This window comes from Kitasatospora purpeofusca (assembly GCF_000718025.1).
Classification (GTDB): domain Bacteria; phylum Actinomycetota; class Actinomycetes; order Streptomycetales; family Streptomycetaceae; genus Kitasatospora; species Kitasatospora purpeofusca.
The window spans coordinates 114,691-170,640 of sequence record NZ_JODS01000007.1; the positions used below are offsets into that span (position 1 = coordinate 114,691).

At 73.9% G+C, this 55,950-nt stretch carries 51 protein-coding genes (2 of these 51 cut by a window edge); 24 read left to right on the forward strand and 27 right to left on the reverse strand.

What is annotated here, in order from left to right:
- Together purU and IF01_RS0113205 are read right to left on the reverse strand one after the other, a co-directional pair.
- Positions 1–692, reverse strand: partial view of a formyltetrahydrofolate deformylase gene (purU, locus tag IF01_RS0113200; protein WP_030393551.1) — the 5' portion only. 175 nt of this gene lie to the left of the window's left edge; only the first 692 of its 867 coding nucleotides appear in the window; it begins with the start codon at positions 690–692; its stop codon lies off the left edge, out of view.
- 101 nt (positions 693–793) lie between these two features.
- Complete coding sequence (locus IF01_RS0113205; RefSeq protein WP_445972084.1) at positions 794–1,228, reverse strand: SCO4402 family protein; 435 nt, start codon at positions 1,226–1,228, stop codon at positions 794–796.
- A 257-nt stretch (positions 1,229–1,485) separates the two neighbouring features.
- Between IF01_RS0113205 and IF01_RS0113210 the strand changes: the two genes are divergently transcribed.
- On the forward strand, positions 1,486–2,781 hold the full coding sequence (locus tag IF01_RS0113210) for an ABC transporter substrate-binding protein (protein WP_094745530.1): 1,296 nt from the start codon (positions 1,486–1,488) through the stop codon (positions 2,779–2,781).
- Positions 2,782–2,896: 115 nt separating this feature from the next.
- Here IF01_RS0113210 and IF01_RS43865 read toward each other — a convergent pair whose 3' ends face one another.
- Both IF01_RS43865 and IF01_RS0113220 read right to left on the reverse strand, forming a co-directional pair.
- Positions 2,897–4,051: a hypothetical protein gene (locus IF01_RS43865; RefSeq protein WP_051740429.1), complete on the reverse strand. Its 1,155-nt coding sequence runs from the start codon at positions 4,049–4,051 to the stop codon at positions 2,897–2,899.
- 180 nt (positions 4,052–4,231) lie between these two features.
- Complete coding sequence (locus tag IF01_RS0113220; RefSeq protein ID WP_030393555.1) at positions 4,232–5,608, reverse strand: NsdA family TPR-like regulatory protein; 1,377 nt, start codon at positions 5,606–5,608, stop codon at positions 4,232–4,234.
- A gap of 326 nt (positions 5,609–5,934) precedes the next feature.
- On the opposite strand from IF01_RS0113220, the gene IF01_RS0113225 reads away from it, so the two are divergent.
- The gene (locus IF01_RS0113225; protein WP_037779733.1) at positions 5,935–6,642 is read left to right on the forward strand and encodes a bifunctional DNA primase/polymerase; all 708 of its coding nucleotides are present in this window, start codon (positions 5,935–5,937) and stop codon (positions 6,640–6,642) included.
- A gap of 578 nt (positions 6,643–7,220) precedes the next feature.
- Here IF01_RS0113225 and IF01_RS0113230 read toward each other — a convergent pair.
- Positions 7,221–7,913 carry an iron-dependent transcriptional repressor DtxR gene (locus IF01_RS0113230; RefSeq protein ID WP_030393557.1) on the reverse strand — a complete coding sequence of 231 codons (693 nt, stop codon included), beginning with the start codon at positions 7,911–7,913 and terminating at the stop codon, positions 7,221–7,223.
- Between the two features lie 221 nt (positions 7,914–8,134).
- Here IF01_RS0113230 and IF01_RS0113235 point away from each other — a divergent pair, with 221 nt between their 5' ends.
- The 3 genes from IF01_RS0113235 to IF01_RS0113245 all read left to right on the forward strand — a co-directional run bounded on the left by IF01_RS0113235 (position 8,135) and on the right by IF01_RS0113245 (position 10,607).
- Positions 8,135–8,899 carry an SIS domain-containing protein gene (locus IF01_RS0113235; RefSeq protein ID WP_030393558.1) on the forward strand — a complete coding sequence of 255 codons (765 nt, stop codon included), beginning with the start codon at positions 8,135–8,137 and terminating at the stop codon, positions 8,897–8,899.
- A 348-nt stretch (positions 8,900–9,247) separates the two neighbouring features.
- Positions 9,248–10,195, forward strand: coding sequence for a DUF4231 domain-containing protein (locus IF01_RS0113240; protein ID WP_030393559.1), 948 nt, complete (start codon positions 9,248–9,250; stop codon positions 10,193–10,195).
- 172 nt (positions 10,196–10,367) lie between these two features.
- Entirely contained in the window at positions 10,368–10,607 is a 240-nt protein-coding gene (locus tag IF01_RS0113245) for a hypothetical protein (RefSeq protein WP_030393560.1), read from the forward strand.
- A gap of 71 nt (positions 10,608–10,678) precedes the next feature.
- Here the strand turns inward: IF01_RS0113245 and IF01_RS0113250 are convergent, their stop codons facing one another.
- Positions 10,679–11,899, reverse strand: coding sequence for an FAD-dependent monooxygenase (locus IF01_RS0113250; protein WP_030393561.1), 1,221 nt, complete (start codon positions 11,897–11,899; stop codon positions 10,679–10,681).
- 107 nt (positions 11,900–12,006) lie between these two features.
- Between IF01_RS0113250 and IF01_RS0113255 the strand changes: the two genes are divergently transcribed.
- Positions 12,007–12,699 carry a TetR/AcrR family transcriptional regulator gene (locus IF01_RS0113255; protein WP_030393562.1) on the forward strand — a complete coding sequence of 231 codons (693 nt, stop codon included), beginning with the start codon at positions 12,007–12,009 and terminating at the stop codon, positions 12,697–12,699.
- Positions 12,700–12,741: 42 nt separating this feature from the next.
- Here the strand turns inward: IF01_RS0113255 and IF01_RS0113260 are convergent, their stop codons facing one another.
- Positions 12,742–13,704: a 2-hydroxyacid dehydrogenase gene (locus IF01_RS0113260; RefSeq protein ID WP_030393563.1), complete on the reverse strand. Its 963-nt coding sequence runs from the start codon at positions 13,702–13,704 to the stop codon at positions 12,742–12,744.
- A gap of 183 nt (positions 13,705–13,887) precedes the next feature.
- Complete coding sequence (locus IF01_RS0113270; RefSeq protein WP_157855210.1) at positions 13,888–14,265, reverse strand: ATP-binding protein; 378 nt, start codon at positions 14,263–14,265, stop codon at positions 13,888–13,890.
- A 180-nt stretch (positions 14,266–14,445) separates the two neighbouring features.
- Here IF01_RS0113270 and IF01_RS0113275 point away from each other — a divergent pair, with 180 nt between their 5' ends.
- Positions 14,446–15,351, forward strand: coding sequence for a helix-turn-helix domain-containing protein (locus tag IF01_RS0113275; RefSeq protein WP_078879921.1), 906 nt, complete (start codon positions 14,446–14,448; stop codon positions 15,349–15,351).
- A gap of 12 nt (positions 15,352–15,363) precedes the next feature.
- Positions 15,364–15,561, forward strand: coding sequence for a DUF397 domain-containing protein (locus IF01_RS0113280; RefSeq protein ID WP_030393566.1), 198 nt, complete (start codon positions 15,364–15,366; stop codon positions 15,559–15,561).
- A 56-nt stretch (positions 15,562–15,617) separates the two neighbouring features.
- On the opposite strand, the gene IF01_RS0113285 is transcribed toward IF01_RS0113280, so the two are convergent.
- The 5 genes from IF01_RS0113285 to pdxH form a co-directional block, all read right to left on the reverse strand.
- Complete coding sequence (locus IF01_RS0113285) at positions 15,618–17,915, reverse strand: FxsB family cyclophane-forming radical SAM/SPASM peptide maturase (protein ID WP_030393567.1); 2,298 nt, start codon at positions 17,913–17,915, stop codon at positions 15,618–15,620.
- 42 nt (positions 17,916–17,957) lie between these two features.
- Positions 17,958–18,137: a hypothetical protein gene (locus IF01_RS0113290; RefSeq protein ID WP_030393568.1), complete on the reverse strand. Its 180-nt coding sequence runs from the start codon at positions 18,135–18,137 to the stop codon at positions 17,958–17,960.
- Positions 18,138–18,171: 34 nt separating this feature from the next.
- On the reverse strand, positions 18,172–22,293 hold the full coding sequence (gene fxsT, locus IF01_RS0113295; RefSeq protein WP_051755285.1) for an FxSxx-COOH system tetratricopeptide repeat protein: 4,122 nt from the start codon (positions 22,291–22,293) through the stop codon (positions 18,172–18,174).
- The gene (locus IF01_RS41680) at positions 22,290–23,867 is read right to left on the reverse strand and encodes a TIR-like protein FxsC (RefSeq protein ID WP_051755287.1); all 1,578 of its coding nucleotides are present in this window, start codon (positions 23,865–23,867) and stop codon (positions 22,290–22,292) included. Before IF01_RS41680 ends, fxsT begins: the two co-directional genes overlap by 4 nt.
- Positions 23,868–24,098: 231 nt before the next feature.
- Positions 24,099–24,731 carry a pyridoxamine 5'-phosphate oxidase gene (gene pdxH, locus IF01_RS0113310; RefSeq protein WP_030393570.1) on the reverse strand — a complete coding sequence of 211 codons (633 nt, stop codon included), beginning with the start codon at positions 24,729–24,731 and terminating at the stop codon, positions 24,099–24,101.
- Between the two features lie 416 nt (positions 24,732–25,147).
- Here pdxH and IF01_RS0113315 point away from each other — a divergent pair, with 416 nt between their 5' ends.
- Positions 25,148–26,248: a citrate synthase 2 gene (locus IF01_RS0113315; protein ID WP_030393571.1), complete on the forward strand. Its 1,101-nt coding sequence runs from the start codon at positions 25,148–25,150 to the stop codon at positions 26,246–26,248.
- 141 nt (positions 26,249–26,389) lie between these two features.
- Complete coding sequence (gene serC / locus IF01_RS0113320) at positions 26,390–27,508, forward strand: phosphoserine transaminase (protein ID WP_030393572.1); 1,119 nt, start codon at positions 26,390–26,392, stop codon at positions 27,506–27,508.
- Positions 27,509–27,732: 224 nt separating this feature from the next.
- On the opposite strand, the gene IF01_RS0113330 is transcribed toward serC, so the two are convergent.
- The gene (locus IF01_RS0113330) at positions 27,733–28,497 is read right to left on the reverse strand and encodes an SDR family NAD(P)-dependent oxidoreductase (protein ID WP_030393573.1); all 765 of its coding nucleotides are present in this window, start codon (positions 28,495–28,497) and stop codon (positions 27,733–27,735) included.
- 112 nt (positions 28,498–28,609) lie between these two features.
- Between IF01_RS0113330 and IF01_RS0113335 the strand changes: the two genes are divergently transcribed.
- Positions 28,610–29,206 carry a TetR/AcrR family transcriptional regulator gene (locus tag IF01_RS0113335; RefSeq protein WP_030393574.1) on the forward strand — a complete coding sequence of 199 codons (597 nt, stop codon included), beginning with the start codon at positions 28,610–28,612 and terminating at the stop codon, positions 29,204–29,206.
- Positions 29,207–29,242: 36 nt separating this feature from the next.
- On the opposite strand, the gene thpR is transcribed toward IF01_RS0113335, so the two are convergent.
- Complete coding sequence (gene thpR / locus IF01_RS0113340; protein ID WP_030393575.1) at positions 29,243–29,833, reverse strand: RNA 2',3'-cyclic phosphodiesterase; 591 nt, start codon at positions 29,831–29,833, stop codon at positions 29,243–29,245.
- 46 nt (positions 29,834–29,879) lie between these two features.
- Here thpR and IF01_RS0113345 point away from each other — a divergent pair, with 46 nt between their 5' ends.
- A complete protein-coding gene (locus tag IF01_RS0113345; protein ID WP_030393576.1) occupies positions 29,880–30,398 on the forward strand; it encodes a GNAT family N-acetyltransferase in 519 nt (172 codons plus the stop codon).
- Positions 30,399–30,491: 93 nt separating this feature from the next.
- Here the strand turns inward: IF01_RS0113345 and IF01_RS0113350 are convergent, their stop codons facing one another.
- The 7 genes from IF01_RS0113350 to IF01_RS0113380 form a co-directional block, all read right to left on the reverse strand.
- The gene (locus IF01_RS0113350) at positions 30,492–32,036 is read right to left on the reverse strand and encodes an MFS transporter (protein WP_030393577.1); all 1,545 of its coding nucleotides are present in this window, start codon (positions 32,034–32,036) and stop codon (positions 30,492–30,494) included.
- A 121-nt stretch (positions 32,037–32,157) separates the two neighbouring features.
- A complete protein-coding gene (locus tag IF01_RS0113355) occupies positions 32,158–32,592 on the reverse strand; it encodes a MarR family winged helix-turn-helix transcriptional regulator (protein WP_030393578.1) in 435 nt (144 codons plus the stop codon).
- A 175-nt stretch (positions 32,593–32,767) separates the two neighbouring features.
- A complete protein-coding gene (locus IF01_RS0113360) occupies positions 32,768–34,531 on the reverse strand; it encodes a hypothetical protein (protein ID WP_157855211.1) in 1,764 nt (587 codons plus the stop codon).
- A gap of 102 nt (positions 34,532–34,633) precedes the next feature.
- The gene (locus IF01_RS0113365) at positions 34,634–35,473 is read right to left on the reverse strand and encodes a nucleic acid/nucleotide deaminase domain-containing protein (RefSeq protein ID WP_244215497.1); all 840 of its coding nucleotides are present in this window, start codon (positions 35,471–35,473) and stop codon (positions 34,634–34,636) included.
- Between the two features lie 2 nt (positions 35,474–35,475).
- Complete coding sequence (locus tag IF01_RS0113370) at positions 35,476–36,027, reverse strand: SUKH-4 family immunity protein (RefSeq protein WP_157855212.1); 552 nt, start codon at positions 36,025–36,027, stop codon at positions 35,476–35,478.
- A 25-nt stretch (positions 36,028–36,052) separates the two neighbouring features.
- Complete coding sequence (locus IF01_RS0113375; protein WP_030393582.1) at positions 36,053–37,027, reverse strand: nucleic acid/nucleotide deaminase domain-containing protein; 975 nt, start codon at positions 37,025–37,027, stop codon at positions 36,053–36,055.
- Positions 37,024–37,740 (reverse strand): WXG100-like domain-containing protein, encoded by a 717-nt coding sequence (locus tag IF01_RS0113380; protein ID WP_030393583.1) that lies wholly within the window; start codon positions 37,738–37,740, stop codon positions 37,024–37,026. Before IF01_RS0113380 ends, IF01_RS0113375 begins: the two co-directional genes overlap by 4 nt.
- Before the next feature lie 238 nt (positions 37,741–37,978).
- Here IF01_RS0113380 and IF01_RS0113385 point away from each other — a divergent pair, with 238 nt between their 5' ends.
- Entirely contained in the window at positions 37,979–38,386 is a 408-nt protein-coding gene (locus IF01_RS0113385; protein ID WP_051740439.1) for a VOC family protein, read from the forward strand.
- Between the two features lie 62 nt (positions 38,387–38,448).
- On the opposite strand, the gene IF01_RS0113390 is transcribed toward IF01_RS0113385, so the two are convergent.
- A complete protein-coding gene (locus IF01_RS0113390; protein ID WP_030393585.1) occupies positions 38,449–39,372 on the reverse strand; it encodes a DUF4231 domain-containing protein in 924 nt (307 codons plus the stop codon).
- A gap of 124 nt (positions 39,373–39,496) precedes the next feature.
- Here IF01_RS0113390 and IF01_RS0113395 point away from each other — a divergent pair, with 124 nt between their 5' ends.
- Positions 39,497–39,940, forward strand: coding sequence for a VOC family protein (locus IF01_RS0113395; RefSeq protein ID WP_030393586.1), 444 nt, complete (start codon positions 39,497–39,499; stop codon positions 39,938–39,940).
- Positions 39,941–40,043: 103 nt separating this feature from the next.
- On the opposite strand, the gene IF01_RS0113400 is transcribed toward IF01_RS0113395, so the two are convergent.
- Positions 40,044–41,030, reverse strand: coding sequence for a helix-turn-helix transcriptional regulator (locus IF01_RS0113400; protein WP_030393587.1), 987 nt, complete (start codon positions 41,028–41,030; stop codon positions 40,044–40,046).
- A 160-nt stretch (positions 41,031–41,190) separates the two neighbouring features.
- Here IF01_RS0113400 and IF01_RS43870 point away from each other — a divergent pair, with 160 nt between their 5' ends.
- The 3 genes from IF01_RS43870 to IF01_RS0113415 all read left to right on the forward strand — a co-directional run bounded on the left by IF01_RS43870 (position 41,191) and on the right by IF01_RS0113415 (position 42,370).
- Positions 41,191–41,568 carry a hypothetical protein gene (locus IF01_RS43870; RefSeq protein WP_157855213.1) on the forward strand — a complete coding sequence of 126 codons (378 nt, stop codon included), beginning with the start codon at positions 41,191–41,193 and terminating at the stop codon, positions 41,566–41,568.
- Positions 41,569–41,687: 119 nt separating this feature from the next.
- A complete protein-coding gene (locus IF01_RS48210; RefSeq protein WP_157855214.1) occupies positions 41,688–41,855 on the forward strand; it encodes a hypothetical protein in 168 nt (55 codons plus the stop codon).
- A 44-nt stretch (positions 41,856–41,899) separates the two neighbouring features.
- On the forward strand, positions 41,900–42,370 hold the full coding sequence (locus tag IF01_RS0113415) for a hypothetical protein (protein WP_030393589.1): 471 nt from the start codon (positions 41,900–41,902) through the stop codon (positions 42,368–42,370).
- A gap of 118 nt (positions 42,371–42,488) precedes the next feature.
- Here the strand turns inward: IF01_RS0113415 and IF01_RS0113420 are convergent, their stop codons facing one another.
- Positions 42,489–43,952, reverse strand: coding sequence for an NCS2 family permease (locus IF01_RS0113420; RefSeq protein ID WP_030393590.1), 1,464 nt, complete (start codon positions 43,950–43,952; stop codon positions 42,489–42,491).
- 245 nt (positions 43,953–44,197) lie between these two features.
- On the opposite strand from IF01_RS0113420, the gene IF01_RS0113425 reads away from it, so the two are divergent.
- The 3 genes from IF01_RS0113425 to IF01_RS0113435 are packed head-to-tail and all read left to right on the forward strand — an operon-like array spanning position 44,198 to position 47,459.
- Positions 44,198–44,545: a DUF2530 domain-containing protein gene (locus IF01_RS0113425; RefSeq protein ID WP_078879923.1), complete on the forward strand. Its 348-nt coding sequence runs from the start codon at positions 44,198–44,200 to the stop codon at positions 44,543–44,545.
- Between the two features lie 52 nt (positions 44,546–44,597).
- Positions 44,598–47,183 carry an HAD-IC family P-type ATPase gene (locus IF01_RS0113430; protein ID WP_030393592.1) on the forward strand — a complete coding sequence of 862 codons (2,586 nt, stop codon included), beginning with the start codon at positions 44,598–44,600 and terminating at the stop codon, positions 47,181–47,183.
- Between the two features lie 39 nt (positions 47,184–47,222).
- A complete protein-coding gene (locus IF01_RS0113435; protein WP_030393593.1) occupies positions 47,223–47,459 on the forward strand; it encodes a hypothetical protein in 237 nt (78 codons plus the stop codon).
- A gap of 114 nt (positions 47,460–47,573) precedes the next feature.
- On the opposite strand, the gene IF01_RS0113440 is transcribed toward IF01_RS0113435, so the two are convergent.
- Together IF01_RS0113440 and IF01_RS0113445 are read right to left on the reverse strand one after the other, a co-directional pair.
- Positions 47,574–50,918: a sacsin N-terminal ATP-binding-like domain-containing protein gene (locus tag IF01_RS0113440; RefSeq protein WP_078879924.1), complete on the reverse strand. Its 3,345-nt coding sequence runs from the start codon at positions 50,916–50,918 to the stop codon at positions 47,574–47,576.
- A 167-nt stretch (positions 50,919–51,085) separates the two neighbouring features.
- Positions 51,086–51,970 carry a DUF3027 domain-containing protein gene (locus IF01_RS0113445; protein ID WP_030393595.1) on the reverse strand — a complete coding sequence of 295 codons (885 nt, stop codon included), beginning with the start codon at positions 51,968–51,970 and terminating at the stop codon, positions 51,086–51,088.
- A gap of 696 nt (positions 51,971–52,666) precedes the next feature.
- Here IF01_RS0113445 and IF01_RS0113450 point away from each other — a divergent pair.
- The 4 genes from IF01_RS0113450 to IF01_RS0113465 form a co-directional block, all read left to right on the forward strand.
- Entirely contained in the window at positions 52,667–53,995 is a 1,329-nt protein-coding gene (locus IF01_RS0113450; protein ID WP_037779782.1) for an MFS transporter, read from the forward strand.
- A 114-nt stretch (positions 53,996–54,109) separates the two neighbouring features.
- Positions 54,110–54,643: a hypothetical protein gene (locus tag IF01_RS0113455; RefSeq protein WP_030393597.1), complete on the forward strand. Its 534-nt coding sequence runs from the start codon at positions 54,110–54,112 to the stop codon at positions 54,641–54,643.
- Positions 54,644–54,653: 10 nt separating this feature from the next.
- Positions 54,654–55,595, forward strand: coding sequence for a futalosine hydrolase (locus IF01_RS0113460; RefSeq protein WP_063764202.1), 942 nt, complete (start codon positions 54,654–54,656; stop codon positions 55,593–55,595).
- Positions 55,588–55,950, forward strand: the beginning of a protein-coding gene (locus IF01_RS0113465) for a 1,4-dihydroxy-6-naphtoate synthase (RefSeq protein ID WP_030393599.1). Its footprint extends 483 nt past the window's final position; the window shows 363 of its 846 coding nt (coding positions 1–363); it begins with the start codon at positions 55,588–55,590; its stop codon lies off the right edge, out of view. The genes IF01_RS0113460 and IF01_RS0113465 overlap by 8 nt, the downstream gene beginning before the upstream one ends.

Genomic DNA, 55,950 nt, shown 5'->3' on the forward strand with positions numbered 1-55,950 from the left:
AGGTCGGCGGTGACGTAGTGCGCGGTGGCGCCGATCAGCTTCACGCCCCGGGTGTGCGCCTGGTGGTACGGCTTGGCGCCCTTGAAGCTCGGCAGGAAGGAGTGGTGGATGTTGATCACCTTGCCGGACAGCGCGGTGCAGAGGTGGTCCGACAGCACCTGCATGTAGCGGGCCAGCACGACCAGCTCGACGTTCTCCTTGGCGACCAGGTCCAGCAGCTGCTGCTCGGCCTCGGCCTTGTTCTCCCTGGTCACCGGGATGTGGTGGAACGGGATGCCGTAGCCCTCGGTGAGGTCGCGGAAGTCGGTGTGGTTGGAGACCACCGCGGCGATCTCCACCGGCAGCGCGCCGATCCGGGTACGGAACAGCAGGTCGTTCAGGCAGTGGCCGAACTTGCTGACCATCAGCACGATCCGCAGCTTCTGCTCGCTCGGGTGGATCTGCCAGTCCATCCCGAACGAGGCGCCGATCGCGGCGAAGCTGGCCCGCAGCTTGTCGACGGTCACCGGCTCGGCCGCCGAGAAGTGCACCCGCATGAAGAACAGCCCGCTGTCCCCGTCACCGAACTGCTGGCTGTCGATGATGTTGCACCCGGTCATGAAGAGGTAGCTGGAGACCGCGTGGACGATGCCCTGCTTGTCGGGGCAGGACAGCGTGAGGACGTACTGGGCGCTGGCCGGCTGCTGTTCCACGTGGGGGTATCCCGTCCTGAGCTCGTGCTGGTGTGAATGCTCCAGCGTTTCACACTCCGGGACACCCCCAGCCGGACTGCCCGCACTCCGGGACGGACCGGTCAGACCTGGGTCAGGATCCGCAGGATGTCCAGCGAGCGCGGCGGCGCGTCCGGGTCCTCGCCGTCGTTGGCCGCCAGCAGGACGTGCGCCTCCCGGGCCGCCCGGACCGCCTCCGGCCAGTCGTGGTGCCCCAGGTAGGCGCCAGCCGGCGCGTCCGCACCGACCTCGTGCAGGATCTGCACGACCCGGAGCACCGCGAGGTCCACCAGCGTGGCCTCGGCGGAGTCCCGGAAGATCGTGCCGATGTACTTCTCGGCGGACCAGCGGTCCAGCCAGGTGTCCTCGACCAGCCGGTAGACGGCGTCGGTCACATCGCCGTACCCCTCACGGCCGGCCAGCCAGGCCTCCCGCTGGAACCCGGGGTCGGAGAGCATGTGCAGGGCCGAGCGGAGTCGGGCCCGCCAGCGCCACCAGGGCAGGTCGTTGAGCGGCATGCCGCCCATCGTGCTGGAGCGGTGGCCCGGACGAGAAGGGTTTCGGGCAGACCGATACGAAGATTCTGTGCTGGCGGACATGGAGATCGATCGTACGTTCCCCCACCGTTCGTACTCCACTCCCGATCTACACGCGTTCACGCCCGGAGTTCCTCCTCCGTTGGTCGTTTGTTGGCTTTACGGCCCTCTCGGCTTGCGGCACCAGGGATTGGCTGGAACAGGTGCGCAGCAGAGAGCGCCCCGGGAGGGAAAGACCCATGACCAGCCGAAGGGGCTCGTCCCAGGCCATGAACCCGATCGCAGGACGGCGCAACCGGCGCCCGATCGCGGCCGTCGCGACCGCCGCGGCGCTGCTTCCCACCCTCTTCTCGGCCTCCGCGTGCGGCGGACCGGCCGACGCCGCCACCGGTAGTGGCGACCTCACCGTCATGACCTGGGCACCGTCCGGCACCGGCTCGGCCGACCGTCCCGGCATGACGGCCCTGGCCGAGGCCATCGGCAAGGACCTCAACGTCAAGGGCGGCCTCGGCGGCCGCCGGCTCAATGTGATCACCTGCAACGAGCACAACACCTCCGACGGCGCCCGGGCCTGCGCCCAGCAGGCGGTGGACGCCAAGGCGGTCGCGGTGCTGGGCTCCTACAGCCAGTTCGGCGACGACTTCATGCCCGTCCTGGAGCGTGCCGGCATCCCGCTGATCGGCGGCTACGGGCTGTCCCAGCCGGAGTTCAGCAGCCCGCTGTCCTACCCGGTGGGCGGCGGCATGCCCGCCCTGATCGGCGGCAGCGGCCGCCAGCTGGTGGAGGCCGGCTGCAAGGCCGTCTCGCTGATCCGCCCGGACACCCCGGCCGGCGACAACCTGCTCGGCTACCTGGGCAACGCGCTCAAGCCGGCCGGGATCAAGCTGCTGGACGTCAAGGCGCCGGAGAAGTCCAACGACTACAGCCCGGTGGTCCGCAAGGCGATCGGCGGCGACCAGGCCGGCAACTGCGTCACCAGCGCGCTGGGCGCCGAGCCGACCGGCAACCTGCTCGACGCCTTCCGCCGGACCGGTGCGAAGAACACCAGGATCGCCTCGGTGATCGGCAGTGTGCAGCAGTCGGTGGTCGACTCCACCGGCGGCGACAGCGGCCCGCTCTCCGGTGCCTTCGTGACCGGCTGGTACCCGCCGGAGTCGGCCAAGATCTGGGACGGCCTGCGCGCGGTGATCCGCGCCGACTCCGACCGGCACATCGACGCCGCCGACCCCGGGGTGCAGACCACCTGGGTCGCCTACGAGGTGTTCAAGCAGATCTCCGAGCGCCTGACCGCGGCCGGGCAGACGATCACCAGCAAGGCCGTGACCACCCTGCTGGACGGCGGCGAGCCGATCGACGTCGGGCTCACCCCGCCGTTGAACTGGGCCACCACCAACATGCTGCCGAGCACCGAGTCGCCCCGGCTGGTGAACACCTGGGTCACCTTCCAGGTGGTCAAGGGCGGCCAGATGACCCTGCAGCGGCCCGGCTTCGTCGATGTGCGCTGGGTGCTCACCGGCGGCAAGCCGCCCGCCTGAGCCGCCCCGCCGGGCGCGGCCCGGGAACGGCGGAGGGCCCGACCACTCTCAGTGGTCGGGCCCTCCGCCGTTGTGCCCCGCCGGGACCCGGCGGGGCGGGGACTCGGGCGGGGACTCAGAGGTCGCCGTCGGTACGGGTGGGCAGGGCGGTCTGGCCCGCGACGGTGTTCCAGAGCCCGGACGCCTGCTTCTTGGCGGTGGTCGCGGTGCCGCTCGCGGCGACGGCGTTCTTGTAGTGCTGGTTGTCGTTCTTCTTGGGGTCGCAGCCGCTCTGCGCGTCCCCGGCCCAGGCCGCGTACTCGTCGTCGGCGGTCGCCGAGGCCGCCCAGGCCGCGTTCAGCTGCTCGACCAGCTGCGGACCGCCGGCCAGCTTGTCCGTCTTCAGCCCGGAGAGCTTGCTCTGCAGCTCCCGCCGCTGGCCCGCCGCGGCGGTGAGCGCCTGCTGCGACTCCGGGAGCTTCTCGCACTTCTGCACCGAGGCGACCGCGCCGATCACCGCCTGCCGGCTGTCGTTGGCGGTGCCGAGCAGGTCGGAGAGCGCCTGGGCCTGCGCCTTGACCTCCGGGCTCACGGAGGCGGTGGTCGGACCGGGGCCCTGCTGCGCGGTGGCGGCGGTGGTGGTGCCGCCGGTGGTCGCCGGGGCGGCCTGCGGCTTCGAACCGGGCTTGTCGTCGCCGCCGCTCATCAGCACCGCGACCAGGGCGGCCGCGGCGATGCCGCCGACCACCACACCCCCGATCACCAGCTTGTTGGAGGAACGGCCGCCGCCGCGCCCGGCCGGGGCCGGGCCGGACCGGTCCGGGTAGTCCGCCGCGGGCCCGTCGGCGTATCCCGGACGGGCCGGGGGATAGCCGCCGGCGCCCTGCGGGTCGGCCCCCGGGTACGGCGGCAGGTACTGGGTGGCCTGGCCGTGGTCGGCCGGGTGGCCGGGGTGCGCCGCGCCGCCCCAGCCGGGCGCCGGCATCCCCTGCTGCTGGACCGGCATGGCCTGGGTGGGCAGCACGCTGTCGCCGAAGTACTCGGGCTGCCCGGACGCCTGGCCCGGGTAGGGCCCCGGCTGCGGTCCCGGGTACGGCGCGGCCGGCTGCTGGCCGTGCGGCGGACCGGGCTGCTGGACGGGGTACTGACCCGGCTGCTGGCCCGGCTGCTGACCGTGCGGCGGCCCCGGCTGCTGCCCCGGCTCCGCGGCCGGTTGCTGCCCCGGCTCCGGACGGAACAGATCGTCCAGATTGAAGTCACCGGAGTTGGGGTACGAGCGGCGCTGGCTCAACGCGATTCCTCACCTGTGCACGACCGCGCGCTGACGGCGGACCACATCTCGTCGGTTCTTGGGAGCATCACAGTTCCTTGGACGTCGCGCCCACGCTACCGGTTCACCGAACCGGCCGACCACGTGGGCGGTCCGCCCCTCACCGTCCCCGCACGCTCCGCTCCGCAGCGCCACCAGGGCCTACGCGGCCTCCGCCTCCGCCCTGGCCTGGAACTCGCGGACCACCCGCTGCTCCCGGTACGGCTCCAGCCGGCGGCGGAACTCGTCCAGGTACTCCACGCCCCGGTTGGAACGCAGACCGCTCAGCAGCCGGACCGCCTGCGCGCCCGTCTCGCAGGCCCGTTCGACGTCCCGCTGCTGGAGCTGAGCCGTCGCCAGCAGCACGAGGTCCACTGCGCGGCGCCGCACCCTGGTCGGCGGGTGCAGGTCGAGCGCCCGGCGGGCGTAGTGCTCGGCCTGGCCCGCCTGCTCGAGATCCCGGTGGCAGTGCGCCAGTTCGTCGGCCAGGTAGGCGTCGTCGAAGTGGACGATCCAGTCCGGGTCGTCCTCCGGGCGGCGCTTCTCCATCATCTCCAGCGCCTTGGCGGCCACCGCCTCGCACGCCCGGGCGTCGCCGAGCAGGGCGTGGCCGCGGGCCTCGGCCGCGTAGAACATCGCCATCGCGGTCGGGGTGGCGACCGTCCTGGCGCCCTCCTGGGCGGCCCGGGCGAGCTGGGCGATCTCCCTCGGGTTGCCGAGGGTCGCCGCCAGGTGGCTCATCGAGGCCGCCAGCACGTACCCGCCGTAGCCCCGGTCGTCGGCGGCCTGGGCCAGGCGCAGCGCCTGGATGTAGTACCGCTGGGCGAGGCCGGGCTGTCCGGTGTCCACCGCCATGTAGCCCGCCAGCTCGGTCAACCGCGCGACGGCCGCGAAGAGCTGGCGGCCCGTCTCCTCCCGGTAGGAGCCGCCGAGCAGGCCGGAGACCACGCTGTTGAGGTAGTGCACCACGACCGGGCGGACGTGGCCGCTGCCGAACCGGTGGTCCAGGTCGACCAGCATCGCGGTGGTCGCCTTGATCGCCGCGACATCGGTCGGGCCGACCCGGGTGCCGCCGCTGCGGGCCACCACCGGGTCCGGCGGGGTGATCAGCCAGTCCCGGCTGGGCTCGACCAGGGCGGAGGCCGCCACCGTCGCCCCGGTCAGGAAGTCCCGGCGTCCGACGTCGCTGCGCCAGAGCTCACAGACCTGTTCGAGTGCGGCGCCCAGCGTCGGCGCGAACTGCAGCCCGATGCCGGAGCTGAGGTTCTTGCCGTCCGCCATGCCGATCTCCTCGACCGACACGCTGCGCCCCAGTTTGCGTCCGAGCGCCTCGGCGATCACCGCCGGTGCCTGTCCGCGCGGTTGCTGGCCGCGGAGCCAGCGCGCTACGGAGGTCTTGTCGTAGCGCAGGTCAAGACCGTGTTCGGCACCGCAGAGGTTCACTCTCCGTGCCAGACCGGCGTTGGAGCAGCTGGCCTCCTGGATCAGCTGCTGCAGGCGCTCGTTGGGCTGTCGTGCGACAAGTGGTCTCGCGGCCATGGGCTTCGCCTCCCCACACCCTCCGGTCCCGGCCGGCGGGCGACGCTTTCTGCTGATCTCTGTTGCCGAGTTGCCGACTGTCCTACCGTTCAAGGAAACTGACACCAGGTTAGCGATCAGCAACGCCAGCGGGATACCCACGGTGACGATCCCCACCCCCCACGCGCCCGGCAAAATGCTCCCGTGCGCCCCCATTGCGCCCACCCCGCCTCCCCCCGGCGCGCTCCCGCACGGTCCGCCTCACCGGTTCGGGTGAATTGCCACCGCGTGGCGGAACGGCCCGCACCCGACCGTAACCCGCCTCACGCACGGTAGTTGAGCAGCCCGTGGAAGACACCCCCGACTCCCCCGACCAGGGCTCCGACGCAGGACTGCCCCCGCTGCTCGTCGAAGCCGTCAGCTACGCCGAGACCCGTCACTGGGAGGTCGCCCCGGGCGCCTGGCTGATCGACGGCGACGGCCCCGCCCGCTGCTCGTGCGGCGAGCCCCGCTGCGCGCTGCCCGGTGCCCACCCGATCGACTCGGACTGGGCGCGCAAGGCGAGCGCGGGGCCGGGCGCGGTACGGCGCTGGTGGACGGAGCGCCCGGAGGCGTCGATCCTGCTGCCGACCGGCAGGTCCTTCGACGTCCTGGACGTGCCGGAGACGGCGGGCTGCCTGGCGCTGGCCCGGATGGAGCGGATGGGCCTCCAGCTCGGCCCGGTGGCGGTGGTCCCGGCCGCGCAGGGCCGGGCGGGGCGGCGGCTGCACTTCCTGGTACTGCCCGGGGTGGCGGCCAAGCTGCCGGAGATGCTCCGCAAGCTGGGCTGGCCGCCGGCCCGGCTGGACCTGGTGGCCCGGGGGGAGGGCGACTGGACGGTGGCCCCGCCGTCCCGGGTCGGCCCGACCGGTTTCGCCCAGTGGGCCCGCTCGCCCTCCGCGCTCAACCGCTGGCTGCCGGACGCCGCCGAGCTGATCAATCCGCTGGCCTACGCCTGCGGGCGCGAGGCGCCGTCGGCGGCGGCGCAGCAGGCCCAGCCCGCGGCGGTGCGCTGACCGCACCCCGGGACGCCCCGTCGACGCCCCGCCGAACGGCCGAACGGCCGCGCCGACGAACGGCCGACCCCTCCGAGGACTGCCGCCCTACGCCGATCGGGTGAGGGGTGTGCACCGCGCGAGACCCCGCGCGCGAGTGACGGGCCTTGTCTCCCACCGGAGACCGGGCCCGTCATACGCATGTGCGGATAAGGGTTCGGTGTACCCGCTGGTCAACGGCGAAAGCCCCTCGTACGAGTGACAACGCTCAAGGATTGCCATGATCGGCCGAGTGGCAGGAATTCCCATGTGAGGGGCCGCCGGAAGGGGCGCTCGGTCGGGGAAGCCGGGCGAGGCGGACGGGAGGGACGGAGGGGAACCGGAGGGGACGGGAGGGAAGGGCGGGGGCCGCGGTACCGGCCGGGTTCGGGGAGGCCGGTGGCGCGGTAGCGGGAGGGAACGGGGAGGGCGGAAGGGCCCGGTGCACGGGGAGCACCGGGCCCTTCCGGCCGTTCTCGCGCGGGCCCTTCCCGGACCGGCGCGAGCCTTCCTCGGGCCCGGACGTCCTCAGGCCCGGACGCTCTCAGGCCCGGACGTCCTCAGGCCTGCGCGACGAAGACGTGCGCGGCGATGTCCTTGCCCAGCTCGGCCGCGTTGTCCCCGGAGCCCACCATGACCCCGCCGACCCCGGCGGTCACCCGCACCGTGGAACCGGGACGGACCCCGGCCCGGCGCAGCGTGCGCATCAGCTCGCCGTCGGTCTGGATCGGCTCGCCGATCCGGCGGACCACCACATCGGCGCCGTCCTCACCGGGAAGCACGGTGTCCAGCGCGACGAGCCCGGCGTCGAAGCCCTCGCCCTCGGCCTTGGCGTCGCCCAGCTCGTCCAGCCCCGGGATCGGGTTGCCGTACGGGGACTGGGTCGGGTGGCCGAGCATCGCGAGCACCTTGCGCTCGACGGTCTCGCTCATCACGTGCTCCCAGCGGCAGGCCTCCTCGTGCACCTGCTCCCACTCCAGCCCGATCACGTCGACCAGCAGGCACTCGGCGATGCGGTGCTTGCGCATCACCCGCACCGCGAGCCGCCGGCCCTCCTCGGTCAGCTCCAGGTGGCGGTCGCCCGCGACCCGGAGCAGCCCGTCGCGTTCCATCCGGCCGACCGTCTGGCTGACCGTGGGACCGCTCTGCTCCAGGCGCTCGGCGATCCGGGCGCGCATCGGGGTGATGCCCTCCTCCTCCAGCTCCAGGATGGTGCGAAGGTACATCTCAGTGGTGTCGATCAGCCCAGACATCGCCGCTGGCTCCGTTCCTCGGGGTCCTCACCGCCAATTCTGACGTACCGCGACGACAACCGGGCCCGCCCCAGCCCTCGGGGGGCGGCATTTCGTGCCTGTTGACAGCGGCACCGGTGAGGCAGCACGGTGCTGGCCGTAGCTTTCTCCACCAGCGGTCCGGACCATCTCGGCCGCGCCACCCGGCCGGGCCCCCCACCGGCAGAGAGCGAAGGCAGCAGATGAGCGAGCTGGTCGGCCGGTACTTCGAGGCCGCGATCGCCCACCTCCAGCGGGTGCGGACCGAAGAGGCGGAGAACATCGAGGCGGCCGCCGCCCTGCTCGCCGAGGCGGTCTCCGGGGACCGCCGGGTCTTCGCCTTCGGCGCCGGCCACTCCTCGCTCGCGGCCCAGGACGTGGTCTACCGGGCCGGCGGGCTGGTGCCGATCAACCTGCTGGAGGTCCCCGGCATGGCCGGGGTCACGGTGATGCCGGCGCCGCTGTCGAGCGCCCTGGAGCGGGTCTCCGGACTGGCCACCACCACCCTGGACCTCACCCCCGCCACCAGCGGTGACCTGCTGTTCCTGATCTCGCTCTCGGGCCGGCAGACCATGCCCGTGGAGCTGGCCCAGCACGCCCGGGCCCGCGGCCTGAAGGTGATCGGGCTGACCTCGCTGGCCTACCCGGGCGCGGTCCCCTCGGGGCACCCCTCCGGCACCTACCTCAAGGACCACTGCGACGTCGTCCTGGACAACAAGATCGCGGTCGGCGACGGCGAGCTGACCCACCCCGGTGCCGAGACCACCTTCGGCCCGGTCTCGACCATCGTCACCAGCGCGCTGATGCAGGCCGTGGTCGCCTCGGCGGTGGAGCGGCTGGCCGACGCGGCCCTCGCCGGCGAGGGCGCCGCCCCGCCGCTGTTCCGCTCGGGCAACGTGCCCGGCGGCACCGAGTGGAACGCCAAGCAGATGACCGACAACGCCGACCGGATCTTCTACACGTTCTGATTCCTTCCGGGACCTTCCGGGACCTTCCGCCGCCTTCCGGGACTTCTCCGCCCCGCCCCGCCCGTTCGACGTAGCAGGGCGCGGCGGCCGGTACCGGGCCCGCTACGCCGCCCGGCCGACCGCTGCCCCGGCGGCCCTGGACGCCCGCGCCGACGGGGCGTCGCTGTCCGGCCCGCCTGGGCTGGCAGGCCGGCCCGTCTGCCCGCGCCCGCCCCGGTCCGGCTGCCCCCGCCTGCCCGTCCGGACCTGTCCCCCCGGGCGCACCGGCCTGCCCGCCCAGGCGTACCGGGCCGTCCGCCGGGGCAGAACCGCCGGGGCGGGTGGTGGAGCTGCGAGCGGGGGGACGGGATGACGTCGGGCACGGGCGGGGCGGACCGGGTGGTGCGGGAGCGCGAGCTGATGCCGGAGCTGTTCTGGGCGGCCGACTCGGCCTCCCAGCAGGGGCAGCACCGGGCCGTCCGGCTCTCCGCCGCCGAACTGCTGCTGCTGGTCGCGGCCGCCACGGCCGGCTCCGCCGACGGCCGACCGTGGGCCTGGCTCGCCGCCGTCGCCTACCTCGGCGCGATCGGCCTCTCCGCCGTCACCAGCCGGCAGAACCCGCAGGGCCTCTGGTACGAGGGCCGGGCCGCCGCCGAGTCGGTGAAGACCCTGGCCTGGAAGTTCGCCGTCCGGGCCGACGCCGTCCAGCCGCCGCCCCGGCCGCTGCCGGACGCCGAGGGCCTCTACGGCCTCCAGCTCGGCCGGGTGCTGCACGCCTTCCGGGACAGCCGCGCGGTCGGCCCCGGCCTGGCCGGCCGGCCCGCCGAGAGCCAGATCACCCCCGCGATGCGCACCCTGCGCGAACAGCCGCTGGCCCTGCGCCGGGACGTCTACCTGCGCGAACGGATCCAGGTGCAGCAGGACTGGTACCGCTCCAAGTCCCGCTACTGCGCCCGGGCCGGCTTCTGGACCGGGGTGGCGGGCGTGGTGCTGCCGCTGCTCGGCCTGGTGCTCGCCGTGCTGCGCGCGCTGGGGCTCTTCTCCTTCGACGCGCTCGGCGCCGTCTCCGCCGTGGCCGCCTCCGTCACCGCCTGGGCCCAGCTGCGCCAGTACCGCCCGCTCGCCGCCGCGTACGGCCTGGCCGCCGACGAACTGGCCCAGATCCGCGCCCAGCTCGCCCACCTCGACATCGGCTCCCCCGACGCCGAGGAGCTCTGGGCCCGCTTCTCCCGCGATGCCGAGGACGCCGTCTCCCGCGAGCACACCACCTGGCAGGCCCGCCGAGAGGTCAACGGCGCGGGCGACCGGGAGTACTGAGGCCGGCCCGGGGTGAGCCGGGCGGGGCCGCGGAGATCCTGCAAGGCGGATGTGCAGGTTCCTGCCGCGAATTCCACCCCGGCGTGATCATTCCGCCTGGCAGAGTTTCGGCCTGCCGGAAACCGGATCCGGCGATCCCCCGGTCGTTCGCCGCCGTTCCGATGGAGTACCCGTGCACGCCCACCTCCACCACCCCGCAGGGCTCGCGGTCGCGCTGGCGACAGCCGACGCGACGACGAGCGCCCTGCGGACCCTCGTGGCGGTCCTCGCCGTCCTCGACCTCGTCGTTGCCGCCTACGTGATCCTGACCCGGCGGAGCGGGATCTGCACGAGGCGATCCCTGTGGGCACTGATCACCGTCAACCTGACCCTGTCCACGGCCGTCGTCGTCCAGCAGCTGGTCCTCCCCTGAGCCGGGCCCGGTCGGGGACCGCTGCCGCTCGCGATCACCCCGACCGGGCCCTCCGCCGCACCGACGCGAGGTCAACTTCCCGTCCGGGCGCGCGCACCGATCCGGTCCGGCCCGGTCTCGAAGCAGCGGTAGTCCGGCAGGTCGAGGTGGGTCGCCTTCCGGCCCTCCTCGATCATCCAGTCGAGGATGCGGGGGCGGCTCAGCGACCAGTTGCGCAGCCGCAGCCCGACGGCGCCGGGAGCCAGGAACCTGCCCGCGCGGTCGCCGCCCTTCTGGCAGCCCCGGGCGTATCCGCGCAGGAGGCCCTCGTAGCGGGCGAAGGCGGTGGTGTGGTCCCCGGCGGCCGCGGCCAGTTCACCGGCGAGGACGTACGCGGCGACGATCGCGGTGCCGGTGCCCATGCCGCCGATGGTGGCGCCGCAGGCGGCGTCACCGACGAGGGAGACGCGCCCGGTGGACCAGTTCGGGACGTCGGCGCGGCTGATGGAGTCGAAGTACAGGTCGTCGGCCTCGGCCAGGGACGCCAGGAGCCGCGGCACCTCCCAGCCCGTTCCGGCGAAGGCCCCGGCGACGATCGCCTTCTGCTGCTCCTGGTCGTGGCGGTCGTAGGTCAGCGCGGGCGAGGAGAAGACGAAGAAGGCCCCGGCCGTCCCCGGGTCCCGGTGACTGGTGCCGACGGCGGCGAGCCGCCCGGGCACGTTGAGGCCGACGGAGCCCTCCCCCGGGCCGATGCCCAGGTAGTTGGGCAGCGACCAGCCGGCGGCGTAGTGGCCGAGGTGGGTGACGTAGCGCTCCTCGGGCCCGTGGGCGAGCCGGCGGACGTTGGAGTGCAGGCCGTCGGCCCCGACGACGAGGTCGAAGGTGCGGGCCTCACCGCTGCGGAAGCGGACGTGGACCCCGTCGGCGTCCTGGCGGAGCTCGCTGACGGACTCGCCGAAGCGGTAGTCGGTGAACTGGCGGCTGTGCTCGAACAGGACGCGGACGAGGTCGCCCCGCAGGACCTCCACGTCGCCGCCGGCGAACTCGGCGGGCAGCTGCAGCCTGGTCCGCCCGCGCTCGTCGACGAAGCGCATCGGGCTGCCGCCGGTGCGGATCCGGCGGAGGTCGTCGAGCACGCCCATGCGCTCCAGCACGGTCAGGTGGGTGGTGCCGCGGAAGTCCACGGCCTGGCCGCCGCCGCGCAGGTGCGGGGCCGCCTCGGCCACCGTCACCTCGAAGCCGTACCGGCCGAGCCAGAGTGCCAGCGCCGGCCCGGCGATGCCGGCTCCGGAGATCAGGACCTTCGTGCCCATGGAGTCCACCCCTCGATCAAAACTGTGTCCGTCGGACGCTGTTTGTTGTTGTGTACGGTAGACACAGTTTTGGGATGTGGCAAGCCTGACGGCGGGCGGGAGAAGCGATGGCGGACGAACTGGCACGGCTGCTCTGGGGTCCGCAGGCCCGGCCCAGGCGGGGCCCCAAACCCGCGCTGAGCCTGGACGGCATCGCCCGGGCCGGCATCGAGGTCGCGGACGCGGAGGGCCTGGCCGCCCTGTCGATGCAGCGCGTCGCCGAGCTGCTCGGCAAGACGAAGATGTCGCTCTACCGGTACGTGCCGGGCAAGGCGGAGCTCGTCGCACTGATGACGGACCGCGCGGTCGAGGACCCGCCGGACCTCACGGGCGGCGACTGGCGCACGGACCTCACCGCCTGGTCCGCGGCCCTGTTCCGGGCCTTCGCGCAGCACCCCTGGCTCCTGGAGACGACCGTGGGCGCGCGCCTGATGGGCCCGCGGGAACTGTCGTGGGTGGAACGGGCCCTGGCCGCACTGGACGGCAAGGGCCTCACCGGCGGCGAGCGGCTCGACGCCGTCGTGCTGCTGACCAGCCACGTCCGCGGCATCGCCCAGCAGTCGCGGGCGAGCGGGACGGAGGCCGAGGCCCGGCTCGTCGCGGCCCTCGCCGGAGTGCTGCGGGAGCACGGCGACGACTACCCGGCCACCCTGGCCGCGATGACCGCGCCGACCGAGGAGCGGGACCAGGCCCTGACCTTCGGGGTCGAGCGCATCCTGGACGGGCTGGAGGCGCTGATCGCCCGACGCGCGGGCTCATGAGGGTGCGCCCCGGCTCGTCGGCCGGGGCACCCCCGCTGCCGGCTACCTCGCGACGGGGGTGACCGGGTCCTTCCCGGCGAGGACGGCGAGCACGTTGTCGACGGCCAGGTTGCCCATCGCCTGGCGGGTGCGGACGGTGGCGCTGCCCAGGTGCGGGGCGAGCACGGCGCGGTCCTGGGCGAGCAGGGCGGACGGGACGGCCGGCTCGCGCTCGAAGTTGTCGACGGCGGCCGCGAACAGCGCACCGGACTCCAGGGCGGCGGCGAGCGCCACCTCGTCGACGACCCCGGCGGTCATCGACACCACCACCGCGCCGGGCGGCAACAGGGCGAGCCGGGGGGCGTCCAGCAGGTGCCGGGTGGCCTCGCTCAGCGGGCAGGTGACCACCAGGACGGTGGAGGTGGAGAGCAGTTGCTCCAGCGGCAGCCACTCGGCCCCGTCGGCCTGCTCGGGCGGCAGCGGGTTGCGGTTGTGGTAACGGACGGGCATGTCGAAGCCCTTGGCCCGACGGGCCACCGCCTGCCCGATCCGCCCCATGCCGAGCACACCCAGCTGGGTGCCGGTCAGCTCCAGCCCGAGCATGAAGGTCGGCGCCCAGGCCCACGGTTCACCGGAGCGGAGCAGCCGTTCGCCCTCGCCGAGCCGGCGGGTGGCGGCGAGGAGCAGCGCCCACGCCATGTCGGCGGTGGCGGCGGTCAGCACGCCGGGGGTGTTGGTGACGGTGATGCCGCGGTCGGCGCAGGCCGCCACGTCGACGTTGTGGTAGCCGACGGCGTGGTTGGCGACGATTTCGAGGTCGGGACCGGCCGCGTCGAGGAGTTCGGCGTCCACCCGCTCGTCCAGGGTGGTGATCAGCGCCCGGCGGCCGCGCACGGCTTCGAGCAGGTTCTCGCGGCTCATCGGCAGTTCGGAGTCGTGCAGCGCGGCCGGGAGCTGCGCGGAGAGGCGCTCGACGACACCGGGCGCGAGACGGCGGGTGACCAGGACCTGCGGCTGCTCGTTCACAGGCCCGGAGTTTACGCGGTGGGCCCCCGCCCGACCCGGGCGAGGGCTTGGGTGCCATAGATGGCACTCACCGGTCGACCGTGCTGCCCGCCCGGTCGACCCGCTCCCGCAGCGATCGCGTCAGCAGCTCGCAGACCGCCCCGACCAGCGCCGAGGCGAGGAGAAGGAGAGCGACGACGACGGTCACGCGGCGGAGTCCAGCTCGAACCAGACGAGCTTGCCTCTCTTCTGAGGGTCCGCGCCCCAGCGCTGGGTGAGACCCTCGACGAGCTGGAGCCCCCGCCCGCACTCGGCGAGTTCGCCGAGTGCGGGCGATCGTCGCTGCTCGGGGAGGTCGTGACTCTCGTCGCCGACCGAGACGCGGAGGGTCAGGCCGTGGGTGGCGATCAGGACCACGGGGGAGGCGGTACGGCCGTGCCGCCAGGCGTTGACGATCAGCTCCGCGAGCGCGAGCTCGGCGTCGAAGATGCGCGCATCGTCCCACCCGGCGCGCAGCATGGCGTCGCGCAACGACTGCCGGGCAAGGGTGAGGGAGGGGGAGTTGAGGTTGGGGTTACACACGGGGAATCTCCCTGCGAGTGTGAGGGGGCACGCCGTGGGTCGCTCGTCGAGAGCCGACGGACCAACTGCCCTGGGTCCAGGCACTACTGACAACCCATCGGTGAGCGTTGCAGTACTGAGAGTAGGGCAGCAATACTCAAATCTGCAACATGCTTCGCCAAGTCCCTAGACTTCTGCCGGATGGGCAGTGTCGCCCGGAGGGGAGCATCGATCGTGGGGCTGCGAGTAGAGATCAGTGAGCGGCAACGGCGGTTCGGCGAGGAACTGCGCCGCATGCGCCTGACCGCTGGCCTGTCCGCCCCGGAAGCTGGTGCTGCGGCCGGCATCAAGGGTCCGGCAGTCAGCCACACCGAAGCCGGACGACTCAGTCTGAACACCGAGCGGCTCCAGCAATGGATGGACGCATGCGGCTGCGACGATCCCGAGTACCGGGCAGCCCTCGTCGCGATGGGTCAGGCCACCGGGCGAGGTTGGTGGACCGGATTCAAGGCGCACGCCCACCCAAGCGCTCTGGACCTCGCAGAATTCGAAGCCACGGCCGCTGCGCTCGACACGTACGAGACCCTGCTGATCCCTGGGCTACTACAGATCGAGCCGTACGCCAGAGTGATCCTTAAAACAGCCAGCGAGACCGAGAGCCGCCTCCGATTTCGCATGGAACGGCAGAAGGTACTTCACGGCGGGAACCCTCCCAGGCTTCACGCTGTGATTCACGAGGCTGCTCTCCACACCCGGTACGGCGGCGCCGCCGTCATGCGAAAGCAACTGCACCACTTGATCGAGATGAGCAGGCTTCCGCATGTCACCATCCAGATTCTTCCTTCGGACTGCACCCAGTACGCGATGACCGAAGCCACCTTCATCATCGTCGGCGCAGCCCATCCGCTGCTCGACACAGTCCTGATGGAACATCCGGCAGGCTCGGTATATTGGGGAGAGCCCGAGGCAGTGGCCAAGTATCGAGAAAACTTCGCGGAACTCGCGGGCCTGGCCCTGCCTCCGCTGGAGGTCGACGAGAACGGTCGACTGCCCGCGCGGCGTGACTCATGGGGGCTCATCCAGCACATCCTGTACAAGCTCTACTAGGGAAGGCGCCCCATGCCTCAGAGACTCAACTGGCAGAAGTCATCCTTCAGCGGCAACCAGGCCAATTGCGTCGAGATCGCGTCCGACGGCGAACTCATCCACATCCGCGAGTCCGACGACCCCGCAATAACCATCACCACAACCAAGGCCAAGCTCTCCGCCTGGCTCCAAGGTGCCAAGGCCGGCGAGTTCGACCACTTCACCGCCTGAGTGATGCTTCCCGGTGCTGCTCCCGCGCGGGCGCGGGAGCAGCACCGAACCACCGCTCATCCCACGGCAGTACGCAGCCAGGGATCGACCGACGCCCTTGCACCATCAGCGAAGCGCTTCCCCAACGGCGTCAGCGCTCCGCTGTCGGCGAGCAGATCCACGGCTTCGTCGGTCAGGGCGCGCCAATAGGTGAACTTGGAGCGGGCCGCCCCTGTCCCCCCATGCGCGCGGGTGCCCCAGAATGCCGTCACCGCGAGGTGCGCGTACACCGCCTGGAACAGCGAGCCGATCGGCCTCGGCGTCAGGCCGAACGCCTCGAACACCCTCGTGTCCCCCCGGTCGTACAGCTCCTCCCGGTCCAGCACCGCGCCCAGCTTCACGTGCTGGAACTCGTGCACCAGCAGCAACGCCAGCGTCTCCGCGCTGCCCGGCCGCGCGATCGCGACCGCGCCGAAGGCCTGGCGGGCGGCCGAGCTGACGTCGCGCCCGTCCGATCGCCGCTGCAACGGCGTGACCGTACTCAGACCGGCCCACAGACCGGCGGCGTACTCCGGTAGATCCCGATCGAGCAGGTCGGCCGCCGCCCCGAGGTCCCCGTCCCAGCGCAGGTACTCGGCGGCGGCCAACCGCTCCTCCACCGGCCACCGGTGCACCGCCCGCTGCGGGTCCAGGTCCTCCAGCGCAATACCCCTCCCGACCCTCCGAATCGACTGCCAGCGCGGGTCACCCGAACCGGCGACCGCACCATCGTCCATGCGCGCCGTCCATCCGTCCCGCCCGCCCGTGACGAGCGCCTCCCGCACGCCCCCGCCCAGCAGCAGCCGCCCCAGCGTCGGCAGGTGCAGCACCCCGTCCCGGACCGGCACCACCACGCTGTCCCCACGCCCCGCCCGCACCGCCGCGGCCGCCGCCAGCTCGGCCAGTGTGCCGAGGCCCGCCCCCGGGTCGCCGCTCAGCCGCCGCGCGGCCCACGCCCGGACGTAGGGATGGGCGAACACCGCGTCCACCGCCGCCGGTTCGACGGCGTCCAGCTCCGCCAGCAGCTCCCACGCCTCCGAGCGCGCCAGCCCCGAGGAGCCGTGCACAGCGGCCAGCATCGTGCGAGTGAGAGCCAGTTGGGACCGGGCCAGCGCACGGACCGTCTCCGGACCGCCCAACCCGAGTGACAGTTCGTCCAGTTGCTCGTCCGTGAGCCCCGGCCCGGCGAGATCCACCGCCGGCGCGGCCGGCCGTCGGACAGCCCCCGCCCGGGCCGCCAGGCCGTCGATCAGCGCCCGCAGGTCCGCGCAGTACACCGAAGGACGGTCGAACGACCCCTCCCGGTACCGGTGCGCGTACAGCCCGCCCCCGCAGGACCGCACCACCGGGCAGGCCCGGCACTCCGAGCTCAGCCCGTCCAGGCCCGACTGCCGCGCCGCCATGCCCGGGTGCCCGGCCACCTCGTCGAGGCTGTGCCGGAAGACGTCCATCCCCGTCCCGGGCGCGCCGTCGTAGGCCGTCTTCAGGCTGTCCGCCTGCTCGTACGTCCCGTCCGTCTCCAGCACCACCAGGTCCACCGGCTCCAGCCCCAGCGCCTCGCTCAGGCCGGGCAGCCCCGACAGCGTCCGGTGCACCGAGTCGAAGGTCCGGACGGCGAACGGGCGGCCGTCCGCCTCCCACCGCTCGTGCACGGCCAGCAGCCAGTCCGCGTACGGCGTCGCACCCGCACCGGGCGGGCGTTCCGGCGGGTGCTCCCAGGTGGCGTGCGGAAGCAGGAAGTCCACCGCCGGGGGCTCCAGTTCGGCGAGCGCCCGATAGACGGCCACCGGGTCGTTCACCACGTCGACGGTGCAGAGCAGCCCCCCGTACAGGTGCCGGAACCGCGGTTCGCGCAGCAGCCCGACGGCCCGCAGCACCTGCGGATGGCTGGACCGCCCGTTCGCGAACCGGCGGTGCCGGTCGTTGGCGGCCCGGTCCCCGTCCAGCGAGATGCCGACCCGGATGCCCAGCTCGTCGAACAGCTCGCAGTATGCCGCGTCCAGCCGGACCCCGTTGGTGTGCACCCGCAGGTCGAGCTCGCACACCTCGGGCAACGCCGCCCGCAGCAGCCCGGCCGCCCGCCGGAACACCTCCGGCCCGGCCAGCAGCGGTTCACCCCCGTGCAGGACGACCCCGACAGCGGTCAGCCCGTGCGCGGCCGCGTGCTCCCCGATCCGCTCCGCGACCCGCGCCAGCACGGCGTCCCCGACGACCCGCGGTCTGGACCGCCAGCCGGTGTCGGCGTGCTCGTACACGTAGCAGTGGTCACAGGCGAGGTCGCACCGACTGTGGACCTTCAGGACGAACTGCGTGATCGGCGGCGGAGGAAACGTCATGACGGCACGTTTCCAACAGCTGGAGCCGACTAATCCTGGCGATCAGATCGCAGAGTTGAACGGAGAGACCAGACGGGCCCCGGCCCCGGGCAGGGCCAGCTCCAGACGCCTCGCCAGCTCACCCGCGTCCAGCCCCGCCAGCTCGGCGAGACCGAGGCGCTGCCCGGGGCCGCGCTCCTCGGTCCGCTCGGGCGCCGCCTCGGTCTCCACGGTCGAATGCATCGTCAATTCCTCTTCCTCGGTGACCCGCCGGCCGTCACGCCGGCGGCAGCTCGATCGATGTGTCCAGCCACTCCTTCACCCGGATCGACTCGGTGAGCGGGTGGTTGTCCCCCAGGTACGACACCCCACGTGCCCGGGCCAGGGTCCGCGGTCCCAGCGCCCCGCCCTCGGGATCGCCGGAGGCGGCGAGCGCCAGGGCGAGGTTCGCGAAGGCGGCGAGGCTGTCCGGGTGGTCCGGACCGAACCGCTCGACCAGGATCCGGCCGGCATCCGCGCTGAGGGCCGCCGCCTCGCCGTAAGCACCCGCGACGGCAGCGTCGTTGGCCCGGTTCAACCGGGCGACCGCGACCCACGGATGCCGGTCGCCGAGCAGCCGCAGCAGGTCGTCCGCCACCTCGCCGGCCAACGGCCGTGCCTCGTCGTTCCGACCGGCCCGGCGGAGCGCCACGGCGAGGTTGCCCGCCGCCAGGCGCTCCATCGGATGCCCGTCGCCGAGGTGCTCGCGGTGGTACCGGTGCGACTCTTCGGCGAGCACGACGGCCTGCTGACCGTCCCCGAGCGCGCCGAGCACCGCCGCGAGGGTTCCGGCGACACCGGCGGTGCCGGGGTGGTCGGGCCCGTAGCGCCCGTACAGCTGCCGGTGGACGTCCTCGGCCTCCACCAGGGCCTCCGGCAGCCGGCCCAGTCGGCGCAGGGTGGCACTGCGGTAGCGCCTCGCCCTCAGAGTGTCGTCGTGCTCCTCGCCGAGCACGTCCCGGCTCCGACGGACGGTCTTCTCCAACTGCGCCAGCGCCTCCACCGGTCGCCCCACCTCGCGCAGCAGGTGTCCCCGGAGCAGCCCGTCGAGGATGGTGAGCGGGCTGCGCTTGCCGAACACCTCCAGCTTCCGGTGGTAGAGCACCTCGTGAACGGCCAGCGCCTTGGCGAAGTTGCCGGACAGCATGATGGAGACGGCGAGGTTGTTCTCGATCATCAGGGTGCGCGGGTGGTCCGACCCGAGCACCCGGCGCGCGGCGGCGAGCGTCACCTCGTCCAGCTCCCGGGCCTCCTGGTAGCGGCCCAGGTGCCGGAGGTCCCCGCCGAGGCTGGTGGCCGCCGGGAAGGTGTCCGGGTGTTCCCGCCCCACCAGCGCCGTCAGCCGGTCGAAGGCGTCCCGGTCGGTCTCGTACGCCTCCCGGACCAGCCCCTGACTGCGCAGGATGTTGCCGAGCTGGACGCGCAGCAACTGGACCCTGACATCGGCCTCGACACTCTGCGGTCCGATCTCCCGCCACTGGGCGAGGACGCGTTCGGCCAGCTCCCGGCCGGCGTCGTGGAGGCTGCGCCGCCACAGGTAGCGGACCGAGTTGACGATCCACTGCCGGACCGCCGGGTCGGTGGACCCGACCGCGCCGGACGGCCAGAGATGGGCCAGCAGTTCGCCGTACCGGGGCCAGTTGTGCGGCGCGTCCGGGTCACCGGGGTCGGCGAGGGCCAGCGCGCGGTGCGCCGCGGCGCGGACCCGCGGCCGGTCGGCCTCCCCGACCTGCTCGCGCAGCAGGGCCTGGACGATCCGGTGCACGACCAGCGTTCCGGCCGCGTGGTCGTAGCGGGCGAGGTTGTACTGGTTGACGGTCCGCAGGATCTCGCCGACCGCGAGCCGCTGGTCGGAGATGCCCGGGCCCGACAGCCCGATCGCCTCGACCACCGGCGGGCTGTACAGCATCGAGATCGGGATGGCCTCCGGGCCGAGGAAGCCGCAGACCTCCAACAACCGGGCGGCCGGGGCGTTGATCCGGCGCAGGTCGGAGCCGGCGATCCGCCAGGTGGCGGCCGTGGCGACCGGGACGGCGGCGCTCTCGACGGCCGCCTCCTCGGCGGAGCCGTGCTCGACCTCCTCCTCCGCCGCCACCGCCACCGGCGCCCCCCGCACCGAGCGGTCGAGGATGTCGGTCAGCGTCTCGTCGAGCAGGTCCGCGTACGTGGCCGCCGGCATCGGCGTCTCCTGGAGCCAGGCGGCGGCCTGGCCGACGGCGAGCGGCAGGTCGCCGAGGAGTTCGGCGATCCGCTCGGCGTCGGCCCGCTCGACCCCGGTGTTGAAGTGCCGGACGAGTTCGACGCTCTCCGCCCGGTCGAACACCTCGACCTCGGTGCGGCCCGGGCGGCGGGCCCAGCGCCGGTCGCGGGAGGTGACCAGGACGTGGCCGCCCGGTCCGGCGGCGGGCAGCCAGGGGTCCAGCAGTTCCGGGTCCTCGGCGTTGTCGAAGAGCAGCAGCCAGCGGTGGTACGGCCGGCCGCTGGCGAGCGCGTCGAGGACGGCGCGGGCCGTCCTGGTGACGTCGCCGTCCGTCTGCAGGCCGAGGCCGGGGGCGAGTTCGGCGAGCTTCTGCGGGATCACCGCGGGCTGCTGGGCCGGGACCCACCACAGCACGTCGTAGCCGGCCGCGAAGCGGTGCGCGTACTCGATCGCGGCCTGGGACTTGCCGACCCCGCCGATGCCGTAGAGCACCTGGACGGGCGCGGCGTCGCTGTCGGCCGTGAAGCCGTCGCGGACGGCCTCCAGCAGGCGCATCCGGCCGGTGAAGGTGGGCAGCCGGGGCGGCAGTTCCTGGACCGAGGGCCGGCCGTCGGGGAACCGGGCCGGGTGCGGCACGGCGGTCTCGCCGGTCCCGCCGGTCTCCATCCAGCGCCCGGCCCCGGGCGCCGGGCCGATCAGCTCGAACAGCTGGGCCTCGGCCTGCTCCGCGGAGCCGAGCGCGAGGTCCAGGGCCCGCTGTCCGGCGAACTGCGGCGGCTCCATGCCCTCCGCCCCGCCGATCCGCACCGCGAGCAGGCCGCCGGAGTCACCCACCGGCGTCTGGCCGGTGAGCCGGCGCCAGATCTCCCGGGCGCGCGGCAGGGCGGTGTACTCGGGGGTGAGCAGGGCGAGCAGCCGGCCGTCGCCGTCCAGCGGTCCGGCGGCCTCGGGCAGCGCGCCGCCGTGCGCCGGGCCGGGGTCGAGCGGGACGGCGGCGCTGTGCAGGCTGACCAGGTAGCCGAAGCCGCGCAGGGTCTCGGAGATCCACTCGGCCCACACCCGGTCCTTGGGGGCGTAGCTCACGTGCACCTGGCGGGAGCGGGTGCGGCCGGTGCGCAGGTAGGCGGCGTACAGGCGGCGGCGGGCCAGGTCGGGCAGCGGGCGCAGGGAGGTGACCCGGCCGTCGGTGAGCCAGGCGGCCAGCCGTTCGAAGGCGGCGAGCAGGCTGCGGCCCTGCTGCGGCCGGTCGACGATGGTGGCCGGCACCTCCTCGTAGGCGTAGAACGGCTTGTACGGCACCTCGACGTCGCGCCAGTAGTCGGCCCGCCGCTCGGGGCTCAGCCAGCGCTCCAGGTAGGGGTCGAAGGCGTCGTGGGCGAGGTCCCGCCCGGCCGCGAGTCCGGCGCGTTCGGCGTCCTCGACCCGCATCGGGACGGGCAGCACCCGGATCTCGCGCTCGTCGGCGTCGACGATGGCGCGGGCCGCGTCGACGCCGCCGCGGATGCTCTGGGCGCCGAGGGTGAAGCAGTCGACGACGGTGTCGGGCATCAGCACGGTGCAGATGCCCGAGGTGTCGCTGACCCCGGTCCTGCTGTCGATCAGCACGTAGTCGTAGCTGCTGGTCCACTGCTCGCGCAGCGCGTACAGGAACTCCGCGCCGCGGATGTCGGCGCGGGTGTAGAAGCTGCGCCAGTTGAAGCTGGTGACGGCGGCCGAGTAGGCGGCGTTCTGCCGGCCGGCGGGCATCAGGTCGAGCTTGCCGCCGTCCGGAAGGTCGAGGGCCAGGCCGCACAGGTACTGCTCCAGCCGGCCGGGCACGGCCAGCCACTCCCGGGGGTCGGGGCCGGGGCCGCGGCGGTCCGGGCCGGGCAGCGCCTCGTCGACGTAGGCCCGGAGCATGTCGATCAGCCCGTCGGTGCCGTGGAGTTCGGGGTCGACCAGCAGCGGGTGGTAGTAGCGGTGCAGGCCCGGGGCCTCCAGGTCCCAGTCCACCACGAGCACCCGCAGGCCCTGACTGGCCAGGATCCAGCCCAGGTTGGCGAGCGCCATGGTGCGGCCGGTGCCGCCCTTGAAGGAGTAGAAGGTGACGACCGTGCCGGTGCCGGGGGTCGCGAGGGCCGCGGACCCGTGGTCCGCGAGGGCGGCGTGCTCAACGCTCATCGGTCCGCTTCTCCTTCACTGGGCGCCCGGTTGGTCAGGGGCACGGTCTCCTCGCGCAGGGCGCCCCTCGGCCCCGGCGCGGCTCCGGCGCCGGCCCCCGCACCGGAGCCCGCCCCCGGTCCGGGGGCGTTCCCCGGGCGCGGGAGGGGCGGGCCCGGGGAGACGGGCGGCTCCGGCGGAACGGGCGGCCAGGCCGGGATGGTGAGGCCGGGCATCGGTCGAGGGTCCGGACCGAGCCCGAACTGGGCCCGGGCGGCGACCGGGTCGTCGTCCAGCTGGTCGAGCAGGCGGTTCTGGGCGACGGTCACGGTGGAGAGCAGCTCACGCTCGAATCGTTCCCGCCGGATGTGGATGCGAAAGAGCGGCTCGGGCCCGGACCGGTGCAACCAGGTGCGCGCGAACACCTCGCGCACCCCCTCCCAGAGCCGGGCGCGCGCCGGACCGGCCGGCGGGTCGTCGGTGCTGTCGGGCAGCAGGACGGCGGTGACCGGGTGGTTCTGCCGGTCGAAGTCGCGCAGCGCCTGCCGGAAGGGCTCGGCGCCGGCCGCCCAGGGGTCCACCAGCAGGACGCTGACCTCGTTGTTCTCCCGCGCCCGGTCGAGCGCGTCGGCGAGGTCCGGGCCGACCGTCTCCAGGCTGGTGCTGTGCCCGGCCCGGGTGATCACCTGCTGGGCCTGGACCGCCAACGAGGGCAGCCGGGGCGGGTGGTAGGGCGCCCAGTCGCGGGGGTGCGCCCCGTACCAGCCGCCCTGGTAGGGCCCGTCCGGGCCGCCCGGGGCGCCGTTCGCGGGGCCACCGCCGTTCACCGGGCCACCGCCCGCGGCGGCCCGGTCGGCCCGGACGCTGTCCGCCTCGGAGCGCTGCACCGGGAACCGCTCGCCGTTGACCGCACCGGCCCCGCCGACCACGGCGGGTGGGTCGCCGGCCCGCCGGGCGGCGACGAAGAGCCGGACCAGGCTGCTGCGGACGGCGACCGGGGCGACCTCCTCCACCGGGAAGCAGCCCTCCACCTGCCCGAGGTCGAGGTCCCGCAGCTCGGCGACCCGCCAGGAGGCGGCCTCCCGGATCCGTTCGGCGATCACCCGCACCACCTTGCGGTACGCGGTGCCCTGCGGGTCGGTCCGCAGCAGGTGGCGCAGCCCGCCGGTGGCGTACTCGGCGCCGAAGTCGTGCTGGATGTACTGGATCCGCCGGACCTCGGCGGGCAGGTCCTCGGGCGGCGGCTCCCACAGGACGGGGATGAGGGCCGGGACGCTCTCCCCGGTCTGCTCCTCGTGGCGCCGCGTCCGGTGGTCGAAGGCGGTCCACTCCTTGCCGCAGTAGGGGCTGGAGAAGTAGGCAGGCGAGTAGAGGGCGACCATGGTGCGGCTGGCGCCGAGCATCCGGGAGAGCTGCCGCTCCCAGTCGTCGCCGATCCGGAGCCGTTCGGTGTCCCGGTAGGCGAGTTCGCCCGGACCGGCCTCGGGCTCGATCCGCGCCAGTTCGTCCCGCAGGTCGGTGAAGAACTGGTCGACGAAGGCGCCCCCGGCCAGGTGGTCCCGCCGCGCGTAGCTGAAGAAGAAGTACGGCCGCACCCAACAACCCCCCACCGAGCCGGTGAACGACCCCACCTTACTGGCGGGCTGACGCAAGGTCAGCCGGTGGGCGAAGGAAGGTGTAGTGGTGTCGTCACAAGTGCGACCCCGCGGGGCTACGGGCCTGGTCGGGGGCGTGCGGGCGCGACCCGGACCGACGCCCGCGCGGGCACGGCCGGACCCGCCCGGCGGGCAAGCCCTACCGGCCCCGCGGGCACCGCCCGGCCGGACTCACGGGCAGAGCCGCTCCACCCGCCAGCCCGCCGGGGCAGCCGGGTCGACGAGGTAGCGCAGCCGGTCGTGCAGCCGGTTCTCCCGCCCCTGCCAGAACTCCACGCTCTCCGGCACCACCCGGTACCCGCCCCAGAACGGCGGCACCGGCACCCCCTCGCCCTCCGGGTAGCGGCGCTCCAGATCCGCGTAGCGCTGCTCCAGCACCTCGCGCGAGGCCACCGGGCTGGACTGCTCGCTGGCCCAGGCGCCGAGTTGGGAGCCGTGCGGGCGGGTGCGGAAGTAGGCGGCGGTCTCGTCCCGGCCGACCTTCTCCACCCGGCCCTGGACGATCACCTGGCGGGCCAGCGCGACCCACGGGAAGAGCAGCGCCGCATACGGGTTGACGGCCAGTTCGGTGCCCTTGCGGGAGCCGTAGTTGGTGAAGAAGACGAAGCCGCGGGCGTCGAAGCCCTTGAGCAGCACCGTGCGCGAGCTGGGCCGTCCCTCGGCGTCGGCGGTGGAGAGCACCATCGCGTTGGGCTCCACCACCCCGGCCTCGTCCGCGTCGTGGAACCACTGGGTGAACTGGCCCATCGGCTCGGCGGCGAGGTCCCCCTCGACCAGGCCCTCGTGCGTGTAGTGCTTGCGCATCACGGCGAGGTCCGGCCCGGGTCGGGCCTCGTCGGCCAGGATCCGGGTGGCGGGGGGCAGGGGCGTCGACTGGGCGCGGTCCGGGGTCTGCACGTCAACATCATCCCGTACGACAAGCAACCGGCACCGCTACCTCCGGACAAACCCCGGTGGGAGATAAGGTGACTCGCCACCGCTTGGCCGCCCGTCGTACGGTGATTTGTCCCGAACCGCACCCTTGGTTCCGGAGATTTGCCGGGCACGACCGGCCCTCGGGCGAAAAGTCAAGCGGGCCCCAGGGAAACATCACCATGGTGGTGTATGGCGCAATGCACCCCGTGCCTGTCACCCTGGCACCGAGTGCCATCCACCATTCGGTCACTGGTGTGCCTCCCCACCACGGAGGTCCGCCGATCGCAGAACTGAAGGAGCCGTGCATGTCCGACTTCGTACCCGGGCTCGAAGGCGTCGTCGCTTTCGAGAGCGAGATCGCCGAACCCGACCGTGAAGGCGGCGCCCTGCGGTACCGAGGCGTCGACATCGACGACCTGGTTGGCAATGTCTCCTTCGGTCACGTCTGGGGCCTCCTGGTCGACGGCAAGTTCAACCCCGGCCTGCCGGCCGCCGAGCCGTTCCCGATCCCCGTGCACTCCGGCGACATCCGGGTCGACGTGCAGTCCGCCCTCGCCATGCTCGCCCCGGTCTGGGGCCTCAAGCCGCTCCTCGACATCGACGCCGAGCAGGCCCGCGACGACCTCGCCCGGGCCGCCGTCATGGCGCTGTCGTACGTCGCCCAGTCCGCCCGCGGCCAGGGCCTGCCGATGGTCCCGCAGAGCGAGATCGACAAGGCCGAGACCGTGGTCGAGCGGTTCATGATCCGCTGGCGCGGCGAGCCCGACCCCAAGCACGTCAAGGCCATCGACGCCTACTGGACCTCCGCCGCCGAGCACGGCATGAACGCCTCCACGTTCACCGCCCGGGTCATCGCCTCCACCGGCGCCGACGTCGCGGCCGCCCTGTCCGGCGCCGTCGGCGCGATGTCCGGCCCGCTGCACGGCGGCGCGCCGTCCCGCGTGCTCGGCATGATCGAGGAGATCGAGCGCACCGGCGACGCCACCGCCTGGGTCAAGAACGCCCTGGACAAGGGCGAGCGCCTGATGGGCTTCGGCCACCGCGTCTACCGCGCCGAGGACCCGCGCGCCCGCGTGCTGCGCCGCACCGCCAAGGAGCTCGGCGCGCCGCGCTTCGAGGTCGCCGAGGCGCTGGAGAAGGCCGCGCTGGAGGAGCTGCACAACCGCCGCCCGGACCGCGTGCTGGCCACCAACGTCGAGTTCTGGGCCGCCATCATGCTGGACTTCGCCGAGGTCCCCGCGCACATGTTCACCTCGATGTTCACCTGCGCCCGGACCGCCGGCTGGTCGGCGCACATCCTGGAGCAGAAGCGCACCGGACGCCTCGTGCGCCCCGCCGCGCGCTACATCGGCCCCGGCCCGCGCAGCCCCCGCGACATCGAGGGCTTCGAGGCCATCGGCGGCTGACAGCCCCGTCGCAGCTCCCCCGACAGCGGGTCCGGATACCGACCGGACCCGCTGTTTCCGCAGCTCGCGGGCGGGTCGGGGGCATCTCAGCGGGCGGACGGGCGTCGAACCGCGGGTGCCCCGGCCGGTAGGCTGCGGCGCGTGGCTCAGATCCAGATCCCCGCTGACATCAAGCCCGCCGACGGCCGTTTCGGCTGTGGCCCCTCCAAGGTGCGCCCCGAGGCCCTGAGTGCCCTCGCCGCCACCGAGACCTCCCTGCTCGGCACCTCCCACCGCCAGGCCCCGGTGAAGAACCTGGTCAAGCGCGTGCGCGAGGGCGTGAGCAGCCTGTTCTCCCTGCCCGAGGGATACCAGGTGGTACTCGGCAACGGCGGGTCCACCGCCTTCTGGGACATCGCGGCCTTCGGCCTGGTACGCGAGAAGTCCCAGCACCTCGACTTCGGCGAGTTCTCCTCCAAGTTCGCCTCCTCCGTGAAGGCCGCGCCCTGGCTGGCCGAGCCGAGCGTGATCAAGACCGCCCCCGGCACCCACCCGCTGCCGGTCGCCGAGGCCGGGGTGGACGTCTACGGCCTCACCCACAACGAGACCTCCACCGGCGTCGCGATGCCGATCGCCCGCCCGGCCGGCGCCGACCAGGGCTCGCTGGTGCTGGTCGACGCGACCTCGGGCGCCGGCGGCCTGCCGGTGGACATCACCGAGACCGACGTCTACTACTTCGCCCCGCAGAAGTCCTTCGCCTCCGAGGGCGGCCTGTGGCTGGCGTCGTTCTCCCCGGCCGCCCTGGAGCGCGCCGCCGAGATCGCCGGCTCCGGCCGGTACATCCCGCCGTTCTTCGACCTGCCGACGGCCATCGACAACTCGTCGAAGGACCAGACGTACAACACCCCGTCCATCGCCACCCTCTTCCTGCTGGCCGACCAGCTGGAATGGATGAACGGCAACGGCGGGCTCGACTGGGCCGTCGCCCGTACGGCTGATTCCTCGTCCCGGCTGTACGGCTGGGCGGAGAAGTCCTCGTTCGCCAATCCGTTCGTGGCGAACCCGGCCGAGCGCTCCCAGGTCGTCGGCACGATCGACTTCGACGACTCGGTGGACGCGGCCGCCGTCGCCAAGGCGCTGCGCGCCAACGGCATCGTCGACACCGAGCCGTACCGCAAGCTCGGCCGCAACCAGCTGCGGGTGGCGATGTTCCCGGCGATCGAGCCGGCCGACGTCGAGGCGCTCACGGTCTGCATCGACTACGTGGTCGAGCGGCTCTGACCCCGACCGCGTGCCCGAGCGGCTCCGACCGGCCGCACCCGCACAAGTGAAGGGCCACCGCCTCCGGGCGGTGGCCCTTTTTCGTTCCGCCGGCCCCGGCGGCTACCGGTTGACCAGCGAGCTGGCCAGAACGATCACCAGCAGCAGGACGAGCGCGCCGGTCACGATTCGCATGCGAGTCTTGGGATCCACGGTCAACGAGCGTACCCCCGCACGCTCCGCGCTCAGACGCCGAGGTTGGATCCGCCGCTGGCGTCCAGGTTCTGGCCGGTGACCCAGCGGGCGTCGTCCGAGGCCAGGAAGGCCACCACGTCCGCCACGTCGGCCGGCTCGGCGACCCGGTCGAAGACCGAGTACGAGGACGCCCGGGCCCGCGCCGACGGGTCCGCCAGCCAGGGGTTGATGTCGGTGGCCACGATGCCCGGCAGTACCGCGTTGACGGTGATCCCGCGCGGCCCCAGCTCCTGGGCGAGGGTCAGCGTGAGGGTGTTCAGCGCCCCCTTGGTCATCGCGTAGGCGACGGCCTCCGGGAACGCCACCCGGGTGACGCCCGAGGAGACGTTGACGATCCGCCCGCCGTCGCGCAGCCGGTCCAGGCCGTGCCGGACGACGAAGAACGGCGCCCGCGTGTTGACCGCGAAGACCCGGTCGTAGGCGGCCTCGTCCACCTCGTGGATCCGCCCCGGCTGCCCGATCCCGGCGTTGTTCACCAGGATGTCCAGCCCGTGGCCGCCGTCGTACCCGGCCAGCCCGGCGTCGAAGGCGGCCCAGAGCGCCTCGGCGTCCCCGGGCACGCCGAGTTCGGCGGCGACCGCGAAGGCCCGGCCGCCGTCCCGCTCGATCTCCTCGGCCGCCCGTCCGGCCACCTCCGGGTCCCGCCCGTGCACCGCGACCAGCGCGCCCTCACGGGCCAGCCGCTCGGCGATCCCCCGCCCGATGCCCCGGCTGCCGCCCGTCACCAGCGCCGTCCGCCCGGTCAACCTCGCCATGACCGCCCCCTTCTTCCGGGCACCGCCGGGTCCGGCGGCGCCCACTTCTGTAGTGATCGCTAATGAAATGACCGTAGCACGGTTTCTGTAGTGGGCGATATAGAATCGGCGCATGGCCACCACCACCGCGAAGCGCGGCCGCCCGCGCTCCTTCGACCGCGAGGCCGCCCTGGAGCAGGCCCTGCGGCTGTTCTGGGAACGCGGCTACGAGGCGACCTCGGTCGCCGACCTCACCACCGCGATGGGCATCCGCCCGCCGAGCCTCTACGCGGCCTTCGGCGACAAGAGCGCCCTCTTCGGCGAGGTGGTCGACCGGTACCGGGAGGGCCACGGCGCCTACGCGACCCGCGCGCTCGCCGAGGAGCCCACCGCCCGGGCCGGCGTGGCCCGGATGCTGCGCGAGGCCGCCGCCATGGCGACCGACCCCGACCACCCGTGGGGCTGCCTGCTGATCAGCTCGACCGTCAACTGCACCTCGCCCGAGGTGACCGGGGCCGTCCGGGAGCTGCGCAACGCCAACGTCCGCGCCCTGGAGTCACTCATCCGCGCCGATGTCGCGGCCGGTCACGAGCCCGCCGGGACGGACCCGGCGGCCCTGGCGCAGTTCACCGCCGCCGTGGTCCAGGGCATGTCGCAGCGCGCCCGCGACGGTGCGACCCGCGCCGAACTGGAGCGGGTCGCGGCGGACGCCATGCGGATCTGGCCCTGACCGGGCCTCCCCCACCGGCTTCCCCCGACCCCCCGCTCAGTCCTCCCAGCGGGCCAGCGGCCAAGAGGCGAGCGAGCTGTAGTGGGCGAAGCCGCCGCCCTGCTCGCTCTGCATCAGATGCAGCTCGGCGGCCTCCCACTCCGGCCCGCGGTAGCCCTCCAGGGCCTGCGCCAGCCCGTCCAGCTCCGCCGCGGCCGCCCGCTGCGCCGCGCGCCGCTGCCCCCGCGAGGACCCGGCCCTGGCCAGCGTCAGATGGGGGTGGAAGCTGAACGCGTCCGCCCCGCCGGCCATCTCCGCGGTGGCCCCGGCCACCGCCTCGGCCAGCCCGCGCAGCGCCCACACCCGGCCCTCGACCCCGGCCCAGAGCACCTTGTCGCCGAACCGGCCGGCCCCGGCCAGCCGCAGGGGGTGCGCCGGATTCACCGCCGCCACCGCAGCCAGCCCGGCCGACAGCTCCGGCACCCGCTCGGCCGGCACCTCGCCGAGGAACGCCAGGGTCAGGTGCCAGCCCTCGACCGCCGTCCAGCGCAGCCGGTCCGCCCCGGGCAGACCGCGCACCGGCGCCACCGCGTCGACCAGGTCCTGCAACGCCTCCGCCGGAGGAAGCACCGCCACGAAGAGCCTCATGGGGACATCTTCCACCGGGAGACGGTTTGGACTAGAACGGTTTTCCATGAAGATCCGCAACGGGGGTCCCGAAGACATCCCCGACATCCTGTCCCTGCTCGACGGCGCCGTGGAGTGGCTGGCCGCCCAGGGCCGCACCCGCCAGTGGGGCGAGCACTCCTTCAGCGGCACCCCGACCCGGGTCGAGCACATCGCCAAGTACGGCCGCGAGCCGTTCCTGATCCGGCTCGCGGTCGACGAGGAGGGCCGCGCCGTCGGCTCCTGCGTACTGTCCGAGGAGCGGCCCGAGTACGCCACCCCGGTGGACGGGCCCGAGCTGTACATCCGCAACCTGGTGACCGACCGGACCCGCAAGGGCTCCGGCATCGGCGCCGCGCTGATCGCCGACGCCCTCGACGAGGCGCGCCGGCGCGGCATCGGCCTGCTGCGGGTGGACTGCTACGCCGGCGGCGACCGCAAGCTGGTCGGCCAGTACCGGGCGCTCGGCTTCACCGAGACCGAGACCTTCGAGGTCGAGCAGCCGGCCGGGCTCTGGCAGGGGCAGATCCTGGCGATCCGGCTCTGACCGGCCGTCGGGCCCCGGAGCGCCGTCCGACGCTCCGGGGCCGACCCGCCGGGGGCCGTCTGTCGGACGGCCCCCGGCGGGTCGGCCCCACTGTCAGCAGGCGGTGGCCAGCTCCGGCTTGACGCCGGCCGTCGGCCGCGGCACCAGGGCGACGATGCGGCCGCCGCGCCCCGGGTGCAGGTCGAGGCGCAGCCGCAGCTCCGCGCTGCGGGCCAGCACCAGGCCGACCGCGGTGGCCGCCAGCGCCGAGACCAGACCGCAGGCCAGCAGTCCGAGCCGGGGCCCGTACGAGGCGGTGACCCAGCCCACGATCGGCGCCCCGATCGGCGTGCCACCGGTGAAGACCAGCACCAGCAGGCCCATCACCCGGCCGCGCATCGCGGGCTCGGTGCCCAGCTGCAGGGCGGCGTTGACCGAGGTGTTGAAGCTCAGCCCGAACACCCCGATCAGGGTGAGCAGCAGCGCGAAGGTCCAGTAGCCGGGCGCGAACGCCGCCAGCACCTCCAGCGCGCCGAAGCCGAGGGCGGCGCCGACGAGTCTGCGCAGCCTGGGCGCGCCCCGGCGGGCCGCGATCAGGGCCCCGGCCAGGGAACCGACCGCCATCGCGGTGTTCAGCAGGCCGTACTGCCCGGCGCCGACGTGGAAGTCCGTGGCGAAACCGGACAGCAGGGTCGGGAAGTTGAAGCCGAAGGTGCCGATGAAACCGGCCAGCACCATCGGCCAGAACAGCTCCGGCCGCTCCTTGACGTACCGCAGCCCCTCCCGCAACTGCCCCTTCTCGCGGGCGATCGGCTCGGTCGGGCGCAGTTCGCTCTCGCGCATGGCGAGCAGTCCGCCGATGACGGCGGCGAAGGACAGCGCGTTCACCGCGAACGCCCAGCCGCTGCCGACCGCGGCGATCAGCAGACCCGCTACGGCGGGGCCGACCAGCCGGGCGGTCTGGAAGTTGGCGGCGTTCAGGCTGACCGCGTTGGCGAGGTGCTTCGGGCCGACCATCTCGGAGACGAAGGCCTGCCGGGCCGGGTTGTCGACCACGGTGACCAGGCCGAGCAGCAGGGCGAAGGCGTAGACGTAGTACGGCGTCACGACGCCGGCCACGGTCAGCACGGCGAGGCCGGCGGCCAGCAGGCCCATCGCGCCCTGGGTGCCGATCAGCAGCTTGCGCTTGGGCAGCCGGTCGGCGAGCACTCCGCCGAAGAGGCCGAGCAGCAGCATCGGCAGGAACTGCATGGCGGTGGTGATGCCGACCGCGAGCGGGCTGCCGGTGAGGCTCAGGACCAGCCAGTCCTGGGCGATGCGCTGCATCCAGGTCCCGGTGTTGGACACCACCTGGCCGGCGAAGTAGTAGCGGTAGTTGCGAACGCTCAGTGAGCTGAACATCCCCTCGGGCCGGGTGAACCGGGCTCCGGTCGGCGAGTCCGCCGTCCTCGGGGACGTGGCCGCGTGGCTGCGGCCGGGAGCGGCGGGGTCCTCCGCCGCGGTGCGTTCGTCGGGGTCGTCGTCGCCGTTGCCCGGCAGCCCCGTCGGGGCGGGTGCCTGGGTGTCGGCGGCCGCGGCGCTCGCCGCGGCGGTGTCGGTGGTCTGCTCGTCGGTCCGGATACGGGTGGCGGCTGCGGTGGCGGCGGCCGGCGGTGTCACAGTGGTCTCCCCTCGCGGCGCGGCGGCCGGTGCTCCGGCCGTCGCGCTCCTGGTGTCTGTCCTCGGTCCTGCGGTGATGCGTTTCTCCTTCGTCCTCCGGCGGCTACCGGAATCGATCTGCCTAGAGGTGTGCGAGCTTGTAGAGCACGGGCGCCGCCTCGCGGAGCTTCGCCCATTCCTCCTCGTCGAGTCCCTCGGCGAGTTCGGCGAGCCAGGCGTTCCGGCGGCTGCGGGACTCCGCCAGGATCGCCTCGGCCTCCTCGGTACTGCTGACGACCACCTGGCGGCGGTCCTCCGGGTGCGGCTCGCGCCGCACCAGGCCCTTCTCCTCCAGCATCGCGACGATCCTGGTCATCGAGGGCGGCTGCACGTGCTCCTTCCGGGCGAGCTCGCCCGGTGTGGCCTTCCCGCACCGGGCGAGGGTGCCCAGCACCCCGATCTCGGTGGGGCTGAGCGACTCCTCGACCCGCTGGTGACGCAGTCGACGGGAGAGGCGCATGGCGGACGATCGCAGCTGACTGATGGCTGCGAGGTCCTGCTCGGACATCTCGGGCATGTTGTTTAGCTTACGTCATTACTCTCGCTAAAGAAAATTGGTTTGCGATCGCCCGCATCACGGGGTCCCGATCGGGGTACGCGCGAGGGGTTCACCGCGTCACCGCGTCACCGCGTCACCGCGTCGCCACGTCGCCACGTCGCCACGTCGCCGCGTCGCCGCGAGCCGGCGAGGGTCAGCGCCGGGTGTCCACCGCCGCGAGACCGTCCGGCATGCCCAGCACCAGCAGCGTGCCGGCCAGCGCCAGCGACCACACCTCCGAGCCGGTCCGCAGGTCCAGCACCCCGCCCGTCCCCAGGTCGCGCACCCGGACGAACCCGTCCGACCAGGCCGCCGCCACCACCGGACCGGCCGCCGTCGCCCCGGCCGCCACCGCCGTCACCGGACAGCCCCGGCGGTCGGACGGCTCGGGCATCGGCGCCGAACGCGGCCCCCAGAGCCGCACCGCGCCGTCGAAGCCGCCGCTCACCAGCAGCGGGATCTCCGGATCGGACAGCGGCCCGCCGCCCAGCGCGGTACCGGCCAGCGCCGTCACCGGCCCGTGGTGCAGCCGCTCGCTCAGCACCTTGCCGTCCTCGGACCAGTGCACCGCGCCGCCCGCGTCGCCGAGGGCGGGCGCGGAGTCCGCCAGCCCACCGACCGCCGCCACCGCGCTGAGGTCCCCGGAGGCCGCGCCCACCGCGTCCAGCGCCGCCATCAGCCCGTACGGCTCCAGGCCCGGCCGGGGCTCGGCCGGCACCACCAGCTCCGGCCGCCCCCAGGCGTCGAGCAGCACCGCGGAACCGCCCGCCGTCACCGCCAGCCCCCGCAACGGGCGCGGCGCGGGCACCACCAGCGCGCCCAGACGGCGGCCGGTGGCGGCGTCGAAGGTCCGCACCGAACCGGTCGGATCGGCCACCAGCACCTGCCCCGCGTACGGTCCCGCCCCGGCCGTGAGCGCCACCGCCGGCCCCGGCCAGTCCCGGTCGACGCCCTCCCAGCGGGCCCAGCGCCCGGCCCAGGGTCCCGGCAGCTGCGCCAGCACGGCCGCGGCCGCCGCGGCGACGGTGTCCCCGCCCAGCAGCCGGGTGCGCAGCACCGCCGCCCGCACCGCCGGGTCCGGCTCCTCGATCACCGCCGGTCCGGCGGCCCGCCAGGCCCGGGCCAGCGCGTCGTCCCGCCGCTCGACCGCCGCCGTCACCGGGACGGGGCGGGCGAGCGCGTAGAGCAGCGGATCGGCGGCCAGCGGGCCGGGGTCGGCCGCCACCGTCGTCCAGAGCGCCGACAGGGCCTCCTCGCCGAGCGAGCGCAGCTCCGTCCCGGGCGGCGGCGGCAACGGGACCGGCGGGGCGGCGGGCGCCCCGAGGACCGGCCCGGGCAGCGGGTAGGCGGCCGGGTCGCCGCCCTGCTCCACCGCCCAGGCGGCGAACCGCGCGGCGTCCGTCCACTGCGGCTCACCGAGGTCCAGCACCGCCGGGGCGGGCACGGCGGTGAACGCCCGGGCGGCCGGGCCGTCCGTCGCCGCCCCGACCACCAGCCGCACCCCGGGCAGCCGCAGCAGCGGGTCGAGCAGCTCGGTCACCAGGGCGGCCGGATCCTCGGCCAGGTCCAGCTCGGGCACGCAGACCACGGTCGGCCGTCCGTCCGCCGCGATCGCCGCGACCAGCGGGCCCGGGGCGTGCGCGACCAGGTCGAGCTGCTGCCCGAGCGACCAGACCGCCGTCCGCACGGTGGCGCCCCCGGCGGGCAGCACTGCGTGGATCCGCCGCCCGCCCGGGGCCTCGGCCCCGGTGCAGCCGCGCACCAGCCAGGCCAGCAGGTGCGACTTGCCGGACCCGGGCGGCCCGGCCACCCGGCACAGCCGCGGCGCCCGCGGATCGTCCAGCCAGCCCAGCAACGCCATTCCGGCCGGCCTGCGGCCCGCCCCCAGCCGCGGCATCCGCAGCCCGCTCCCCGCCATCGCCCGCTTCCCTCTTCCCGTGCTCCCGTACCGCGTGCCCGACTGCGCCGTGTCCGGCCGGTCGTACCCCGCCCAGCTGTGCCCGACCCGGCAGTGCCCGACTCAGCCGCGCCGCTCGGCCACGCTGATCATCAGCGCCTTGATCCCGCTCTCCCGGGACTCGGCCGTGTCGCCGTAGTCGAAGCTGTGGGTGAACTCGGCCTGCGGGAACTCCCGCGCCAGCCAGCGCGCGCAGTAGTGGCCGGGCATCATGCACGGCTCCAGCTCGCAGTACACCCGGACGACCTGCTCGGCCTCCACGCCCTCGGCCCGCAGCCGGTGCCAGAGCGCCTCCTCGGGGTGCAGCAGACCGGGGCCGCCCACCTCCGTGACGATCCGCTTCGCGCCCTGCTCGTCGACCACCTCGAAGGCCGCCGAGGAGTCGATGTTCAACGGCCGCCGCAGGTCGTCCAGCACCCGCGGCCACCAGCCCTCACGGTCGTCGAAGGCGGTCGGGTCCGCGGCCAGCAGGCCCTCCCGCAGCTCCCGGTAGGCGGCCAGGGCCCGCTCCGGCCGGTCCACCTCGGCGACCGCCGGCAGCAGCCGGTCGAGCAGCAGCAGCCCCGCCGCGAACGCCGCCACGCTGCCGCTCACCGGCAGGTCCAGCGGCTCGGCGCCGAGCAGGAGGGCGCGGACCGACCGGTCCGGCGCGAAGTACAGCTCCGCGCCGCCGTCCGTCCCGATCCGCAGCTGGGCCGCCACCGGCCCGGCGTCGGCCCCGGCCGATGCGGCGTATTCCCCCAGCGACAGCGGATCGCCCTCCTCCGCCGCCCGGAAGTACGGCCCCACCTGCACCGGCAGCCCCGGGTGCCGCAACGGCCCGGCCGGCGCGATCGGCAGGGCCCGCAGCCCGCGCGGCCCGAAGTGCGCCAGCAGCGCCGCCGATCCGTCGCCGTCGTCCACGGTCACAGGGTGGCCCAGGTGTCGAGGAACATCGCCCAGAACTCGCTCTTGAAGGGCAGAGAGTCCCAGCGCTCCATGCCCTCCTGGACGATCTCCTCCACTGCGGCCCAGTCGTTGGGGTCCGGGCGCTCGTCGGGGCCCGGACGCTCGACCTCGAACTTGTAGACGAGGTAGCTCAGCGAGGAGACGTCCCCGTGGATCAGCTCGTACTCGGTCTCGGCGTCCGGGTCCGAGACCCAGATCGTGCCGTCGCCGAGGTGCACGTACACGGTCGCCTGGAAGAGGCTGCCCAGCGGCTGCAGTCGGCCGTGCTCCGTGTCGACCGGCGCGGAGTCCCAGGTCTCGAAGGCGCGGGCCGGGGTGGCCGGGTCCCGGTCCGCGAACTCCTCCAGGATCCGGAAGAGCCCGTTGGAGAACGGGATCCCGATCTCGGTCACGAAGCGCGCGCCGTCGCCCTCGGGCCAGATCCGCGCCGCCGCCTCGGGGCGGAACCGCAGCAGGTCGCCGGGCGTGGCCCGCTCCACGACCACCGGCCACTCAATCCCTACCAGCACCTCGTCCATCCTTCGTTCTCGACCGTCACAGACCCTTGGCCTTCTTCTTCGCGGCCGAGGCCGTCTTGTCCTGCTGCCCCTGCGCGTCGAAGTCCTTGCTGCCCATCGTGCCACCGTGCTGCCCTGCGGCGTGGTCCTGCTCGAGCTGTTTCAGGTAGGCCTTGTGCGCCCAGTCCCGGTCGTTCGCCGGGATCTTGTTGTCGTAGGCGACGCCGTGGGAGACGTTCAGTTCGGGGTTCTGGGACTCGAAGTGCCGGCCCAGCCAGCGCTGGCAGTTCGGGCCCGCCTGGCAGGGCTCCCGCTCGGTGTAGAGGTCCCGGACGTTGCCCGCCTTGTCCCCGAGCAGCGGTTTTCCGATCGAGCGCTCCGAGTGGCTCCGGTTGTAGTCGCTCCGGCCGACCAGGATGAACTCGCCCTTCTCGTCCCGGTACCGGAGCGAGGCGTAGTTCTTGCCGCCGTAGTCGCCCTGCGCCCGCCGGACCTCTTCCACCGCTCGGGAGAGTTCGTCCGGCTTCTCGATCCGCTGGCTGACGACCTTCTCGTCCTGCTTCTGCTTCCCGTCCTTGTCCGTGTCGGACTTCTTGTACTTCTTCGCGTTGTGGTGCTTGTCCAGCTCCGCCTTGGTCGGGTCCTTGACGTTGGTCCCGTCCAGGATGGTCTTGAGGGACGCGTCCGGGTTCTGCAGGTCGACGAGTTTGCCGTCCTTGATCTCCTGGACCCGGCCGTCGTCGTGGATGTAGTACTTCCGCGGTGCCGTCTTCGGCCCGTCACCACCCGCGCCGTTGCCCGTCTTCGGCGGTTCGGCGGCCTTGTCCTTGGCCTTGCCGTCGAAGTCGCCGGCGGTGTGGTGGTCGTTGTCCTTGTGGTGCTTGGCGGTCTTGTTGAGGTTGTCGCCCGCCTGCTTGTACATCTTCTTGGCGGCCTTGCCCATGTCGTCCGACAGGGTCTTGCCGAGCTTCGACGCGACGTTCTTGAGCGCCTTGACCGTGGGGTCGCTCACTCGAAGTTCACCGCCGACACCCGGGCGCCGAAGACCTGGGCGTGCTGGGCCACCTTCTCCGCCTGCTCGTGCAGGGCCCGGGCGTGCGCCTCCACCGCGGCCGGGTTGATCTTGAACGCGGCGCCGACCGAGCCCCCGCCGACCGCGGCCTCGGCCGCCTCGAAGACCAGCCCGGACACCGCCTCCGCGACGACCTCGATCAGCGGGTTGAGCGCGGCCTCGACCACCTGGGCGACGATGTACTCCTGCAACTGGTGCGCCAGGTAGGACATCAGCTTGCGCGCGGCCTGCTGGGCCGCCACGGCGCCGACCTCCGCCAGCCCCGCCGTCGCCACCGCGGCGGCCTGGGCGGCGACGAAGGTGGCGGCCAGGACGATGAGTTCGCCGAGCGCCTCCAGCTTCATCGCGACGATCGCGTCGGCGGCGATGTCCATCGCCTGCGCGACCACGTGCGCGGCCTGGACGACCTCGTTGAAGTGCTTGTCGGACATCAGCGCCCACTTGGCGGCCAGCGCCTGGTAGGACGCGCCCTCGTAGGCGCCGCCGAGCTGATGGATCGTCGCGGTCGAGTCCGCGTGCACCTCTTCGAGGCCCTTGGCGAACTCCTTGATGTGCTCGCCGAATTCGCGGACCCGGTCCTCGTTGACCGAAGGCCAGCGGATACCGATGAAGTTCAGCAGCGTCGCGACTTCGTCGGGCAGTTCGATTGCCATCGAGAAACCCCCCGTAACCAACAATCCCTCGATTGGATCAAAAGTTTATACAACTAATCATTGGTCTCCCGATGCCCAAGAAGTGCCGATTCTGTAGCGATCCGGAACGTTACGGACCGAATCGCCCCACATCTCTGGCCGTGCCCCCGATGACTCCCGGTGCGATGCTGGATCGTGGGGCCCGGTCCACGCGGACCCCCGGCGCCGCACCACCCCTCAGCAGAAGGGCCGAGCAGACATGACCGACGTCGCCGCCGAGCAGGCCGCGCAGGCCGACACCGGCTTCGCCCGCCTCGCCATGGTCACCATCGACTGTGCCGACCCGGTCGCACTGGCCGCCTTCTACGGCGAGCTGCTCGGGTGGGAGACCCGGCACGTGGACGAGCAGTTCGCCATCCTGGACAACCCGGAGGGCGGCAGCCCGCTCGGTTTCGGACGGGTCAGCGGGTACCGGCCGGAGCCGTGGGTCGAACCGGACGGCGGCAAGCACTTCCACCTGGACTTCTACGTCGACGACCTGGAGGAGGCCACCGCCCGTGCGCTGGCCCTGGGCGCGACCGAGCCCACGTACCAGCACGGGCGCACGCTCAAGGTGCTGATCGACCCGGCCGGCCACCCGTTCGGTCTAGCGCCCCTGGACGCCTGAGCCCGGCAGTGGACGGCCCGGCCCCGGCACTGGAAGGCCGGGTGCCGGAAGGCCCGCCCCGCTCAGCGCGGGAAGGCCCGCTTGGCCCGCCAGGTGGTGTGCTCGCGCGACACCGCGTCCTCCGCCTCGGCCGCCAGCCGGGCCCAGCCCCGCTCGGCGTCGGGCCCCCGCAGGTCGAGGTCGGACAGCTGGTTGCCGACGTTCTCCAGCTCCCGCGCCGCCAGCTGGTACGCGGCCGCCAGCGGGCGGAGCTGCTTCAGCTGGGTCCAGGCGATCACCGACGCGGCCGCCGCCGAGGTGGCCCCGAAGACGTGCACCTGCAGCGCCCCGGTCGCCTGCGCGACGGCCGCCGCCGCACCGACGATGATCAGCGCCGCGACGGCCAGCCCCCAGGTGACCGCCTGCGACTCGCAGGACTCCGCCCGCGAGCGGTACCACGTCCGCTGCCCCTCCACCCGGGTGCGCAGGTAGAGCGTGCGGCGCGAGGTCAGCGACTCCGCGCGGACCCGCCGCATCTCCGGGGTGATCTCGGCGACCGCGTCCGGCGGCACGATCGCCGGGTCCTCGAAGGCCCGCAGCACGTCCTCCAGCTGGAGCAGGTAGACCCGGTCGACGTCCGCCGACTCCGCGTCACCCTCGAACGGGCGGGCCCGCACCGAGTACTTCCAGGCCAGCGTCTTCACCGACTCGGCCGCCGCCCGCGCCTCGTACCACCGCGCCTGCGGGTTGCCCCGGCGCAGCCGGGACCAGAAGTACCCGGCCACCAGGAACGCCACCACCGAGAACAGCGGCGTGATGTCGGCGGCGCCCTTGTCGTCCGGCCCGGGCAGCGAGCCGACGACCGCCGCGACCACCAGCATCGAGATCAGTCCCCGGTACCAGCGCAGCGTCTCCTGCTGACCGGCGATCGACGCCCGGTCGGCCGTCCGGAACAGCTCCGGCAGCAGCTGGGCCTCGACCCCCGTCGGCGGATCCTGTCGCACCATCGAACCGCTCCCCTCCCCCGTCTCGCCCGGAGTATGCCCCCGGTCAACTCCGCTACACCGCGACCTTTTTGACGCCTCCTCTTGCCCCGGACGACCCGCAACCCCTATAACCGGTTACATGCCCATGCACTGGAAGCTCGTCATCGACGCCGCCGACCCGCACCGCCAGGCCGCCTTCTGGGGCGCCGCCCTCGACTACACCGTCGAGAACCACAGCACCCTGATCGGCAACCTGCTGTCCGCCGGCGCGGTCACCCGGGCCCAGATCACCGAGGTCGACGGCCGCCACGCCTGGCTCACCCTCGCCGCCGTCCGCCACCCGGAGGACCCGCACGACCCCGTCTCCGGCACCGGTCTCGGCCGCCGCATCCTCTTCCAGCGCGTCCCCGAGCCGAAGCAGGGCAAGAACCGCCTCCACCTCGACCTCCACCCCGGCCCGGACGCCCGCGCCACCACCGTCGCCCGCCTGGAATCCCTCGGCGCCACCAGCCTCCACGAGGTCGCCGAACCGGGCGGCTCCTGGGTGGTCATGCAGGACCCGGAGGGCAACGAGTACTGCGTCCACTGACACCCCGGGCACCGGCCGTGGCCTCGGCCGAACGACGGAGGGCGCGAACCCGGCCGGTTCACGCCCTCCGTCCCCACACGCCGCAGCCGGCGTGCGGGCTGCGCTACGACAGCCAGCCCGCCCGGGCCGCGCGGGCGCCGGCCTGGAAGCGGCTGCGGGCCTCGAGGCGCTCCATCAGGTCGGTGGCGATGCGGCGGGCGGTGCGCGGGGAGACACCCAGCCGCTTGGCGATGGCGTCGTCGGTGTGCCCTTCGGCCAGCAGCGCGAGCGCGGTGCGCTCCTGGGCGGTGAGGCCGTTCCGGTCGAGCCGGGCGACGGCCCCCAGCGGCTGCGCTCCGGCCCAGACGGTCTCGAACAGCGCGCAGAGCGCGGTCAGCATCCCCTGGCCGGTCAGTACGACGGCACCGGCCGCCGTGTCGTCGCTGCGCACCGGGATGACGGCGGTCGCCCGGTCGACGACGATCATGCGGGTCGGCAGTTCGGGCACGGTCCGGACCTGGCCGCCGAGGGCGGCCAGCCAGTTCACGTACTCGACGGTGTGCGGGCTGTTGCGGACACTGTCCAGGTAGACGGTGCGCATCCGCACGCCGCGGTCGGCCAGCGCGCGGTTGAGCGGCTTGGCCGCCTCGATGTTCTCCGGCCTCTGGCCGCCGTCCGGCGCGAAGGTCATGATCTCCTCGCGCGCCTCGTTGGAGAAGCGGCTCAGCCGGTCGCGGATCCGGTCGAGCCCGACCAGTTGCTCGACGTCGGGCGTGTTCGCCTCCGGCCGCAGGTCGGCGTAGTCGGCGATGAGCTGCGCCGCCGCGGCCCGGGAGGCCTCGATCCTGGCCTGCGCGGCGGCCAGCTCGGCCTGCTGCCGCGCCATCAGGATCTCCATCCCGACGTCCGGGGAGACCGCGCGCAGGGAACCGGGCCGCTCGGCGGAGGGCCGCAGCAGGGCCAGCTCGCTCAGGTGGTCCAGGGCGGTCCTGACCTGCGGCTCGGCCAGGGACAGGCGATCGGCCAGCGCGGCCACGCCGTCCCCCGAGTGGGCCAGCATGGCCCGGTAGACGGACTCCGCGACAGCGTCCAGCCCCAGTGCGGTCAGCATGTCCGTTCCCCCGTGACGAAATCGTGTTCGCTACGCGTGCGATCCTTCCACACCCTCCGAACCCCCGACCAGGGCACCTCGTGGACGCTTCCGGCCAGGGCCTGAAGTGTCCGGGTTGAACCACTCCACACCGATCGCCCGCTTCAGCACCCTTGGCTTCATGTATCTCGTGCACACCGTCCTGCGGCACCCCGAACCGGAGGCCGTCCTCCCCCCGGACACTCGCGAGCTCCTGTCGGCCCTGGTACGCCCGGAGGACCGGATCGAGCACCTCGTGCTCCACCGCGACGCCGTGCCCGACCCGGTGCTCGGCCTGTTCCTCCTCACCGACTCGCTCGCCGAGGCCGAGAGCCGCGCGACGGAGTTCTGCCGGACGGCGCTGGGATCGCTCCCGGAGCTCCTGGGCTGGCGGGCCGACCGGGTCGCCGTCCCGCTCGTCACCCCGTTCTACGAGCGGCTGCTGGCCGCTTCCGGCACCCCTGACCGGAACGGTCCAGGGCCGTTTCCGTCCACCGGCCGGGCCTTCCACCCGGGCTGAGCTGCGACGAAGCTGGTGTCTGCCGGAAGGGGCCAGGCCCCGGACGGCACCGGAGGAGGCGTCACCGCGGGATGCGGCCTCCGGGACCCAGCCGCTGCACACCCGAGAGGACCACCACCATGTTCCGCACCGTCATCGCCAAGGCCGCCGCGGTCGCCACCTTCGCCCTCGTCGCCCTGGCCGGACTGGCCGCCACCGGGCAGACCGCCACGCAGACCACCACCACTGTCGAGGCCCGGCCGATCACCGTCATCGCCCCGCCGGCCGAGGACCTCATCTGGGGCTGACCCGCCCGGCGTCCCGGCGGACACCACCTGCACAATCACGTCGTATGACGGATCCGACCGACACCCACGCCTACCACCCGGACCCGGTCGCATGGACCGAGGACGGCCGGGAGTACACCGCACACATCCTCGGCACCATCGGGGCGAGCCCCGACCTGATGCGGACCGACCCCGCGCTGGCCGTACGCCTGATCGACGAGCAGCTCGCCGAGGAAGGGCTCGACACCCCGGCCGACGAGGAAGCGGCCCACCGGCTCCGCGCCCTGCTGTTGTGCGTCGCGGGCGAGTTCATGATCAACGCCTTCGAGGGCCACTGGGCCTGGACCGTCGACCCGACCTCCCCGCTCGGGGGCCGCTGGGTGGTCACCGGCTTCCCGCACCCCCTGGGGCAGCGGACCCACGCCGTCGATGTCCCCGGCCTCTCCGACGAGGCCGTGAACACCCCACCGGCCCGGATCGTCCACATCGTCAACCGCGCCGTCCAGCTCTCCGGCATCCGCGTCTTCGTCTCCTGACCGACCGCGTTCGCCCCCCGAGCACCCCGGCGACCGGCGACCGGCAGGACGGCAGGGCGGCACGCCGAGGGCCCTCCCCGCGGTGCGGAGAGGGCCCGGGACCGACCGGCGTCCGGTCTCAGAGCAGACCGAGGGCCGGCATCAGGTAGTAGAAGGCGAAGACCGCCGAGACCGCGTACATCGCGACCGGCACCTCCCGGCCCCGGCCGGCGGCGAGGCGCAGCACGCAGAAGGCGATGAAGCCGAAGCCGATGCCGTTGGTGATGCTGTAGGTGAACGGCATCATCACGATGGTCAGGAACGCCGGGATCGCGATCGTGTAGTCGGCCCAGTCGATCTCCTTGATCGAGTTGGCCAGGATCAGGAAGCCGACGGCGACCAGGGCGGGAGTCGCGGCCTGGGCGGGGACCATCTTGGCGAGCGGGGAGAAGAAGAGCGCCACCATGAACAGGGCGCCGGTGACGATCGAGGCGAAGCCGGTGCGCGCGCCCTCGCCGACACCCGCGGTGGACTCGACGAAGCAGGTGTTCGCGGAGGAGGAGGTCGCGCCGCCCGCCGCGGTGGCGATGCCGTCGATCATCAGCACCTTGTTGATGCCCGGCAGGTCGCCCTTCTCGTCCAGCAGGTGGGCCTCGTCGGCCACGCCGAGGATGGTGCCCATCGCGTCGAAGAAGCAGGACATCAGCACGGTGAAGACGAAGAGGACGCCGGTCAGGACGCCGACCTTCTCGAAGCCGCCGAACAGGCTGACCTCGCCGACCAGGCCGAAGTCCGGCTTGGCGACCGGGCTGCCGGGCCAGGCCGGGACGGTCAGGCCCCAGGCGCTGGCGGGCAGGTCCGCGAGCTTGTCGATGACGACGGCGACGACGGTCATCACCGCGATGGAGACCAGGATCGCGCCCGGCACCTTGCGGACGATCAGGACCAGGGTCAGCAGCAGGCCGAGCACGAAGACCAGGACCGGCCAGCCGAGCAGGTGGCCGCCGGTGCCGAGCTGGAGCGGCACGGTGGTGTGGGCGGCGTCGGGCATCCGGGTGACGAAGCCGGCGTCGACCAGGCCGACCAGGCTGATGAACAGGCCGATGCCGATGGCGATGCCCTTGCGCAGGCCGAGCGGGACGGCGTTCATCACCCGCTCGCGCAGGCCGGTGGCGACCAGGATCATGATCGCGAAGCCGGCCAGCACCACCATGCCCATCGCGTCCGGCCAGGTCATCTTCGGCGCGAGCTGGAGGGCCACGATGGTGTTGACGCCGAGGCCGGCGGCCAGGCCGATCGGGACGTTGCCGATCACACCCATCAGCAGCGTGGTCAGACCGGCGGTGAGCGCGGTGGCGGTGACCAGCTGGGTGTTGTCCAGGTGGGCGCCGGTCATGTCGGTGGCGCTGGCCAGGATGATCGGGTTCAGCACCAGGATGTAGGCCATGGTGAAGAAGGTGGCGATACCGCCGCGGATCTCGCGCGACAGGGTGGAGCCGCGCTCGCCGATCCGGAAGTAGCGGTCCAGGGCGCCGGTCGGGGGCTTCGGCGCGTCGGGCTGGGCGGGCTCGGGCGACTCGGTGGTCGGCTGGGCCACGGGCATGCTGCGTCCTCTGTGGGGGCGGAGGAGAGGGGGGAGCCGCCCGAGCGACTGCGGCCGGGCGATCCGGTCGGACGGGCACGAAGCACGATGTCCTGGGCGTGCCCCGGCCAACCGGAATGACAAGTATGAGTTCCGCAATCGCCGGTTCGCTATCTTCGCGCGTAGACCGGAGTGGATCGGGACGACCCCGGACAGTCCGCACAGGAAATCGATCGAACGCCCGCCGCACCCGTACCCTAGGGCCCATGCCCAAGACGCCATCGCACCCCTCCCCTCCACCGCTGGAGGCCAATGACGTCGCGATCGTCGGCGGCGGGACGGTGCTCTGGTTCGTGGCGTTCGTCGTCCTGCTCCCCTTCTGGGGGACCCTCTCCGACCACGGCCACGGCAACTGGCCGTGGATCTGCCTGGCCGGCGGCGGCCTCGGTCTGATCGGCCTCTGGTACTGCCGGGCCCGCCGGGACGCCATCGCCCGGAGCCGGGCCGCCGAGGCGGGGACGACGGGTGCGACGGGCACCCCGGGGACGGCCGAGCGGTCGCCGCGCACGGCCCCGGAGGGGAACGGCGGGGACCCGGCCACCCGGTCGGACTGAATAGTCCTTTAGTAGCACGCATCGGACATAAGGCGCCCGTAGAGTCGGTGCCATGACGCAGCCTGCGCAGCCCGCCGAGGACCGGCCGACCGCGGCCCCGGCCGCCGGGGAGAAGCCCGACGGTGCCCACCCGCTCGGGCTGCTGCCCGGCCGGCGCGGCGGTCTCACCGCCGCCGAGGTGGCCGAACGGGTCGCCCGGGGCGACGTCAACGACGTACCGGTCCGCTCCAGCCGCTCCACCAAGGAGATCGTCCGGGCCAACGTCTTCACCCGCTTCAACGCGATCATCGGCGTGATGTTCGCGATCATCCTGGTCGTCGGCCCGATCCAGGACGGCCTCTTCGGCCTGGTCATCGTCGCCAACACGGCGATCGGCATCATCCAGGAGCTGCGCGCCAAGAAGACCCTGGACAGCCTGGCGCTGATCGGCGAGGCCCGACCGCAGGTCCGCCGCGACGGCACGGTCCAGCAGATCGCCGTCGGCGAGATCGTGCTGGACGACACCGTGCTGCTGGGCATCGGGGACAAGGTGATCGTCGACGGCGAGGTCACCGAGGCGGACGGTCTGGAGATCGACGAGTCCCTGCTCACCGGCGAGCCCGACCCGGTCCTCAAGCAGCCCGGCGACCAGGTGATGTCCGGCAGCTTCGTGGTGGCCGGCGCGGGCACCTTCACCGCCACCAAGGTCGGCCGCGAGGCGTACGCGGCGCAGCTGGCCGAGGAGGCCAGCCGGTTCACGCTGGTGAAGTCGGAGCTGCGCAGCGGCATCGACAGCATCCTGCGGTTCATCACCTGGCTGCTGATCCCGACCGCGGTCGGTCTGATCATCAGCCAGCTGGCGGTGGAGGGCCGCGACTGGCGCGAGGCGGTCCGCCGGATGATCGCCGGGATCGTGCCGATGGTGCCCGAGGGCCTGGTGCTGCTGACCTCGGTGGCCTTCGCGATCGGGGTGATCCGGCTGGGCCGCAAGCAGTGCCTGGTCCAGGAGCTGCCCGCGATCGAGGGCCTGGCCCGGGTGAACACCGTCTGCCTGGACAAGACCGGCACCCTCACCGAGGGCGGCATGGACCTGGTGGACCTGCGGGTGCTCGGCGCCGACGCGGACGGCGGGGACGCCGGGGCCGCCGACGAGCGCGGCGCGCTGGACGACCGGGGCACCCTCAAGGAGACCGTCGAGCAGGCGCTGGCGGTGATGGCCGGGGCCGACGCCCGCCCCAACGCGTCCATGCAGGCCGTCATCGACGCCTACGGCGACGGCCGGGAGACCACCGGCCGGGACGCCGCGGTCGGCGGCCCGCAGTCCCCCGACGGCGACGGCCCGGAGGCCGGCCGGGGAGCCCCCGGGGCCCGTGGCGGCTGGCGGGTGATCGAGGCGATGCCGTTCTCCTCCGCCCGCAAGTGGAGCGGCGTCCAGCTGCTGGAGCCGCGCGGCGGCGAGGCCAGCTGGCTGCTCGGCGCGCCCGACGTCCTGCTGCCGGCCGGCCACCCGGCGCTGGCCGAGGTCGACGAGCTGGGCGCCCAGGGCCTGCGGGTCCTGCTGCTCGGCCGCACACCCGTCCCGCTGGACGCCCCGGACCCGGCCGCCGGACTGCGCCCGCTCGCCCTGGTGGTGCTCCAGCAGCGGCTGCGCGAGGACGCCGCCGACACCCTGCGCTACTTCGAGAGCCAGCAGGTCGAGGCGAAGGTGATCTCCGGCGACGCGGCCGTCTCGGTCGGCGCGGTCGCCGCCCACCTCGGCCTGCCCGGCGCCGACCATCCGGTGGACGCCCGCACCCTGCCCCGCGAGCCGGAGGCGCTGGCCGACCTCGCCGAGCGCACCACCGTCTTCGGCCGGGTCACCCCGCAGCAGAAGCGCGAGCTGGTCGGCGCGCTCCAGGCGCGCGGGCACACCGTGGCGATGACCGGCGACGGCGTCAACGACGTGCTGGCGCTCAAGGACGCGGACATCGGCGTGGCGATGGGCAGCGGCAGCGACGCGACCAAGGCGGTCGCCCAGATCGTGCTGCTGAACAACTCCTTCGCGGTGATGCCCTCGGTGGTCGCCGAGGGCCGCCGGGTGATCGGCAACATCGAGCGGGTGGCCGGGCTGTTCCTGGTCAAGACGGTCTACTCGGTGCTGCTGGCGCTGCTGGTGATCTTCACCCACTCGCCGTACCCGTTCCTGCCCCGGCACTCCACCGTGCTGTCCACCCTGACGATCGGTGTGCCGGCCTTCTTCCTGGCGCTCGCGCCCAACAACGAGCGCGCCCGCACCGGCTTCGTGCGCCGGGTGCTGCGGCTGGCGATCCCGGGCGGCGTCATCGCCGGCACGGCGACCTTCACCGCGTACGCGCTGGCCCGGGCCAACCACGCCACCGACCTCGAGTCGGACACCAGCGTGGCCACCCTGACGCTGTTCCTGGTCGCCATCTGGGTGCTGGCGATCGTGGCCCGCCCGTACAACTGGTGGCGGGTGCTGCTGATCGCCACCATGTGCGGCGGCTTCGCGCTGGTGATGACCGTGCCGTGGCTCTCCGACTTCTTCCAGCTCTCGCTGTCCGGCACCCGGGACCCGTGGCTCGGGGTGGGCATCGCGGTGACCGCCGGGCTGGTGCTGGAAGTGGTCTGGCGGATCATGCGGCGCCGGCTCGATGATTGAGCCACGAACCGGAGGGGTTCGGCGACGGGGGGTACCGCGATGGGGCGCAGGGGCGGGGAACTGGAGGCCTTCGCGGCCTTCCTGGGCGGACTGCTGGTCACCGGGCTGCTGGCCGGGCTGCTGGTGGGGGTCGGTGCGCTCGCGCACATCGAGGCGGGCCCGCTGCTGACCAAGGCGGTGGCGGCGGTGCTCACCGCCACCTGGGTGCTGAGCACGCTCGCGCTCTACCTGCGGATGATCGCCCGCGGCCGGACCCGCTCCGGCTCCCGCTCCTGACCGGCGCCGTTCCCGACCGACGTTGCTCCTGACCGGGGCCGTTCCCGACCGACGAGAACCGGACGCGCCGGAGCCGGACCCGCCCTCGTCGGCGGCTCCGGCTCCGGCGTCCCGTCAGCCCTCGAAGTCCCGGGCCGCGGACAGCTCGTAGGCCCGGTCCGGCTCGCTCAGTGCGGCCAGCACCTCGAATCGGCGGTGCCACTGCCCCACCGACCAGGCCAGGCCCGCGGCCAGCCCCTCCGGGGTGGCCGCGTGCAGCAGCCCGGGCACCGGCGGCAGCTCGAACTCGTCGTCCTCGTCGGCCTCCTCGGCCGACTCCGGGTCGTACGGCGCCTCCGGGGTGTCCGCCGCGCCGTCCCAACGCCAGTCGACGGCCGCCTCCTCCCCGTCCGGGCCGACCACCAGCAGCTCCTCGTGCTCCTCGTACGCCACCGGGCAGCCGGGCAGCAGTTCCCGCACCACCGCCGGCACCCGGTGCAGCGCACCCTGGGAGAGCACCCGCCCGCCGGCCACCTCGCTGGCCAGCGAGACGTGCAACCGCTCGGCGAGGTCCGCGGCCAGCGCCGGGGCGACCGGCAACAGCGGGTGGTCGTGCAGCAGCTCGACCAGGTCGGGGGCGTCCGCGACGACCGCCTCGGTGGCGTCCACCACCACGGTCCGGTCCGGCCGCCGCCCGGTGGCGCGGTCCATCGGCGGGACCGCCCTGACCACGTCCAGCGCCTCGATCCGGTCCGTGCCGACCCGGGCCAGCGCGCTGTGGATGCCGTGCAGCTGGCGGTGCCCGATCTCGGCGTCCGGGTCGGTCAGCCGGTCCAGCACCTCGTCCGGACCGTGCGGCTCGGCGAGCAGCGCGGCCAGCGTGGTGCGCACCCCCAGCGCGTGCAGGAACTGCTCGTCCAGGGTGGTGCGGGCCTCGTCGTAGAGGCCGCGCAGCAGCGGGTCCGCGCCGGCCGCGCGCAGCCCGGCGGGCTCGCGGCCGTCCAGCACCGGATGGTCGCGCAGCCACCAAGCGGTGTACGGCGGCAGGTCGGCGTACGAGCCGTCCGGCAGCAGGGTGCGGACGGGGGTGACCACGGCGTCCCGGTACGGCGGGCGGGCCAGCGTGGCGAGCGCCTGCGGCCAGGCGTCGTCGTCCACCAGGTCCAGATCGCGGACGACGAGCAGCTCGGCGGCGACCGGCGGAACACCGATCGTGTCCCCGTCGTCGGCGTGCAGCGCCTCCAGCGCGTCCTCGGCCCAGTCGGCCAGTCCGTCCGGAGCCTCGTCGATCAGCCCGGTGGGGTGGCCGCCGGCCGCCCGGTCGGCGGGCGCGGTGGGGTCGAGCCGCTCCAGGTCGTCCGGGTCGAGCACCACGTCCTCGGCCCGGACCAGCGCGAACTCGGCGAGCACGCCGACCGCGGCCAGCACCTCCGGGCCCCAGCGCTCCAGCAGCTCGTCGTCCACCCAGGCGGCGTCGTCCTCGCGCGCCAGCGCGGCGAACGGGCTGTCGGGAAGCAGGAGCTCACCGGCCCGGGCGGGCTCGCCCTCGTCGTCGAGCAGGGCCAGCCGGCCCAGCCACGGGTGCTCGCCGGAGGCCGGGGCGGCGGCCCGGACGAGCGCCAGCACGGCGTCGGCGAGGTCGGCGGCGGCGTCCGGGTCGTCCTCGGCCAGCTCGTAGGAGCGCAGGACGGCGGCCCGCACCTCGGGCGTGTCCAGCACCCCGGCGGGGGTGGCCGCGCCCGCGCCCAGCTTGGCCAGCAGCGGGTGGGAGGCCTCCGGGTGGGCGAGCCGCAGGTCGAGCACCGCGAGCGCGTCGGCCAGCGCCTCCGGGTAGCCGGGGAAGGCCGCCCAGTCGGCGTCGTCGGAGGGCAGCAGGACCCGGCGCGGACCGGTGACCGTCCGCCCGTCGGCGAGCGGCACCGGCAGCGCGCCGAGCGCCTCCGGATCGGCGCCGCCGAGCGCCGCGTACAGGTTGCGCCACCAGGCCGGCTCCCGGTCCAGGCCGCCCAGCTGGTCGACCACCTCGGCGAGCGGGACCCGGCGCACATTCAGCACCCGCAGCTCGGTGCGGCGTTCCAGACCGGCCGGCAGCAGGCCGGGGAAGATCGGCGCCAGCGCCTCGACCACCGAGCCGTCCGCGCCCTCCAGCAGGGTGGCGTCCCGGGGCCGCAGCGCCGGGGTGCCCTCCTCGACCGGCGCCGGGTGCGGCAGGAACGGCGTCCCGGGCAGCCGGGAGAGCACGGCGGCGCGCAGCGCGTTGTCCAGCGCGCCCCGGCCGAGCGGCCCGGGCACCAGGCCGAGCGAGCCGAGGTCGCCGCCGCGGGCGCGCAGCAGCTCGGCGTAGGCGTCGGCGGCCCGCTCGGTGAGGAAGTCGGCGAGCGCGCCGGGGGCGACGTGCCGCCGGGTGGAGTCCAGCGGGTAGGAGGCGATCAGCAGCGCGGGCAGGTCCAGCGGCTCGTCGCTCGGGGTGGGCGCGTGCAGCACCGGGGCGATCGCCGGCCGCTGCGGGTCCCCGCCGTCGGAGACCGGTACCGCCCAGGTCACCGTCCAGTGCGGGCGGGCGCGCTCCTCGGTGGGCCGGTCGGCGAGCAGCTCGACGTCGAGCGGTCCGGCCGCCCCGACGGTCTGCCAGACGGTGCGCCGCGGCTGCCCGTCGGCGTCGTCGGTGATGGTGACCTCGCTGATCTCCGCCCCGGTGGCCCGGCCGGACGGCGCCGGGAGGGCCGCGTCCGGACGCGGCGCGGCGGCCGAGCGGGTCAGGGTGCGGGTGCCGTCCGAGGTCTCCACCACGACCTCGGCCAGGCCGGGCAGGGTGAGCAGCAGCGCGTCGTCGATGCCGGCCAGCAGCCGGCGGGTGAGGTCCTCGGCGGCCGCGTCGCGCAGCGGCAGCACCACCACCGTGTCGTACCCGTCGGGCGCGGGGCCCTCGGCGGCGAACGGCAGCCGCAGCAGCGGCACATGGCCGTCCCGGCGGCGCAGCTCCTCGTCCAGGACGGGCTGCGCCTCGGCCAGCGACCTGGCCTCGCCGAGCGACCAGCGCACACCGCCGGCCGCGCCGAGCACGGCGGGCTCGTCGGTGACCGCGAGGACGGCGGCGAAGCCGACCCCGAACCGGCCGACGGTGCTGTCCCGGTCGCCGCGCTTGGAGGAGGCTCGCAGGGTGGAGAGCGACTCGACGGCCGCCGCGTCCAGCGGCGCACCGGTGTTCGCGGCGGCCAGCACGCCGTCGGCCAGGGTGAGCCGGAGCCGGCCCGGTCCCTGCCCGGCGCGGACGGCGGCGTCGGCGGCGTTCTGCGCCAGCTCGACGACCAGCCGGTCGCGGTAGCCGCCGAGGGCCAGCTCCTCCTCGGCGTTGGCGTCCTCCCGGAACCTGGCCGGGGAGGCGGCCCAGGCGTCCAGCACCCGGCGACGCAGTTCGGCACTGCCGAAGGGGTCCGCGAGGCGCTCGTCCGTGCCGCTGCCGAGAATCCGAGGTTCCACTGGACCTGCCGCCTTCCGCCGCCCTGTTGTGCCCTACGGGGGGCATTCTTCCCTGCCGCGGGGACAGTCCCGGACACACCCCCGGAGCAGCCGGCCCGCCCGGACCGCGGCGGGGACGACGGCGGCCCGCCCCACGGGGTGGGACGGGCCGCCGGACGTGACGATCCCTAGGAGTGGCCGAGCTCCTCGGTGGGGGCGTCGGGCTCGACCGAGCCGGAGAGCCGGTCGGGGTGCAGCGTCAGCGGCTCGACCACCAGCTCGTCCAGGATCAGCGCGGCCGGCGCCGGCGGGGCCGGGATGACGGCCGCCTCGGAGTGCCCGCCGCAGCCGTAGGCGAAGGAGACGATCTGGCCGTCGGCCGGACCGAACTCGTTGCCGCAGACCCCGAAGGCCTGGCCCAGCGAGCCGCCGATGGGGATCAGGAAGCCGCAGGTGACACAGCCGGCCGGGGCGGACTGCGCCATCGGCGTCTGCGCGCCGTGGGCCTTCTCCCAGCGGTCGGCGGCCAGGTGCAGGCCGAGCCGGGACAGCACCCGGCTGCGGCCCATGCCCAGCTCGTCGGCGACGGCCCGGATCTGGGCCCGGACCGGGGCCGGCTGGACCGCCGGGTCGTCGCTGACCAGCACGTCCTCCTGGGCGGCCTGGGCCAGCGCGGAGTTCGGCGCGGGCTCGTCCTCGCCGCTCCAGCCCGGCTCCAGCCGCACGTCGTCGGCGTCGGTGGGGAGCAGGTCGCCGGGGCCCATGTCGCCCGGGCGCAGCCGCTCGCTCCACGGCACCCACTGCGGGGCCAGCACGGCGTCGGGGCCCGGCAGCAGGACGACCTCGTCCAGCGTCACGTTCTTGGCCCTCGGTGCGCGCGCCACCGTGACCGCCCAGTGCCAGCCGCGGTAGGCCGCGTCCAGGCACTCGAAGGTGTGGGTCACGACACGGTCGGTCTCGGCCTGGACACCCAGGTGCCCCCCGACGGTCTCGGCACCGACAGCGTCCTCGGCGGCCTGACGGGCGAGTTCGACGGCCTCGGCACAGAGCCGATCAGGGGTACGGCTTCGCATCGCTGCACTCACGGCGTCGATTCTCTCCCATTTCTTCTGTCGCCCACGGCGAGTTGCCTTTTCCGTCGCGGCTCGGATTCCCTCGTCCATTCTGCGCGACTGCGGCCTGCCGCGGATACCGGCCGCGCCGCTGGTCCGGTCCGCCGGCGCCGGTCGGGCACTCGGGCGGACTCTGGGCAGGCTACCCGCCGGTCGGCCACCGGGCACAGTCCGGGGCGTTCCGGAGTGGATCCGGGGCGTCCGGGACGGGAACGGCGGCCCCCGCTCGCGCGGCGCGGAGCGGAATCCCGCGTCGTCCTCCCGATTCTGGGGCAGGATGGGCATGTGGCGGACGAGAAACCGTCGCAGCACGCACTGCACGCCTCGCAGGCCGGCAGCCCCGACGAAGCGAACGCCGTGCCGCGACAGCAGTCTCCGGTCCACGCCGCGGGGGAACCGCGGTCGGTGGACCCCTCCTCACTGCCCGCCGCAGAGTCGGCCGGCGCCCCTGCGGACGGACCGGACGGCCCTGCCCCGGCCCCGGTGGGGACGGCGGCGGGCGGCGGCCAGGACCCGCCGGACGACCGGGACGGGCCGGACGGGCACGACGAACAGGACGACGGCGACGGCGAGGAGCAGCGCCGGCACTTCCTGGTCCGCACCGCCTCCGCCGCCGGATCCCGGACCGGCAAGGTGGTGCACGGCACCGGCCGCCGGATCCGCCGGGCCACCGCCGCCGAGGGCGCCGGCGAGTCCGGCCTGGCCAAGCTGATCGAGCTGCACGCCCTGAACGCGTTCGGGGACATGCTCATCACCGTGGCGCTCGCCTCCACGATCTTCTTCTCGGTACCGACCGGCGAGGCCCGCGGCCGGGTGGCGCTCTACCTCCTCGTCACCATGGCGCCGTTCGCCCTGCTGGCCCCGGTGATCGGCCCGCTGCTGGACCGGCTGCCGCACGGCCGCCGGGCCGCCATGGCGATGTCGATGCTGGCCCGCGCGGTGCTCGCCTGGACCATGGCCGGCGTGGTGACCGGCGGCGGGCTGGCGCTCTACCCGGAGGCGCTCGGCGTCCTGGTCGCGTCCAAGGCGTACGGGGTGGTGCGCAGCGTCGTGGTGCCCCGGCTGCTGCCCAGCCGGCTGTCGCTGGTGAAGGCGAACTCCCGGGTCACCCTGGCCGGGCTGCTGGCCACCATGGTCGCGGCCGGGGTCGGCGGGCTGCTGCACCTCATCGGTCCCGGCTGGCCGCTGCGCGGCGCCTTCCTGGTCTTCGTGGCCGGCACCCTGATGGCCTTCCACCTGCCGCACACGGTGGACTCGGCCAAGGGCGAGCAGCGGGCCGTGCTGCACGCCGAGGAGCACCCGCCGGGCCACCACGGCGTCCTGCACGGCCGGAACGCCCCCGCGCCGGAGCCCCCGCCGGAGCCGGCCGCGGGGCAGCGGCCCAAGGCCTCGCTGCGCACCGTCGGGCCCTCGGTGATCCTGGCCCTGCGGGCGATGGCGGCGATGCGCTGGCTGGTCGGCTTCCTGGTGATGTTCCTGGCGTTCCTGCTCCGCGAGGAGCCGATCGGCGGCCTGCAGCCGACCCTGGCGCTCGGGCTGGTGGCGCTGGCCGCGGGGACGGGCAACGCGATCGGTTCGGCGCTCGGGTCGTGGCTGCGGCCCCGCAGCCCGGAGATGACGGTCACCGCGATGCTGCTGCTGGCCGGCTGCGCCACCGCCGCCGCCGCGCTCTGGTACAGCACCGTCACCGTGGTGACGGTGGCCGCGGCGGCCGGGATGGCGGCCTCGCTGGGCAAGCTGTCGCTGGACGCGCTGATCCAGCGGGACGTGCCCGAGTCGGTGCGGACCTCGGCCTTCGCCCGCTCGGAGACCCTGCTCCAGATGTCCTGGGTGGCGGGCGGCGCGGTCGGCATCCTGCTGCCGCTGAACGGCGCGCTGGGTCTCTCGGTGGCCGCCGCCGTAGTCGGCGCGGTGCTGCTGTGGACGTTCCGCTCGCTCCTGCGGGTGGGTGTGCGCCACCGGCCCGCCGCGCCCCGGGTGGCGTGAGCGGCCGCCGCGCCGGCCCGCGCCCGGGGCGACGTCCGGGGCGACGTCCGGGGACAACACGCGGTTGCCGACCCCCGCGTAGCGTGATCGCGAAAGCCCGGTAGCCTCTGACGCATGAGCCTCAGCACCCGCGTCATCGCCGGCCTCGGCGCCGTCGTCGTCATCGCCGCCGGCACGGTCGGCGGGTCCATTGCCTTCGCGTCCAGCCAGCACGAGATCAGCGACCACCGCGTCACGCTGGTCGTCGGCAACTCCTCGACGGTCAAGGACCCCTTCTGCTTCAACGAGGGCAAGCCGCTGACCGAGCAGCAGCAGGAGGAGTGCCAGGACAAGGCCGGCAAGGCTCTGGACGAGGGCACCCTCCCCAAGTCCGACGTCACCATGAGCGACCGGATCGGCGTCGGCGTGAGCCCCGACGTGGCCGACCGCGGCTGGTGGGCCAACACCAACGGCGGCCAGCAGGCGCAGGGCGGCCGGTTCATCCTGGCCACCGCGGCCAAGGACGCCACCTACTCGGGCTCGGTGCCGGCCAGCAAGGCGCTCAACTCCTCCGGCAAGACCCTGGTCACCGTGGTCGAGAGCGACCCGAAGCAGCCGGACGCGATCTACGGCGTGTGGTACTTCCAGCTGAACACCCAGGACAGCTGACGGTCGACCGGTGACGGTACGACTTCCCGACGAGCAGTCGGGCCCCGCGCGGGCCCGGCTGCTCGTCGTCGTCGCGGTGCCGGCCGAGGCCGAGGCCGTGCTGCGCGGCCTCGGTGGCACGGCCCGGCGGGTGCCGCTGCCCGGGGGCGCGCTGGACCGGGTCGCGCACCCCTCCGGCGCGACGGTGGACGTGCTGGCCGGCGGGGTCGGCCCGGGCGCCGCGGCGGCCGCCGCCGCCACTGCGCTCACGGCGCTCTCCGCACCCGCCGGTGACCGGTACGACCTGGTGGTCTCCGCCGGGATCGCCGGCGGCTTCGCCCCTGGGGCGCCGGTCGGCACCACCGTGGTCGCCGACGCGATCGTCGCCGCCGACCTGGGCGCCGAGACCCCGGAAGGCTTCGCCGACGTCACCGAGCTGGGCTTCGGGACCGTCCGGCACACCCCGGCGCCGGCCACCGTGGCGCTGGTCGCCGAGGCGCTGCGGGCCGCCGGGGTGGACACCCTGGCCACCGGCGCCGTGCTGACCGTCTCCACCGTGACCGGCAGCGCCGGGCGCGCCGCCGCCCTGACCGCCCGCCACCCGGACGCGGTGGCCGAGGCGATGGAGGGCTTCGGGGTCGCCGAGGCCGCCGCCCGGCACGGGGTACCGGCGTTCGAGCTGCGCACCGTCTCCAACCCGGTGGGCCCGCGCGACCGGTCCGCCTGGCGGATCGGCGAGGCCCTCGGCGCGCTGGAGCGGGCCTTCGCCGCCCTGCCCTGGCCGGCCCTGCTGGCCCTGCCGGTCCTGCCGGCCCTGGACCCGCAGACCCCGCCGATTGCCCAGCCCCCGCAGACCCCGCAGACCCCGTCGGACCCGGTGGCGACCGGGCCGCGGGCCGCCGGGCAACCGCAGTCCCACCGGGCCGACCCGCCCGGACCGCGCCGAGCGCCGAAGGAGGCCGGCCGTGGCTGAACGGCTGAGCGTCGCCTACTCACCCTGCCCCAACGACACCTTCGTCTTCCACGCCTGGTCGCACGGCCTGGTCCCGGGCGCGGACGCCCCCGAGGTCACCTTCGCCGACATCGACGTCACCAACGGCCTGGCCGAGCGCGGCGAGCTGGACGTCCTCAAGGTCAGCTACGCCGCCCTGCCCTGGGTGCTGGACGAGTACACCCTGCTGCCCTGCGGCGGTGCGCTCGGTCGCGGCTGCGGCCCGCTGGTGCTCACCCGCCCGGACAGCGGGGACGACCTGAGCGGGAAGACCGTCGCCGTCCCCTCCGAGCGGTCCACCGCCTACCTGCTGTTCCGGCTGTGGGCGGCGAAGGCG

Bases quoted from the DNA above. Each gene is read 5' to 3' on its own strand.
- IF01_RS0113210 (WP_094745530.1), top strand. From the start codon at position 1,486: ATGACCAGCCGAAGGGGCTCGTCCCAGGCCATGAACCCGATCGCAGGA.
- IF01_RS0113335 (WP_030393574.1), top strand. From the start codon at position 28,610: ATGGCCACCACCACCGCGAAGCGCGGCCGCCCGCGCTCCTTCGACCGC.
- IF01_RS0113435 (WP_030393593.1), top strand. From the start codon at position 47,223: ATGGGGCGCAGGGGCGGGGAACTGGAGGCCTTCGCGGCCTTCCTGGGC.
- IF01_RS0113390 (WP_030393585.1), bottom strand. From the start codon at position 39,372: ATGGTGCGACAGGATCCGCCGACGGGGGTCGAGGCCCAGCTGCTGCCG.
- IF01_RS0113250 (WP_030393561.1), bottom strand. From the start codon at position 11,899: ATGGGCACGAAGGTCCTGATCTCCGGAGCCGGCATCGCCGGGCCGGCG.
- fxsT (WP_051755285.1), bottom strand. From the start codon at position 22,293: ATGAGCGTTGAGCACGCCGCCCTCGCGGACCACGGGTCCGCGGCCCTC.
- IF01_RS0113315 (WP_030393571.1), top strand. From the start codon at position 25,148: ATGTCCGACTTCGTACCCGGGCTCGAAGGCGTCGTCGCTTTCGAGAGC.
- IF01_RS0113395 (WP_030393586.1), top strand. From the start codon at position 39,497: ATGCACTGGAAGCTCGTCATCGACGCCGCCGACCCGCACCGCCAGGCC.
- IF01_RS0113385 (WP_051740439.1), top strand. From the start codon at position 37,979: ATGACCGACGTCGCCGCCGAGCAGGCCGCGCAGGCCGACACCGGCTTC.
- IF01_RS0113330 (WP_030393573.1), bottom strand. From the start codon at position 28,497: ATGGCGAGGTTGACCGGGCGGACGGCGCTGGTGACGGGCGGCAGCCGG.
- IF01_RS0113355 (WP_030393578.1), bottom strand. From the start codon at position 32,592: ATGCCCGAGATGTCCGAGCAGGACCTCGCAGCCATCAGTCAGCTGCGA.
- IF01_RS0113285 (WP_030393567.1), bottom strand. From the start codon at position 17,915: ATGACGTTTCCTCCGCCGCCGATCACGCAGTTCGTCCTGAAGGTCCAC.
- IF01_RS0113415 (WP_030393589.1), top strand. From the start codon at position 41,900: ATGACGGATCCGACCGACACCCACGCCTACCACCCGGACCCGGTCGCA.
- thpR (WP_030393575.1), bottom strand. From the start codon at position 29,833: ATGAGGCTCTTCGTGGCGGTGCTTCCTCCGGCGGAGGCGTTGCAGGAC.
- IF01_RS0113275 (WP_078879921.1), top strand. From the start codon at position 14,446: ATGGGCAGTGTCGCCCGGAGGGGAGCATCGATCGTGGGGCTGCGAGTA.
- IF01_RS0113430 (WP_030393592.1), top strand. From the start codon at position 44,598: ATGACGCAGCCTGCGCAGCCCGCCGAGGACCGGCCGACCGCGGCCCCG.
- IF01_RS0113230 (WP_030393557.1), bottom strand. From the start codon at position 7,913: ATGTCTGGGCTGATCGACACCACTGAGATGTACCTTCGCACCATCCTG.
- IF01_RS0113240 (WP_030393559.1), top strand. From the start codon at position 9,248: ATGACGTCGGGCACGGGCGGGGCGGACCGGGTGGTGCGGGAGCGCGAG.
- pdxH (WP_030393570.1), bottom strand. From the start codon at position 24,731: ATGCGCAAGCACTACACGCACGAGGGCCTGGTCGAGGGGGACCTCGCC.
- IF01_RS43870 (WP_157855213.1), top strand. From the start codon at position 41,191: ATGTATCTCGTGCACACCGTCCTGCGGCACCCCGAACCGGAGGCCGTC.
- IF01_RS0113360 (WP_157855211.1), bottom strand. From the start codon at position 34,531: ATGGCGGGGAGCGGGCTGCGGATGCCGCGGCTGGGGGCGGGCCGCAGG.
- IF01_RS0113205 (WP_445972084.1), bottom strand. From the start codon at position 1,228: ATGCCGCTCAACGACCTGCCCTGGTGGCGCTGGCGGGCCCGACTCCGC.
- IF01_RS0113380 (WP_030393583.1), bottom strand. From the start codon at position 37,740: ATGGCAATCGAACTGCCCGACGAAGTCGCGACGCTGCTGAACTTCATC.
- IF01_RS0113400 (WP_030393587.1), bottom strand. From the start codon at position 41,030: ATGCTGACCGCACTGGGGCTGGACGCTGTCGCGGAGTCCGTCTACCGG.
- IF01_RS0113455 (WP_030393597.1), top strand. From the start codon at position 54,110: ATGAGCCTCAGCACCCGCGTCATCGCCGGCCTCGGCGCCGTCGTCGTC.
- IF01_RS0113280 (WP_030393566.1), top strand. From the start codon at position 15,364: ATGCCTCAGAGACTCAACTGGCAGAAGTCATCCTTCAGCGGCAACCAG.
- IF01_RS48210 (WP_157855214.1), top strand. From the start codon at position 41,688: ATGTTCCGCACCGTCATCGCCAAGGCCGCCGCGGTCGCCACCTTCGCC.
- IF01_RS0113445 (WP_030393595.1), bottom strand. From the start codon at position 51,970: ATGCGAAGCCGTACCCCTGATCGGCTCTGTGCCGAGGCCGTCGAACTC.
- IF01_RS0113235 (WP_030393558.1), top strand. From the start codon at position 8,135: ATGAGCGAGCTGGTCGGCCGGTACTTCGAGGCCGCGATCGCCCACCTC.
- IF01_RS0113290 (WP_030393568.1), bottom strand. From the start codon at position 18,137: ATGCATTCGACCGTGGAGACCGAGGCGGCGCCCGAGCGGACCGAGGAG.
- IF01_RS0113420 (WP_030393590.1), bottom strand. From the start codon at position 43,952: ATGCCCGTGGCCCAGCCGACCACCGAGTCGCCCGAGCCCGCCCAGCCC.
- IF01_RS0113345 (WP_030393576.1), top strand. From the start codon at position 29,880: ATGAAGATCCGCAACGGGGGTCCCGAAGACATCCCCGACATCCTGTCC.
- IF01_RS0113255 (WP_030393562.1), top strand. From the start codon at position 12,007: ATGGCGGACGAACTGGCACGGCTGCTCTGGGGTCCGCAGGCCCGGCCC.
- IF01_RS0113220 (WP_030393555.1), bottom strand. From the start codon at position 5,608: ATGGCCGCGAGACCACTTGTCGCACGACAGCCCAACGAGCGCCTGCAG.
- IF01_RS0113425 (WP_078879923.1), top strand. From the start codon at position 44,198: ATGCCCAAGACGCCATCGCACCCCTCCCCTCCACCGCTGGAGGCCAAT.